Source organism: Streptomyces sp. NPDC054961, assembly GCF_053609145.1.
On the sequence record NZ_JBSGWY010000044.1, the window covers coordinates 1 to 57671 of the forward strand.

A 57671-nucleotide genomic window follows, 5' to 3' on the forward strand; every position below is an offset into this window, starting at 1 on the left:
GGCGGCGAAGGCGGCGAAGGCGGAAAGGGCGGCGAAGGCGGCAAGGGCGGACGGCCCGGTGAGCCCGGCAAGCCCGGCAAGCCCGGCCGCGCAGGTTGCTTCCGCTTCGAGGACCTGCCCGACAAGACCAAGTCCGAACTGACCGGCGTGGACCGGGTCCGCATCGTGATGACCCTGCTCGCCGACGACTCCGACGAGACCCGGGACAAGATCACCAAGAAGTACAAGATCTCCGACGAGCAGCTGGACACCTGGAAGAAGAACTACGTCGACGGCGACTGGTTCGCCCTGATGGGAATCGGCTCCCCCTCCTCCTCCTGATCGGGCAGTCAATTCACTCGGAAGCGGAAAGCGATTCCTCAGCAAGGGAGAATGCCATGCGCGCACGTTCTTGGAAGTTCCGCCTCGGTCTCGTCGTCTCGACGACCCTGATCGGTGCCGGTGCGATGGTGCCCGCCGCCACGGCGGCTCAGACGACGAGCCTGACGACCGCGACGGTCTCGGTCACCGGAGAGCACCACGGGGGCGAGAGCCGTCCGGGCACGAGCCGCTTCGGCAGCAAGGTGGCCAGCGGGGTCAAGGTGGGCAACGGCAGTGTCCGCGTCGGTGACAAGGTCTGCGCCGGCAGCTGCGACGGAACCGTCAACGGGACCAACGGCGGCAAGGGCGGCGTCTGCGTCGGCCTCTGCAACGGCAGCGCCAACGGCGGCGCCGGCACCACCGGCGGGACGGGCGGCAACGGCACCAACGGCGGCAAGGGCGGCGTCTGCGCCGGAGTGTGCGGCGCGAGCGCCAACGGTGGCAACGGTGGCAACGGCGGTGCCGCACCGGCCGGCGGTGACGGCGGCAACGGCGGCAAGGGCGGCACCGGCGGAATCTGCGTAGGCATCGGCTGCGCGACCAGCGGCCAGGGCGGCAGGGGCGGAAACGGAGGCGAAGGCTGACCCCGCCCCTTGACGGGCACGCGTGTGGATCACTCGATAGAATTTCAGGTACGGAAGAGAGCGGCCAATCGCGCCGACCGAGATCCCGGTCGGCGCTGTCGCGTGCCGGCGCCGCAGCGGCTCCGATCGGTCGGCCGGGTGCGGGGAGGCGCGTGATGGGCACGGCATCCAACCGGGGCGCCGATTCGGGCCGGCCCTCCGCCCTGATCGGCACGGAGATCGCGGGCTACCGGATCGAGCGCTTGATCGGCCGCGGCGGCATGGCCGTCGTCTACAGCGCGAAGGACCTCCGTCTGGACCGCACGGTCGCGCTCAAGCTGATCGCCCCGGAACGGGTGCGCGACGACGTCTTCCGCCGCCGGTTCACCCACGAGTCGCGGGTGGCCGCGAGGATCGACCACCCGCACATCGTGCCGATCTTCGAAGCCGGTGAGACCGACGGAGTCCTGTACATCGCCATGCGGTACGTCGCCGGGCAGGATCTGCGGGTCCTGTTGGACGAGGAAGGTCCGCTCCCCGTGGAGAAGGCCGTGCGCATCGCCGCCCAGGTGGCCTCGGCGCTCGACGCGGCCCACGAACACGATCTGGTGCACCGGGACGTCAAGCCCGGCAACATCCTGGTCGCCCCGGGCGTCGACAGCGACCACCCCGAGCACGTCTACCTCACGGATTTCGGGCTGACGAAGAGATCGCTCTCGCTCACGGGGTTCACCACCGCGGGCGAGTTCGTCGGGACGCTCGACTACATGGCGCCGGAACAGATCTCCGGCCGCCCCGTGGACGGCCGGTGCGATGTCTACAGCCTGGCCTGTGTCGTCTACGAGACCCTCGCCGGCGGTCCGCCCTTCGAGCGCGACGACGCCATGGCGCTGCTGTGGGCGCACCAATACGAGAAACCGCCCCTCCTGACGGAGAGGCGGCCTGGGTTGGCGCCGGCTGCTGACGAGGTGCTGGCGAAGGCTCTGGCCAAGGTGCCGGAGGACCGTTACGACTCGTGCCGGGACTTCGTGGCCGCCCTGCGCGTGGCCACCACGAGCGCCGCCGCCCGGTCCTCGCGTGCGGCTCCCCGGTCGGCCGGGGCTTCGGTGAAGCGCGTTCCGCCTCCGGATCCTCCGGACTGGGCACGGCCGGTGTTCGCCCGGCCGCCCGGGCGTCCGTAACGCCCGAAGCCCCGTACGAGGCGGAAGCCGCAGCCCGTACGAGGCGGAGGAGGGGGTCGGGAGAGTGGGGTCGTGTGAGTGGGGCGGGTGAGGGGAACGGGTGGGGGGTCAGAGCCCCATGGAGATGGCGGCGCGCATCATCTCGGCCGAGGTACTGATGCCCAGCTTGGCGCGGATGCGGCGGAGGTAGGCGTCGACCGTGTGCCGGGAGAGTCCCATGGAGCGGGCGGCCTGCACGTACGTGCATCCTGCGGCGATGTGGCGCAGTGCTTCCTGCTCGCGGGGGGCGAGTGCGGGAGTGGCGAGTGTGAGGCTCATGGGATTTCCTCCGACGCGTCGGCTCGGTCATCTCTGCTCGCACCTTCGGAAGCAGGAGACATATCCACGAATGTGGGTGTATGTCCGTGTTAAAGAGCTTGTCGGTGGGACTTCATGAGCGTGTCCGTCGACTGTCACAGGCGTGTCACAGGGAACATCCGCACCGGCGTGTCAGCGACGATCGCGGCGGGGCCGTGTCCTCCTCAGAACCCGACGAGGGACTGTTCGGCCCAGATGGTCTTGCCGGAGGGGGTGTGCCGGGTGCCCCAGCGCTGGGCGAGCTGGGCGACCAGCAGCAGGCCCCGCCCTCCCTCGTCGAATATCCGGGCACGCCGCATGTGCGGGGCGGTGTTGCTCGAGTCCGAGACCTCGCAGATGAGGGTGGTGTTCTCGTGGATCAGCCGCAGCTGGATGGGCGGCTCGCCGTAGCGGATCGCATTGGTGACCAGCTCGCTCACCACGAGCTCCGTGACGAAGGCGGCGTCCTCGAGCCCCCAGGCCGTCAGCTGCTCGGTGGCGTCCCGACGGGCGTGGGCGACGACGGAGGGGTCGGGCGGCACGTCCCAGACGACGACCTTGTCCGCGTGCAGGGCCCGTGTCCGCGCGACGAGCAGGGCCACGTCGTCGTCCGGCGGGTGCGTCAGCAGTGCTGTCAGAACGCGGTCGCAGACCGTGTCCAGCGTGGAGGCGGGGCGGGCGAGAGCCGTGAACATGCTGTCCAGGGCCTCGTCGATGTCGTGCTCGCGGGCTTGCAGCAGACCGTCGGTGTAGAGGCAGAGGATGCTCCACTCGGGCAGCTCCACCTCGATGGTCTCGAAGGGCAGGCCCCCCAGGCCCAGCGGCGGGCCGGCCGGGACGTCGAGGAGGTAGACGGAGCCCTCCGGGGAGACGACGACGGGTGGCGGGTGGCCCGCGCGGGCGACGGTGCAGTGACGGGTGACCGGGTCGTAGACCACGTACAGGCAGGTCGTGCCGATGCCCCCGGCGGCCTCACCGGCCCCTCCCGGGTCGGCCTCGTCGGCGGAGAGGCGGATGACGAGGTCGTCGAGATGGGTGAGCAGCTCGTCGGGCGGCAGGTCGACGTCGGCCAGCGTGCGTACCGCGGTGCGCAGCCGTCCCATGGTCGCGGAGGCCCGGATGCCGTGTCCGACGACATCGCCCACGACGAGGGCGACGCGTGCGCCGGACAGCGGGATCACGTCGAACCAGTCCCCGCCCACGCCGGCCTCGCCACCGGCGGGCAGGTAACGGGTGGCGATCTCCAGCGCCGTCTGATCGGGCAGCTTGTGCGGGAGCAGACTGCGCTGCAGGGTCATGGTCGAGGTGTGCTCCCGCAGGTGCCGGGGCGCGCTCTGGATGCTGACGGCCGCCTTGGCCGTGAGCTCCTCGGCGAGCCACAGGTCCTTCGGCTGGAAGGGCTCCCGGCGCCGGTGACGGCAGAAGACGGCCACCCCGAGAACGCGACCCCCGGCACTGAGCGGCACCACCATCATCGAGTGGGTCCCGGACTCGCGGATCCACGCCGCCTTGGAGTCCTCGGCCACCCATCGGGCGATGGACGGGTCGCTCGCCCCGTAGAACGCGCCGCGGCCCGCGGCCAGACACTCGACGGGGGGCGACAGCGCCGGATACACGGTCGTCTGTCCGACCGCGACCCGGGACTCCGGGTTCCCGTCCAGGACCGAGCGCACCGCGGTACGGCGCACGGTGACCGGGCCCGTCACCGCACCGCGGGCCGGCTCGCCGCGGCGCGGGAAAGGGTCCAGCAGATCGACGACCGCGAAGTCGGCGAGGTGGGGAACGGCGACGTCGGCCAGCTCCTGCGCGGTACGGGCGCTGTCCGGGGTGGTACCGATGCGAGCGGCGGCGGCGACGTCTTCGGCGCCGGCGTGCGGCGAGAGCGGCCGGTCCCGGTCGCCACCCTCGGCGCCGGTCCTGTCCTGCGCGGTGAGGCACACGGCGCGCACCCGGCCGTCGGGGTCCCGCAGAGGGGCCAGCGAGGTCGCCCAGCCGCGCCCCGTACCCGTACGCGTGGGGCGGACGAAGGCGTCGACGTACTGGGGTTCACCGGTCTCGAGCACCAGCCGCATCATCCGCTCGGTCTCGTCGCCGACCGGGCCCGGCGCGATTTCCGGCAGACGCAGCCCGCGCATCTCGGCCTCCTCCAAGGAGAGCGCGCGCTTGAGGCCGGCGTTCGCCGTCACCAGCCGCAGATCCTCGTCGAAGATCGCCAGGAAGGAGGGGGACTGGGTGAACGCCCACTCCTCCAGCGGCTCGTCCCGGGGCGTCCGCGGCTCGCCCGCCACGGCGGACACCACGAACCACCTGATGGTTCCGCTGGTGGACGTCCAGCGGTGCGCGAGGACCCTGCGCTCCAGCGGCCGGCCGTCCCGGTGCCGCAGTGACACGGTGCCGCTCCACCGGTCCTGCTCGGCGGGGACCCCCTGCAACGGATTGCCGTCGCCATCGGCGAGCAGGCCGGCGGCGGGCCGGCCCACGATCTCGGCGGGCAGGTAACCGAGCAGGCGACGGGCGCCCTCGCTCCACTCGGTGACGAGGCCCTGCTGGTTGACGGTGGCCGTGGCCGTGTACGCCGACCCGACGGAGGTGTCCGTCTGCTCCTCCGGCCGCTCACCAGGAGAGGTGGGAAGTCGCTCCATCGCAGCTCATCTCGCCCTCGCTAGTTCCTGCCCGCTGTCGCGCACGGGACCTCCACGGCCAGGGGCTCCACTGACAAGCATGATCCGGCGGGACAGTGAGCACCAACGCAGCGCGGCCACGGGGGACGGCGTCAGGCCGCGCGGGCCACCGTGTCCAGCTCCCGCAGCCCGCGCCCCAACGCGGTCACGGCCCGACGGATCTGGTCGGGCGTGTGATCGCAGGTGAGGAAGAAGCGCAGCCGGGCCATTTCCTCGGGTACCGCCGGGTGGAGGATCGGGTTGACGCTGATGCCCCGCTGGAACAGGGACTCCGTGAGCCGCAGGGTCTCCAGCGAGTCCCCGACGATGCACGGGACGATCGGCGTGCCGTGACGGTCCCCGACATCGGCGCCCGCGGCCCGCGCCAGCCGGACGAACAGCGCGGCGTTCGCCGACAGACGTGCCACGCGCTGCGGCTCCGCACGCGGCAGGCGCACGGACGCCAGGGCCGCGGCGGTGCCGGCCGGGGTCACGCCGGCGCTGTAGACGAAGCCCGGAACGGTGTAGCGGAGGTACCCGACGACCGCGCGGCTCCCCGCGACGTAGCCGCCGCAGCTCGCGAGGGCCTTGGACAGCGTGCCCGACCAGAGATCAACGGCCGAGCGCTCGACGTCGTGGTACTCGCCCGTGCCGCGACCGGTCGCGCCGGAGAGCGTGCACCCCTGCAGGACGCTGTCGTGGGCGAGGGGGTCGTGGATGACGAGGTCCCCGGGTCCGACGAGGGCCGAAACCGAGCTCGTCGATCAGCAGCTGGTCGGAGCGCAGATGGCTCACCGGGAACCGGCCGTCGCCGAGATCTCCTCGGACGGTACGGGCCGGGGCGGGAGGGGCAGGGCGGACGAGGCGTCCTTCTTCGCGGTGCCCGTGCTCGACCCCCGGGAGGACCGCGCGTCGAGCCGTGCCACCGGAAGGTCCAGCAGCCGACGGTCCTCCCGGGGAACCAGGGCGCGCGGGTCGACCGGGGTGCCCAGGACCGCGAGCCGGGCGAGGGCCAGGACGAAGGCACGTCCGTCGTCCGGCACCTCCGCGCCGACGGGCACGACGTGAAGATCGCCGTGACCTGTGAGGTTGCGGCGGACCGAGGTGAGGAGCGAGCTGCCGCCGCTCACCTGGAGGAAGACGCGGGCACCCTCGTCGTAGGCGGTACGGACGGCATCGCTGAAGTGGACCGGCGTGGAGGCGTGACGGGTCCAGAGCTCGCGCAGCCGGCCGGGGTCGGTGCAGACCTCGGCGTTCACGGACGAGACGAACGGCAGTACGGGGCTGCTGATGCGGCGGGAGGCGAGGCCCGAGCGCATCCTCTCCTCGGCCGGGGCCATCCGCGGCGAATGGAAGGCGTGGGACGCGTCGAGGGCCGCCGTGACGATCCCGGCTTCGGCGCAGGCCTGTCGCAGGGCGGCGATCCCCTGCCGCGTACCGCTGACCACGACCTGCCGCGGCTGGTTGAAGCAGGCGAGCCACACGTCGTCGATGTCCTCGACGAGCCGGCGGCAGGTCTCCTTGTCGCTCTGTACGGCGAGCATCCCGCCCGGGCCGCTGTCGGCCCGCCGCAGGGCGGCGCCCCGGTGGACCAGCAGCCGGACGGCGTCCACCTGGTTGAGCGCTCCGGCCGCCGCGGCCGCGGCGAACTCTCCGACGCCGTGGCCGAGCGCGAGGTCGGGCGCGACGCCACAGTCGGCGAGGACCCGGGTCGCGGCGATCTGGACGGTACCGAGCAGGGGCTGGCACACCTCGGTGGAGGCGAGCCGCTGCCGGAGGTCCTCCGCGTCGTCGCCGGACGTCCCGGCCCCGCCGTACAGCAGCTCGCCCAGGTCGAAGCCGAGGTCCCGCCGGGCGACGGCGCCGAGGACGCCCACGGCCGAGCGGAAGCCGGCGAACCTGTCGTACAGGTCCTTCATCATGCCCGGCCGCTGACCGCCCTGACCGGGGAAGACGAAGGCGATGCGGCGCTGTGCGGGCGGCAGGGGAGCGTCGGCGGCGAACGCGCCGTCGCCGAGGTCGCCCCGCGTGCCGGCCAGGAGCTGCTCACGGGCGTGGCGCAGCCGCCGGACGAATCCGTCCGTGTCGGTGGCGACGATCGCGATCCGGGCCCTCAGGGGTTCACGGGAGCCCAGGGTGTGGGCCACGGCGGCCAGCGGCGGCTCGTCCGCCGTGTCGAGTGCGTCGAGTACGCCGCCGATGTGCTGGACCAGCAGTTCGGGGCTGCCGGCCGAGAGGAGGACGAGCTGGGGTCCACCCCCGTCGGCCCGGTCGGTGCTTTCGGCCCGGTCGGTGCGTTCGGTGCGTTCGGTGCGTTCGGTGCCCTCGACGTCTTCGGTCGGTTCGGCCCGTCGGGTTCGTCGGGTTCCTTCCGGGAGGTGGCCGTGGGCGGGGGCGTGGGCGGGGGCGGGCTGCTGTTCCTCCAGCACCACGTGGACGTTCGTCCCGCCGAAACCGAACGAGCTGACGGCGGCGCGACGTGGGGCGCCGCCGCTCGGAAAGGGCCGCGGGGTCTCGGCGAAGCGCAGGCCCGCCGCGGAGATGCCCAGGTCGGGATGGGGGATGGTCTTCGGCTGCGGCACGATCGTGCGGTGGTGGACGACCAGGGCCGTCTTGATCAGTCCGGCGATGCCCGCCGCGGCGAGCGCGTGCCCGATGAGGGCCTTGCCCGAGCCGAGGTAGCACAGACCGGGGTCGTCGTCGGGATATTCGGTGCGCAGCCGGAGCAGGGCCTGGGCCTCGGCACGGTCGCCGGCCGCGGTACCGGTTCCGTGGGCCTCGAGGAAGCCCACGGAGGACGGGGGAACCCCCGCGTCCTCGTAGGCCCGGAGCATGGCGCGGAGCTGGCCCTCGGCCGTGGGAACCAGCGGTACCGGGGACACGCCGTCGTTGGCCGAGCCGATGCCCTTGATCACCGCGTAGACGCGGTCGCCGTCGGCGAGCGCGTCGGCAAGGGGCCGCAGGACGACGACACCGGCGCCTTCGCCGAGGACGAAGCCGTCGGCCGCCTCGTCGAACGGGCGGCACATCCCGGTGGCGGACAGCGCGCGGAGCCGGGAGAAGCCGACCAGGCTGTCCGGGGTGAGGTTGAGGTACCCGCCGCCGACGAGAGCGGTCCGGCAGGACCCCTGGCGCAAGTGGGCCAGTGCCTGGTCGAGGGCCACCAGCGAGCCGGAACAGGCGGCGTCGACGGCGAAGCTCGGGCCGCCGAGGTCGAAGTGCCGGCTCACGGTGCCGGAAGCCATGTTGAGGAGGCTCCCGGGCAGGGTGAAGGCCTCGATGGTGCCGAGCCGTCCCGCCCGCTCCCTGGCGGAGTCGAGGAGGCCGGGCCGGTCCGCCGCGGACGGGGCCTCGGCCAGGGAGACGGCCCGGAAGGGTGCCGTCATGAGGTCCTTGTCGTCGGACACCGGCATCCCGAAGAAGACCCCGGTGTTCTCCCGGTCGAAGTCGCCGCGCCCCAGCCCCGCGTCGTCGAGGGCCTCGCGGCTGACGTCGAGCATCAGCCGGTGCCGCGGGTCCATGGCGCGGGCGCGTGCGGGCGGGACCCCGTAGTGCAGGGCGTCGAAGCGGTCCACGTCGTTCAGGAAGGCGACCTGGTCGGTGTACGCGGCATGGGGGGCCGGCCGGTCGCCGGGCGCGTGGAAGGCGTCATGGTTCCAGCGCTTCCCCGGGACGGCGGAGAACTGCCGTTCACCGCTCATCAGGAGCTTCCAGTAGCCGCGGACGTCGGGGGCTCCGGGGAAGCGGCAGCCGAGTCCGGTGATGGCGATGTCAGTCATGAGAGGTCTTCCTTGGCGTAGAGCCCTGGGCGGTCGGCAACCGAGGCGACGGGGACGGGGTGTGCGTCCTGGCGGTCAGCGGCCAGCGGTGCGCGGGGAGCTGAGCGCGGGACGGTCGACTTCCACCGTGCCCGGAGAAGGCGCGCGGCCGTAGCCCCGGGTGTTCGTCACTTGACAGGAGCCGAAGGCAGGGTCTCGTCGGCCGCCCCGGTCCCGGTGACCTCGGCGGTCCCGGCGGTTTCCGCGCGAGGGGTGCACCGGGGCGGGCGGCTGCACCGGGGCGGGCGGGCGCGGCGCCCACGGGGCGGCCGCACCGCGCGGGAGGGCCCGGATCCGGACCGGCCGCAGCGGGCCGGCGCCGGGGAGGGCCGCACGGCCGTCAGGTGGCCAGCAGGTACTTCTCCACCACGCGGACGTCGTTGTTCCAGAAGATGACCCCGGGGAGGGGGCCGACGTTCAGGGAACCGGGCGTGGACAGCGGGACGTCGAGGGGCTTGGTCGCGTCGTGGTCGGCGTCGCGGGTCCGGAAGCCGACGGCCAGCGACTTCACGCTGTCGGTCCGCTCGCCGGCCCGGGAGAGGCGGATGCCCGAGTACGCCTTCTCGTTCGGTCCGATCGTGGCGATCGCGTGCCAGTCGGACTCCAGGGGACCGATCGGATCCCGGGCGCCGGCCCCGAGCCACACCTTCGGGTAGAGGTAGAGGGTGCAGGCCTTGTCGCCGATGTTGGTGGCGGTGAGCAGGACGTGCCGGTCGCCGTCCTGCGGGTAGAACGTCGCGGTGAGCGAGACGTTCGCGTCGGTGCAGGACGGGGTGGCGTTCCTCTCGTCGTCGCCGGAGCCCTCGCCGTTCGCGTCCGCGCCGTCCTCGCCGCCGGCGCTGCTGGGCCGGGGAGTCGAGGCCGCGCCGGGGGAAGGGGTCGGGCTCGGGGCGCCGGGCCCGGCGGAAGCGGACCCGGACCCGGATGCGGATCCGCTCGGTGTACCGGGCGGGGCGGTCGGGCCCGCCGTGTCGTCCTTGCCGTCCGAGCCGCAGGCCGCGGACGAGAGGAGGGCGGCGATGGCCAGGGCCCTCAGGGCGTACGTCGTGCACCGCGTGCGGGTCGTGCGCATGCTGGTCCCCCCATGGGCCTTCACGTGCTTCAGGTCGTCCGGCTGTTCCCCGGTTCATGCTCCGAGGAGAGCGCCGTACGCCTTCTCACAGGGAATGGTCGCCGATCGCGCACACGGCGGTCATGCTTCCTTTCCCGCTCAGGGCCTGGCCGCAACCGACCGGGTGTACCCGCGGATGCGGTAGCGCAGCCCGGAGGCCGAGGAGCGCCAGCCCCCGTCCTCGGTGAGGGTCCACGTCGCGTCCGGCGACGGGGCATGGGTGTCGCCCTTCACCGGTGAGTCGACTTCGGTCACCGAGAGCGCCGTGGCGTAGGGCAGGGCAGCTCGGTAGATTTCGCCGCCGCCGATCACCCACGCCGCGGTCGGGACCGTTCCCCCGGCCGATGCGTCGGGCTCGGCCGCGAGGTCCAGCGCCCGGGCGATCGACTCGGCGCGCTCCGCGCCTTCGGCCGCCCACCGGGGATCGCGCGTCAGCACGATGTTGCGCCTGCCGGACAGCGGACGGAATCGCGGAGGCAGCGAATCCCACGTCTTGCGGCCCATCACCACGGGGTGGCCGAGGGTGGTCGCCTTGAAGTGCGCCATGTCCTCGGGGAGACGCCACGGAATCGTGTTGTCCGCGCCGATCACGCCTTCGAGGGTCTGTGCCCAGATCAGCCCGACGTTCACACCGCCACCTGAGCCTTGATGGCCGGGTGGTGCTTGTAGTCGACGATCTCCACGTCGGAGTAGGCGTAGTCGAACAGCGAGTCGGCCTGGCGCAGGCGCAGCTCGGGGAACGCGAACGGCATGCGCGAGAGCTGCTCGGTCACCTGCGCGGTGTGGTTGTCGTAGATGTGGCAGTCGCCGCCGGTCCAGATGAAATCGCCGGGTTCGAGGCCGATCTGCTGCGCCACCATGTGCGTGAGCAGGGCGTAACTGGCGATGTTGAACGGGACGCCGAGGAACAGGTCCGCACTGCGCTGGTACAGCTGGCAGGAGAGCTTGCCGTCGGCGACGTAGAACTGGAAGAAGGCGTGGCACGGCGCGAGCGCCATCGCGGGCAGTTCGGCGACGTTCCAGGCGGAGACGATCATCCGCCGGGAGTCCGGGTCGCGACGCAGCGTGTCGAGGACCTCGCTGATCTGGTCGATGTGCCGGCCGTCCGGCGTGGGCCACGAGCGCCACTGCACGCCGTAGACCGGGCCGAGCTCGCCGTCCGCGTCCGCCCACTCGTCCCAGATGGTGACACCGTGCTCGCGCAGCCAGCCGACGTTCGAGTCGCCGCGCAGGAACCACAGCAGCTCGTACACGATGGACTTGAGGTGCACCTTCTTGGTGGTGACCAGCGGGAACCCCTGCGACAGGTCGTAGCGCAGTTGGTGCCCGAAGACACTCCGGGTGCCCGTGCCCGTCCGGTCGGCTTTGGCCGTCCCGGAGGTGAGCACCGTGCGCAACAAGTCTTCGTACTGAGTATCCGCCACAGCCACAGAGTCTACTGGGCCGCGGGTACCGCCCTGGTGGCGGCCGCCGCCGGTCCCGCCCGGTCACCGGGTTCAGCATCCGGGCGGCGCGGTCACGGGGCCGGTGCGGCGCAGGGCCGCCGGTGTGGTGCCGTACCAGCGCTGCACCGCCCGGCGCAGGGCGCGCGCGTCGGCGTAACCGCTGCGAGCGGCTACGGAGCCGACGCTCAGGTCGGTGTGGTGGAGCAGCCGCGTGACCTGGGACCGGCGTACGGATTCGGCCTCGCTGCTCCACGTGGTGCCGTGTTCGTCGAGGCGGCGCTGGAGGGTCCGTGGGCTGACGGCCAGGCGCCGCGCCACCGCGGTCAGGGTGGGGGCGCCTTCGTCGTGGGCGCAGGACAGGGCCGTGCGGAAGAGGTCCAGCCAGCTGTGCAGGGCGGTCGAGCTGGTGAGGTTCTGTTCGGCGTGCCGACGGAGCACGGCCGACAGGCCGGGCTGGGCGTGGGGCGTCGGGGTGTCGAGGTCGGCGGCGAGGAAGGTGATCGAGCTGGAGGGGGCTTCGAACTCGATGGTGCGGGTGCCGTAGAGCTCGGTCAGGGCGTGATGGTGGCGGGGTGCCCTGGCGGCCAGGGAGACGTGGAGGGGGACGAGGCACCGCCCCGCGGCCTCACTGAGGCGTCGCTGGTACAGGCCGAGCGCGTAGCCGCGGATGGCGCAGGCCGCTTCATAGGTCAGATCGGCCTCGTTGACGTGGCTGATGGTGACCTGTTCGCCGTCCTCGGTGACCCGGAGGTTGTCCGTGCCGGTGTCGGCGACGGAGGCGAAGTGGGCCGAGGCGTCGCGGATGCCTTCGAGCGGTGTGGGCGCGGAGGTGATCAGGTAGTCCCAGACCCCGAGGCTGCCGATGTCCGACTGCTGGGCCAGCAGCACGGACATGTCCGTCCAGGGAGCGTAGACGGTCGTGAGTTCGGCGACGCGGATGCTCGTGGCCGCCGGGGTCCGGCAGAGGTCGTCGTTGAGGTGCTCGGGGGCCAGGCCCAGCAGGTGCGCGTATCCGTGCCGGGGAATCCCGAGCAACCGGGCGACGTTGACGGACAGACGGGCGAGGGCGGAGGAGGTTGTCCCCTGATGTGCGTACGAGACCACGGGGGTTGAGCATAGGCCAGCACGAAATACCAGATGAGGGGCGGGGTTCGGGTCCCGGTGTCCCCACCATGGCGTGGACGGTCCCCCCGTGGCGCGTTCGGTCCCCTTGCTGACGTGTGCTGTCAGGGGCCGAGGGATCTTCTCGGCCATAGGGTGGGGTCCGTTCCCGCCCGCGCCCCTCCGGTGCGGACCAGGGGGCCGGCCGGATCGGAGCTCCCCCACGGGGGTGGGGGGCTCGGGATCCGGTCAACCGGCCGTCGTCAGACCGGTGGCGGTCCCTGCGTGAGGATCCGGGCCGCGTCGTACTCCTCGCGGTACGACCGCTCGGCCAGGTCCAGGTAGCCGTAGGCGTCATCACCGACGGGGATCCGCAGGGGCGTCGGGGCCTCGGCGGCGACGATGTCGAGGACCCGGGCGGCGAAGTCCTCGGGGCGGCCCGTCCCGGGGTTGTCCGCGAGGCCGCGGGCGCCTTCGAGCATCTCGCGGTTGGTCACGTCGTAAGCGGGGACCCGGTGGCCCGACTGGGCCATGGACGTGCCGTAGCGCGTGGCGAACATGCCCGGTTCGAGCACGGTGACGCGGATGTGGTGCGGAGCGGTCTCGAGGGCCAGGGCCTGGCTCATGCCCTCGAGGGCGTGCTTCCCGGCGCCGTAGGCGCCCAGCCCCGGGAAGGCCATGCGGCCGACCACGGAGGAGACGTTGACGATGTGTCCGTGTCCCTGGGCCCGCATCAGGGGCAGGACGAGGCGGGTGAGCCGCCAGGGACCCACGATCAGGGTCTCCAGCTGGTCGCGGAGCTCGGAGTCCGAGACCTCCTCGACCGCGCCGAACAGTCCGGTCCCGGCGTTGTTGACGAGGACGTCGATGCCGCCGAGTCGGTCGGTCGCGGTGCGGACGGCTTCCGCGCACGAGGCGGCGTCACGCAGCTCGAGCGGGATCGGGGTGATGCGGCCGGGCCAGGCGGCAGCCAGGTCTTCCAGATCGGCGGTCTTGCGGGCGGTGACCGCCAGTTCGTCGCCGGCCCGCGCCGCGGCGGTGGCCAGCGCGTGCCCGAGGCCGGAAGAACATCCCGTGACCAGCCAGCGTCGTCCCATCGTTCCCCCGTGAGAGCAGAGTGGTTCCGGATGATGGTGGTGCCCGTGCCCGTGCCCGTGCCCGTGCCCGTGCCCGTGCCCGTGCCTGTGCCTGTGCCTGTGCCCGTGGGTGTGACGGGGGCAGGGATGCGGCTCTGGTTCCGGCGGTGGCGTCGTACGGCCGCCCCGTGCGCGCGACGGCGGTGGCCGGCCCGGGCAGGCCGCCCGGGCCGCCGCGGTCGCGGTTGCCCGGGCGGTGGCGGCAGTTCATGGTCGTGGCGCTCCGGGCCCGTGGTCATCCCTCCTGCGGGGGCGCGTGGAGGCGCGCGGGCGCACGAAAGGGCGCGCACGCGCCCTCACCCGCGGGGCGGAGGACCTGCCGCGGGAACGGGGTCGGCCCCACCCCTCCTCAGAGGGGTGGGGCCGACGCTTCGGTCAGGTTCAGAACTGGGTCGTGATGGTGGCGTTGGTGAATTCCTGGGCGGCGTGGAGGCTGATGTAGACGTAGCCGGCCGCCGGGTTGTCGATGGTGAGGGTTTCGGTGTTGCCGGCCTGCGTGGAGCGGGCGGTGTAGTTGCCGGTGGTGGCCCAGGTGGTGGGGCTGTAGTAGAGGTCCGCGTTCCCGGTGCCGCCGCTGGTGGAGATCTTGAGCCGGGTCGTGCCGGCGGGGACGTTCACGTAGAAGTAGCGGTAGTTCCCGGTGGTGGCGGAGACGTTGGAGCGGCTGCAGTTGTCGCCCAGCACCCGGATGTCCGCGGGGGTGCACTCGGAGGCGGCCGCCCCGAACTGGGTCGTGAGAGTGGCGTTGGTGAATTCCTGGGCGGCGTGGAGGCTGATGTAGACGTAGCCGGCCGCCGGGTTGTCGATGGTCAGGGTTTCGGTGTTGCCGGCCTGCGTGGAGCGGGCGGTGTAGTTGCCGGTGGTGGCCCAGGTGGTCGGGCTGTAGTAGAGGTCCGCGTTGCCCGTGCCGCCGGTGGCGGAGATCTTGAGCCGGGTCGTGCCGGCGGGGACCTTCAGGTAGAAGTAGCGGTAGTTCCCGGTGGTGGCGGAGACGTTGGAGCGGGTGCAGTTGTCGCCCAGCACCCGGATGTCGGCGTCGGCGCACTCGGCGGGCCCGGCGGTCCCCACGGTGACCGCCTTGCTCGTGCTGGCGGTGGCTCCCTTGTTGTCCGTGACGGTGAGCCGCACGGTGTAGGTGCCGGCCGCGGCGAAGGTCTTGGCCGGGTTGGCGGCGGTGGAGCTGCTGCCGTCGCCGAAGTTCCAGGCGCGGGAGGCGATGGTGCCGTCCGCGTCGGTGGAGGTGTCGGCGAAGTTGACGGTCAGGGCGTTCACCGAGGCGGTGAATCCGGCCACCGGGGCCTTGTTGCCGGGCGGGGTGGTGGTGCCAGCGCATTCACCGGCGGCGCACCTGGCCAGCCAGGCGGAGAAGTCGGCGTCGTACCGGGTGCCGATGGTGGAGGTGAGCAGGGTGCGGGCGGCCGCCCAGTTGCCGGTGCGGTAGTGGCCGAGCAGCGTGGTCACGTCCTGCGGGTGCGACTGGATCAGGTAGCGGACCGCCAGGTAACCCCACTGGTAGACGCGGGTGGAATCCGCGTTGTCGTACGTGGTGTCGAACAGCGTGCTGAGCTTGTACGTGTTCGCGGCCGCCTCGGTGACCGCGCGGTCGTCGGTGACGTTGCGGTACGAGTACGAGATGTACTCCGCGAAGCCCTCGACCCACATGACGGTCGGGGTCGTCATGCCCGCGTTGAAGTCGCCGAACATGTCGAAGCGGCCGTCGAGGTAGTGGGTGTACTCGTGGTTGAGGTTCCAGATCTGGAACTCGGGGCGCACCCACTCCGCCTCGTAGGCGATGAAGCGCGGCTGGTTCCCGGCGGCTGCCGGGTTGCCCTCGAGGTACATGCCGCCGTTGTTGGTGCTGATGCCGAAGATGACGCCGGCGTAGGTCTGGTAGTCGGCGCTGGAGTCGAACGCCACCACCTCGAGGCTGGTGTTGTTGTCGTTCGCGACCGCGCCGCCGTCCTTCACCACGCCGTGGAAGAAGGCGTCCTGGTTGGCCAGGCTGGTGCAGCTGGCGGCCAGTTCGGTGGCGGTCATCTGCTGGGCGATGATGCGCAGGCTCGGGCTGCAGGTGTGCTTGACCGTCAGGACGGCGGTGCGCGCCCGGTTCGGCAGGTCACAGGTGTTGTAGTAGGCGCAGTTGGACGCGTCGTACGAGGAGGTCATCTCGGCGAGCGGCACCCAGAGCGAGGCGGTCCGGCCGGTGATCGCGCCGCGGTCGAGCAGCTGCTTGACGAGCGGCCGGACGGTGGTCTGGAGCGCGGAGTACTGCAGGAAGCGGCCGAGCTCACGGCCGGCGTTGGCCGCCAGGTAGCTCTTCCCGGTGCCCAGCAGGTCGTCGTGGGCCACGGCGAAGTCGCGCAGCACGGTGAGGATGCTGGGGTCGGCCTGCACGGCGGGCGGGAACTCAGGGGTCTGGTGGCCGCGGAACAGGATGGTGTAGGCGTTGTTGACCGCCGCGACCATGGAGTAGGAGCTGTCGTAGGTGGAGTTGTAGCCGGTCAGCAGACGCTTGACCACACCGAGGTAGCGGGCGTTCTCCTGGGCGCTGTCGACCAGGATGACCGCTTCGGAGAGGGTCGCTCCGTTGGCGTCGGTCACGTCGTTGGAGCGCGGCGCGGCGTAGAAGGTGTCCAGGGCGCCTCGGATCGAGCTCTTCAGGGCCGGGCCGTAGGTGCCGACGGTGGAGGCGTTGTACCACTGCACGAAGTATCCCGCGCGCAGGTAGAGCACCAGCTGTCCGATGGAAGTGCTGTTGTCGCCCGGGTAGTTGGCGGATCCGGCACGCAGCGCGTCGGCTACCGAGACCATCTGCGCCTCGCGGAAGGCGGCCTTGGCGTCCGCGCCCTTGAGCAGGAACAGCGAGTTCACGCAGCCCATCTCGGAGGACTTGATCTGCTGCACGAGTTCATTGCCGGTCTTCGAGGTGAAGTCGGCGATGTTGCAGGCCGCGGCGGAGAGGGCGCTGGGAGCCGACTTCGCGTCGGTCACGCGCTGTCGACTCTGTTCCGGGTCCTCGACCGCCCGGAGCGGGGCGCGCTCGGACAGGTCCGCGCTCGGCCGGGCGGCGTGCTCGGCCCGCAGCGCGGCGATGGCCGCCGACTCCGTCGAGGGCTGCGGGGCGAGACCCGGCGCCGAGCTCTGGGCGGGGGCGGACGGGTTCACGTCGCGCGCGAGGGCCTGGCCGGCGGGGGCGAGCAGGGTCAGGCCCAGACAACAGGCCAGGGCGGCTATGAGGGGCCGGACACGGCCCTTGGTCGTGGGGGTTCTGCGCATGGGGGGTTGGCCTCCGAGCAGGTCTGCGGCCGTGCTGGCGGCACGGCGAAATGGGAGTGCGGACCGTGCTGCCAAAGGGAGTTGACGGGGATTTCAACTCTGGCGTGTGCACGATAACGAACTGTGCGATGTAACATGGCACACATCACATGGCTCTGGAAGAGGGTCGGCGGCACTCTCGGAATCCGAGCCACTGTCAGCTCCGCGTCACCGGCGCGACATGCCGGGTTCGCCCGGGCCTATCCGCAGGGCGGCCCGGGCCGGGCGGCCGGCAACGGGTCCGGGTCCGGGTCCGCCCCCCAGCGTCCGGGGCCGGAGCCCGGGGCGTGGAGCCCCGGGGCCTGGCCGAACCGCCTACCGCCTACCGCCGGTCCAGCTCGTCGAGGACCTGGGCGAAGGGCCGGCGCAGGACGACGGCGACGGGCCGGGAGTCCGCGTGGGCGTACGCGGCCAGGCGGTCACGGGCGGCGTTCACGGCAGGACCCGGATCGTCCCCGGTCAGGGCGTGCTCGATGGCCCGCGCGGTGAGCGAGCCCAGTTCGGGGAGACGGAGCCGAGCCCGGTCGAGCTCCGGGACGAGGTCCTCCCGGCCGGCCAGCCGGGCGACCTCCCCGGCCAGGTTCGCCAGGGGCACGGTGAGCCCGTCGGCGAGGGCGATGCTCCGGGCCTGGAGCCGTACCGCGTCGCGCTGATGGCGGCGCAGGGGGTTGAAGCGCATGGCGCGTTCGGCCTCGCGGGCCCGTGCGGCGCTCACGTGGACCGCCTCGGCGTGGGCGTTCGTCCGGGCGAGGTTGTCGACGGCCGCGGCCGGTCCGGCGCCCAGGGCCGCCGCGGTGCTGGTGAAGGCGCCCGTCAGGCGCGCACGGCAGTCGTCGGCGACGGCGGCCAGGATGCGGTGGGGGTCCGGTGGCCACAGCAGCGGGGCGAGCAGGATGGTCACCGCCGCTCCCTGCGCGGTCTCCCAGACGCGGTCCAGCGCGTAGGCGTCGGGCGAGGCGTTGGCGAAGACCAGCAGGGACGACGCCGCGACCTGGATGTTCAGCCCGCCGCCGGCCCGGAGGACCATGCCGACACCCAGGCCCAGGGCCACCACCAGGGCCAGGGTGGCGGTCGACGGGCGCAGGACGTTGAGGGCGGCGATCGCGATGAGGACACCGGCCACCACGCCCAGGGTGCGCCGGAGCGAGGTGCCCAGGGCCGTCAGCGGATCGCCGCGCAGGGCCACCAGCGGGACGATCGCCGCGAACACCGGTGGCTGGGTGGCTCCCAGCCACAGCGCGACCTGCCAGGAGACGGTGACGCTGACCAGAATGCGGGCCGCCGCCGGACCTTCGTCGCGCACGAGTGCGCGGGCCCGGCCGGCCCGCCGTGCCAGTGCGTCAGCGAGATCGGTCATCCGAACCCTTCGGTGTGGCGTCCGTGCCCGCCGTGGGCCACCCGCACAGTGTGCGGCGGACCGACCGTCCGGCGCTCTCATGCGGCCGACGGCGGCATGTCGGCGGCCCGCCCGGGCAGCATCCGTGGCACCGCCCGTGGCACCGCCCGCCACGCGGCGCCCGGCCCGCCCCGGCCCGGCCAGGGCCATGAGCCCCCGAACCCCCACGTAACCTCTTCCCGTGCCAGCCTCCCGTCCCCATCACGTCGCCGTCCTCGTCCTCGAGGGCGCGAAGCCCCTCGACGTCGGCATCCCCGCACAGGTGTTCACGACCCGCGCGAGCATGCCCTACGAGGTACGGGTGTGCGGCGCGGAGCCCGGCCTCGTGACCGGCGGCGACGGCCTGTCGTACTCCGTCGCCCACGGCCTCGAAGCCCTCGCGTGGGCCGACACCGTCTTCGTCCCGGGCTACCGGTTCCCGGACCGGGACGATCCGCCGCGGGCCGTGGTCGAGGCCCTGGTCGCGGCTCACGCCAGGGGCGCGCGGCTCGCCGCCATCTCCACGGGGGCCTTCGCCCTCGCCGCCACGGGCCTGCTCGACGGCAAGCGCGCCACGACGCACTGGCACTACGCGCGGGCGCTCGCGGCGAAGTGGCCCGCGGTCCGGGTCGACGAGAACGTCCTGTTCGTCGACGAGGGCAGCGTGCTGACGTCGGCCGGCGCCGCCTCGGGCATCGACCTGTGCCTGCACGTCCTGCGCACCGATCTCGGCGTGGCCGCGTCGAACCACACGGCCCGGAGGCTCGTCGCGGCCCCCTACCGCAGCGGCGGTCAGGCGCAGTACGTCCCGCGCAGCGTGCCCCAGCCGCTCGGCGAGCGGTTCGCCGCCACCCGCGAGTGGGCACTGCGCCGGCTCGGCGACCCCCTCACCCTGGAGCTGCTCGCCCGGCACGCGGCCGTATCGCCGCGCACGTTCTCGCGGCGCTTCGCCGAGGACACCGGGTACACGCCCATGCAGTGGGTGATGCGGGCCCGCATCGACGTGGCGCGCGAACTGCTGGAACGTTCGGAACGGAGCGTCGAGCAGATCGCCGCGGACGTCGGCCTCGGTACCGGCGCGAATCTGCGGCTGCACTTCCAGCACATCCTGCGCACCACGCCCAGCGAGTACCGGCGCACCTTCGCCCGGGGCGAGTGACCCGGCTGCCCGTGACCCGGCTGCCCGCACCCGGCGGAACGCGGCAGCCCGCCGCCGCGTTGGCGCGATCCTTGCGGACCATGGCGATCGCGCCGCTGTCCCCGGCGGCCGCCACGCGCGAACCTGGTGGCGAACCCAAGGGACAGGGACAGGGAGACACACCATGACTCGCATCGCCATCAACGGATTCGGCCGCATCGGACGCAACGTGCTGCGCGCGCTGCTCGAACGCGACAGTGACCTCGAGATCGTCGCCGTCAACGACCTCACCGAGCCGGCCACCCTCGCGCGCCTGCTCGCGTACGACACGACCTCCGGCCGGCTCGGCCGTCCCGTGACGGTGGAGGGGGACGTGCTCGTCGTCGACGGCCGCCGCATCAAGGTGCTCGCCGAGCGCGAACCGGCGCAGCTGCCCTGGGGCGAGCTCGGAGTCGACGTCGTGCTCGAGGCGACCGGCCGCTTCGCCACGGCCAAGGCCGCCCGCGCGCACATCGACGCGGGCGCGAAGAAGGTCCTGGTCAGCGCGCCGGCGGACGGGGCCGACATCACGCTCGCCTTCGGCGTGAACAGCGACGCGTACGACCCGGCCCTGCACACGATCGTCTCGAACGCCTCGTGCACGACCAACGCGCTCGCGCCGCTGGCCTCGGTACTCGACGATCTCGCGGGCATCGAGCACGGCTTCATGACCACGGTGCACGCCTACACGCAGGAGCAGAACCTGCAGGACGGTCCGCACCGCGACCCGCGCCGCGCCCGCGCCGCCGCCGTCAACATCGTGCCGACCACGACGGGCGCCGCCAAGGCGATCGGGCTCGTGCTGCCGAACCTCGAGGGCAAGCTCTCGGGCGACTCGATCCGCGTCCCCGTCCCCGTGGGATCGATCGTCGAGCTCAACACCACCGTCGCCCGTGACGTGACGCGCGAGGACGTGCTCGCGGCGTACCGCACGGCGGCCGAGGGTCCGCTCGCCGGTGTGCTCGAGTACTCGGACGACCCGCTCGTGTCGTCCGACATCACGGGCAACCCCGCCTCGTCGATCTTCGACTCCGCCCTCACGCGCGTCGAAGGCCGGCACATCAAGGTGGTCGCCTGGTACGACAACGAGTGGGGCTTCTCGAACCGTGTGATCGACACGCTCGAGCTCATCGCCAGTCGCTGACCTGCGGCGAACGACCCACGTCCCACGTCCCAGGGGCTCAGGACGAACCACCCAGGACCCACGGGCCACGACGGCCGACGCCGCGTGGCCCGTGGTCAGGGAAGATCGGCGGGCGGCGGCTCGTCCTCGGCCTCGTAGACGTGCGGGCCGTCCGCCTGCCAGTCGATCGCCGACGAGTCCCGCAGGACGAGCTCGTCGGGATCCGGCACCTCGACCCGGCGGAGGAACTCGATCAGGTCGGCGTCCGAGTGCGCGACGCCGAGGACCGCCTCCGTACCGCCCACGCGCAGCGTGACCCGTCGGCCGCCCGACGGGGCGATCCGGTGTACGACGATCGGCGCGCGCTCCATCCCCTCAGCCTGCCGCCGGACGAGCGCGGCCGCATCCGCACGCCGTGACGTACGGCAGATGGCGCAGGCGGAACTTGTGGACCGGCCCTCCGGTCAGCACGCTTGGCCCATGCTCTCGCCCGCCCCCGATCCGGTCCGGTCACCCGTGACGTCCGAGCCGGCCGGCTCGCGCCGGGCGCTGGTGGCGGGGTCCGTCGGCAATTTCGTCGAGTGGTACGAGTTCGGCGTCTACGGCTTCCTCGCCACCGTCATCGCGGGGCACTTCTTCACCCCGGAGGGCGGCAGCGAGGTCGAGGCGCTCGTCAAGGCCTACGCGTCGTTCGCCCTCGCCTTCTTCTTCCGGCCGGTCGGAGCGGCCCTGTTCGGGCGGCTCGGGGACCGCGTCGGCCGGCGTCCGACGCTCGTCCTCGTCATCTGTCTGATGACCGGCGCCACGACGCTCATCGGCCTGCTGCCGACGTACGACTCCATCGGCGCGGCCGCACCGTGGCTCCTGACCCTGCTGCGGATCGTGCAAGGGCTCTCCGCGGGAGGGGAGTTCGGCGGCGCGGTGGCGCTCATGACGGAGTGCGCGCCGCCGGGCCGCAGAGGGCGGTACGGGGCGTGGCAGTCGTTCACGGTGGCGCTCGGCCTGCTCGCGGGCGCCGGCACCACGGCGCTCCTGGCGACCGTACTGAGCACGGCGCAGCTGAACGGGTGGGGCTGGCGGATCGCGTTCCTGCTGACGCTGCCGCTCGGATCCGTCGCGCTGTGGCTGCGGTTGCGTCTGGACGAGACCCCCGCCTTCACGTCGGCCGCCACCGGGGGGACCGGGCCCGGCCGGCGTCCGCGGACCGGGGAGACGATCCGGGCCGTGGCGCTGGGAGCCGGGCGGGTGATGGGGTGGTCGGCGGCCGGCTACACCTTCCTGGTGGTCCTGCCCTCGTACCTGCAGAGCACGCTGCACGCGACGTTCCAGCAGGCGCTCGGCGCGACCGTCCTGGCCAACCTCGGTTTCGCCGCGTCGATCCTGCCCGCCGGCACGCTGAGCGACCGGATCGGGCGGCGGGCGGTGATGCTGGCCGGGGCGGTGCTCGTCGCCGTGCTCGCGCTGCCGCTGCTCGACCTGGTGCAGGACGCCGACGTGCCGACGTACGCGAAGGGGGCCGCGCTCTTCGGCGCGGGCGCCGCCGTGGGGCTGATCGCGGGACCCGGGCCCGCGATGCTGGCAGAGATGTTCCCGACCACCGTGCGCTACACGGGGCTCGGGCTGGCCTACGCGCTGTCCAACGCCGTGTTCTCGGGCTGCGCGGGGCTGATCATCACCAAGGCCGTCGAGCGGACCGGGGACGCGGACGTTCCCGCGTACTACGCGGCGGCCGCCTGCGCGGTCAGCGCCGCCGCACTGCTGACCCTGCGCGGCGACGCCCACGAGCGGGCGCTGCGGTGAGCGTCCTGCGGGTGATCGGGCTGATGTCGGGCACGTCCCACGACGCCATCGACGCGGCCGCCGCCGACCTCACCCTCGACGGGGACACGCTGGTGCTCACGCCCCTGGGCATGATCAGCGCGGCGTACGACGACGAGCTGCGGGCGGAACTGGCGGGGGCGCTGCCGCCCGCCGGGACGGACCCGGCGACGGTGTGCCGGCTCGACACCCGCATCGGTCAGGCCTTCGCCGCGGCGGCCGTCCGGGCGGACCGCGAGCTGTGCGGCGGACGGGCCGACCTGACGGCCTCGCACGGGCAGACCGTCTACCACTGGGCCGGTGCCGGCCGGGTGCACGGCACGCTCCAGATCGGCGAGCCGGCCTGGATCGCCGAGGCGACGGGCCGCCCCGTCGTCTCCGGCTTCCGTACGAGGGACGTGTCCGCCGGGGGCCAGGGCGCACCCCTGGTGAGCATCGTCGACGTCATGTGGCTGCGGGGGCGCCCCGGGGTGCCCGTGGCGCTCAACCTGGGCGGCATCGGGAACGTCACGGTGGTGCCGGACGCGCCGGGTGGTGAACCGCTGGCCTTCGACACCGGGCCCGCGAACGCGCTGATCGACGCGGCGGTGCGGGAGCTGGCGGGGCGCGACGGTGCGGGCGCGGCCCGCACCATGGACACCGGCGGCGCGCTCGCCGCACGGGGCAGGGTCCACGGGCCCCTGCTGCGACGGCTGCTGGACGAGCCGTACTACGCCCTGCCCGCGCCGAAGACGACGGGCAAGGAGCTCTTCCACCCGCCCTACCTGCGCGCCGCCCTCGACGCCTTCGGTCCGCTGCCCCCGCGGGACGTCGTCGCCACGCTGACCCGCCTCACGGCGCGGACCGTGGCCGACGCCGTCCGGCCCCTCGGGGCGACGGAGGTGATCGCGTCGGGCGGCGGGACCCGCAACCCGGTGCTGATGCGGTGGCTGCGGGAGGAACTGGGCGGGGACGGGGGAGTACCGCTGCGGACCTCGGACGAGCTCGGCCTGCCCTCACGCGCGAAGGAGGCCTACGCCTTCGCCGTCCTGGGCTGGCTCACCGCACACGGCCTGCCCGGCACCGTCCCCTCCTGCACGGGCGCCCGGCACGCGACCGTCCTCGGCTCGATCACGCCCGGCGGCCCCGGCCTGCGGCTGCCGGAGCCGCTGACGACGGCCCCGACCCGGCTCTCCGTCCGCCCCGCGCGCACCCCCGCCCTCCGGGGGCGCGGACGTCCCGAAGCGAACCCGGAGGATCGAACATACGATGGGCGGGAACCGGGCGCGGGCGGCTCGCCGTGCCGCCAGACCAGCCGTCCGGGGGCAGGAGAGGCATGACCGAGGTCGCCGATACAGCGCGGACCGTCATCCTGACCGTGGACGACGACCCGGGAGTGTCCCGTGCCATCGCCCGTGACCTGCGCCGTCGCTACGGCGGCGCGTACCGGATCGTACGGGCCGAGACCGGGGACTCCGCGCTGGAGGCGCTGCGCGAGCTGAAGCTGCGGGGCGACCTGGTGGCCGTGATCCTCGCCGACTACCGGATGCCGCAGATGAACGGCATCGAGTTCCTCGAACAGGCCCTGAGCGTGTACCCGGGCGCGCGGCGCGTGCTGCTGACGGCGTACGCCGACACCGACGCGGCCATCGACGCGATCAACGTCGTCGACCTCGACCACTACCTCCTCAAGCCGTGGGACCCGCCGGAGGAGAAGCTCTACCCGGTCCTGGACGACCTGCTGTCGGCCTGGCGCTCCAGCGACCACCGGCCGGTGCCCGCCACCAAGATGGTCGGTCACCGCTGGTCGGCGCGGTCCTCGAGCGTGCGGGAGTTCCTGGCCCGCAACCAGGTCCCGTACCGCTGGTACTCCTCCGACGAGCCCGAGGGGCAGCGCCTGCTGGAGGCGGCCGGGGCGGACGGACACCGGCTGCCCGTGGTGATCACCGCGGGCGGCACCGTGCTGATCGAGCCGGACGAACCCGACCTGGCCGCCCACGTGGGGCTCGCGACGACACCGACCGCCGACTTCTACGACCTCGTCGTGATCGGCGGAGGCCCGGCCGGGCTCGGCTCGGCACTGTACGGGGCCTCCGAAGGCCTGCGCACGGTACTGGTCGAGCGGTCCGCCACCGGCGGGCAGGCCGGGCAGAGCTCCCGCATCGAGAACTACCTCGGGTTCCCGGACGGCGTGTCGGGAGCGCAGCTCACGGACCGCGCCCGGCGCCAGGCCGGCCGCTTCGGCGCCGAGATCCTCACCGCGCGCGAGGTCACGGGGCTGGAGGTCAGTGGCGCGGCGCGCGTCGTGCGCTTCTCCGACGGCTCGACGATCGCCGCGCACAGCGTCATCCTGGCGACCGGCGTCTCGTACCGGCAGCTCCGGGCACCGGGCTGCGACGACCTCACCGGCCGCGGGGTGTACTACGGCTCCTCGCTCACCGAGGCGGCCTCCTGCCTGGAGCAGGACGTGTACATCGTCGGCGGGGCCAACTCCGCCGGGCAGGCGGCGATGTACCTGGCGCGGGGCGCGAAGTCGGTGACGCTGCTGGTGCGCGGGCCGTCCCTCGCGGCGTCGATGTCGTACTACCTCATCCAGCAGATCGAGGAGTCGCCGAACATCACGGTGCGCACCCGGACCGTCGTCGAGGCGGCGCACGGCGAAGGCCACCTGGAACAGCTGACGCTGCGGGACGTGGACAGCGGCGCGACCGAACTCGCCGACGCCCAGTGGATGTTCGTGTTCATCGGCGCGGCCCCGCTCACCGACTGGCTGGACGGTACGGTGCTGCGCGACGAGCACGGCTTCATCCTGGCCGGACCGGACCTCACCCCGGACGGCCGGCCGCCGGCCGAATGGGCGCTGGACCGCGCGCCGTACCACCTGGAGACCAGCGTTCCCGGCGTGTTCGTCGCGGGTGACGCGCGCGCCCAGTCGGCGAAGCGCGTCGCGTCCGCCGTCGGCGAGGGGGCCATGGCCGTGATGCTCGTCCACCGGTACCTGGAGCAGTCATGAGCGGGCAGGTCATGCCGTGCGGGCCGCAGGAGATCGCCTCGCTGTTCCTGTTCGAGAAGCTCTCCCCGGAGCAGCTCGGGCGGCTGTGCGCGGAGGGCAGGGTCGAGCGGTTCGAAGCCGGTCCGGTGTACGCGGAGGGCGACCCGGCGACCTGCTTCTACGTGATGATCGAGGGCACCGTCGTGCTGTCGCGCCGGGTCGGCGGTGACGAGGTCGAGGTGGGCCGGACCTCGCAGCGCGGGGTGTACGCGGGAGCCATGCAGGCCTACCTGGGCGACCGGGTGCCGCAGACCTACAACAACTCGATGCGGGTGACCGAGCGGACGCGGTTCTTCGTGCTGCCGGCGCAGTCGTTCGCGGACGTCATGCGCGAATGGTTCCCGATGGCCGCGCACCTGCTGGAAGGGCTCTTCTTCGGCGCGCGCTCCACCCAGCAGGCCATCGGCCAGCGTGAACGGCTGCTGGCCCTCGGCTCGTTGTCCGCCGGGCTCACCCACGAACTCAACAACCCGGCCGCCGCGGCCGTCCGGGCCACCGCGGCGCTGCGCGAACGGGTCGGGAAGATGCGTCACAAGCTGGCCCACATCACCCAGGGCAACTACTCCCGCGAGGCGCTGGCCGACCTCATCGAGATCCAGGAACGTACCGCGGAACGCGTCGCCAAGGCACCGTCGTTGAGCCCCTTGGAGGCCTCGGACCGGGAGGACGAACTCACCGACTGGCTCGAGGACCACGGCATCGCGGAGGGCTGGCGGGTCGCCCCCACGTTCGTCCAGGCGGGCCTGGACGCGGACTGGCTGGAGCACGTCGCGGCGACCGTGGCCGAGGACCTGCTCCCGGCGGCCATCGGCTGGCTCAACTACACGGTGGAGACCGAGCTGTTGATGGACGAGATCGCCGACTCCACCACCCGCGTCTCCCACCTCGTCGACGCCGCCAAGCAGTACGCGCAGCTCGACCGGGCGCCGTACCGGGTCGTCGACGTCCACGAACTCCTCGACAGCACCCTGCTGATGCTCTCCGGCAAGATCGGTCCCCGGGTCCGGGTGGTCAAGGAGTACGACCGCTCGGTGCCGGACGTGCCCGCCTACCCGGCGGAGCTCAACCAGGTGTGGACCAACCTCATCGACAACGCGGTCTTCGCCATCGCCGGCACCGGGCGGGAGGGCGCGCTGACGGTGCGCACCGCACGACAGGGCGACCGGCTGCTGGTGGAGTTCCGCGACACCGGCCCCGGCATCCCGGAGGACATCCGCAGCCGCATCTTCGACCCCTTCTTCACCACCAAACCGGTCGGCGAGGGCACCGGCCTCGGCCTGGACATCTCCTGGCGGATCGTCGTCAACAAGCACCACGGCAGCCTCCAGGTCGAGTCCGCGCCGGGCGACACCCGTTTCCAGGTCCTCCTGCCGCTGACGGCCCAGGAAGCCGATGCCGATGCCGATACCGATGCCGATGCCGGCACGAACACCGGCACCGGCGCCCGCACCGCTGCCGCGTCCGGACCCGAGACCACCGAGGAGCCCGTATGACCGCCGACATCGACGGAGTCGACCCGAGCGTCCCGCCCACCGGTACGGGCTGCCTCGACTGCGACGCGGTGGGCGGGTGGTGGTTCCACCTGCGGCGCTGCGCCCAGTGCGGACACATCGGCTGCTGCGACTCCTCGCCCGCCCAGCACGCCACCGCCCACTGGAAGTCCACGGGCCACCCGCTGGTGCAGAGCTTCGAACCGGGCGAGGACTGGTTCTGGGACTACGGCGGCGACGAGCTGTACGAGTCCGGTCCGGAGCTGGCGCCCCCCGGTCAGCACCCCGCCGACCAGCCGGCGCCGGGACCGTCGGGCCGGGTCCCCGAGGACTGGACGCGCCGGCTGCACCGCTGAGCGGGGTACCGGGCGGGGTACCTCACGACCAGCGGAACGCGGGGCCTGACCCCGGCCCCGGGCCTCAGCAGGGGCGGACCGGCTGGAGGTTGTGGACGTAGCGCGCGGACACCCAGCCCTTGGAACCGTGCAGCCTGTACCACACCGGGTTGCCGTCCACCCATCCTCCGCGCTTCTGGCAGGAGAGGAGCACCCGCTCGTGCGGGTGCAGCTTGTTCACCACGTCCGCGTACACGGTCGGCCTCTCACGGACGTTGAGCGGCGCCTGGGACTCCACCACACCCACGGGGCGGGAATCGGCCCGCGCGCGGCCCTCGGCCGCCCACCCGGCCGTACTCAGCGGGCCGATCAGTACGCCCGCCGCCAGCGCGTACGTCAGCAGTGCTTTCCTGCCCATCGGATCCACTCTCCCTGTGTCGCCCCGGCCCGCATCGGCGACGCATGGCGCCGACCACCGGACGACTATCCACCGTCCGGGCGGCGGGCCGCCGGGGAACACGCCACCGTTACGCCGGATGGCCCCGCGCGCGGCGACCGGTGGCGGCCGGGAGTGGGGGAGCTCGCGATTTCGCACACACCGGCTTCCGCGATAAAGCGCGCGGGAGCAAAGTCGCACGCTATGCGGGCGGTGACGGGAAACGCAACGACGAGAACTCCATCCCGAGCCAAAATGACGAGGGCATGCCATATATACCTACGTCAAGTTCAGGCAAAGTCGGACAGAAAGGCCGTGTAATCGGAATTCCTACTTCCGGTTATTCCTCTTTCGGTCAATTCTCATGAGAAGCTCATCCGGACCGATCAGGACATCCGTCCGCACGCACCACACCGGGGGCGCGCGGATCGAGGACGAGGAACATTCGTGAGACGACCCCTGGCGCGCTTTCGCGCCACCGGCCGGCAGCGCCCGCGGGCATCTGCGCTGGTCACCACGCTGGCACTGACCGTGGGCCTTGTCGGGGCCGGCTCCGCCGCCGACGCGGCCGGGCAGAGCGGCATCCTCGCCGGAAAGCAGACGGCGCCCGCCCCGAGCGAAGCGGAGAAAGCGGCCTCGGAGGCCAAGCGGACCGGTAAGCCGGTCGAGATCGTCGGGCAGCGCACCGAAACGAACGACACGTGGGCCAATCCCAACGGAACCGTTACCGTTAACCGGTCCCTCGTTCCGGTGCGGGTGCGCCAGGCCGGAAAGCTCATACCGGTCGACACCACGCTCCAGCGGGCGCGGGACGGCCGGCTGACCCCCAAGGCGGCGCGGATAGGCCTGACCTTCTCCGGGGGCGGGGACGCACCTCTCGTCGTCATGTCGGAGAACGGCCGGGACGTTTCGCTTTCCTGGCCGAAGCCGCTTCCCAAGCCCACGCTGGAAGGCAACAGCGCCGTCTACGCCGAGGTCTTCCCCGGCGTGGACCTGCGCGTCAGTGCGAGCAACGACAGCTTCGCGCACGCGCTGATCGTCAAAACGCGCGAGGCCGCGGCCAACCCGGACCTGGCCACCCTGAACTTCGGGCTGAAGGGCAAGGGACTCACCGTCCGGGCCGAGGCCGACGGCCAGCTGCGCGCCGTGGACCCGTCCGGCCAGACCGTGTTCGGCTCCGCCAAGCCGCAGATGTGGGACGCCGGCGGCGAGAAGGCCCAGCAGCCCGCCTCCGCTCCGGCGGCCAAGACCACGCGGTCCGCGGACGCCCCCGCCGCCACCCTCGCGGCGGACGCCGCCACCCCGCCCCCCGCGGCGCCGGTCGACGGCATCACCGACGGCGCCAGGCAAGCCGACCTGGGCGTCAAGCTCTCCGGCTCCACCCTCACCCTGACGCCGGACCAGAACCTCCTCAAGGCGCCGGAGACCACGTACCCCGTGGTCATCGACCCCACCTGGGACGCCTGGAAGCAGGCGTGGACCATCGCGTACAAGCACAACGCGTTCCCGTCCTCGCCGAACACCAACTACTGGAACGGCGGCACGCTCAGCAAGGACGCCCGCGTCGGCTGCGCGAAGGACGCCGCCAACGGCAACCAGGTGATCTGCGCCAAGACCTTCTTCCAGGTCGGCATGACCGACTACTGGGACAAGCAGATCATCGAGTCCACGCTGCGCATCAAGCAGAAGTCGGCGGGTTCCTGGAGCTGCAAGTCCGGTGACATCCAGGTCTGGGACACCGGCACCATCTCCAAGTCGACCACCTGGAACAACCAGCCGGACTGGACGCGGCTCGTCGACGCCACCGGCCAGTCCTTCGGCGGGCGCAACTGCCCCGGCGACGGGGACCTGATCGAGCTGAACGTGAAGTCGGCCGTCGCCGCGGCCGCGCAGAAGCACTGGGGCAACTGGACCTTCGGCCTCAAGGCCGCCAAGGACACCGTGGACGTGTCCTGGCGCAAGCTCGACCCCGACAGCGCGCGGATCTCGACCACCTTCAACACCACCCCCGACAAGCCCACCGAGCGGTCCACCGACCCGTCCGTGCCCTGCACCGGCGGAGTGATCGGGACGACCGACCAGGTGGTGCTGCGCGCCCGGGTCAAGGACAAGGACACGACGGACGTGTCCCTCAGCGCCGAATTCCACTACTGGAAGGACGGCACCACGACGCCCACCAAGACCGTCGTCAAGGCCGCCAACGGGAACGTCGCCCAGCTGCCGATTCCCGCCGGCGGCCTGGACGGCACGTACCGGTGGGACGTCCGCACCCTCGACAACGTCGGCCCCCCGGGGCCGTGGGCCGGCCAGTGCGTGTTCACGCTGGACCGCACCAGGCCCGACAGGACGCCCGTCGTCACGTCGCTCCAGTTCCCCGAGAACCAGCCCGACCCGGCCAAGACGGGCTTCGCGCGCACCGACGGCACCTTCAATCTGAGCGCCAACGAGGTCAAGGACGTCACCGCCTTCGAGTGGTGGACCGATTCCAACCCCAAGGTCAACAAGATCGCGCCCACCACCGCGGGCGGATCCGTCGACATCGTCTACAGGCCGACCACGGCCGGCCCGCAGCGCCTGTTCGTGCACAGTCTCGACGCCTCCGGCAACCGGTCGAACCTCAAGGAATACCTGTTCTACGCCAAGCGCCTCGCGACCCGTGACAAGCACGGCGACCTCAACGGCGACGGCACCGTGGACATCTGGAGCGTCGACCCGGGCGCCGGAACCCTGTGGATGCATCCGGGGAAAGGCGACGGCACGTTCGACCTGTCCAGGCAGCTGGACCAGGCCTCCTTCGCCGACGCCACCGCGCTGACGCACCGGGGCAGCTGGAACGAGGACTACTACGAGGACCTCATGGTCCTGCGGCCCAGCTCCGACAACTCCCGGCAGAACCTGTACGTCTACCCGAACAGGGGCGACGGCGACCTCGAGACCGCGGACGCCAACCGGATCGAACTCAGTGTGGTCAACACCGAGGAGAACGACCACTGGGCCCACGCCGACCAGGTGGTGTCCATCGGCAGCGTCAACGACGACAACGGCGACGCGAAGACCGACGACTCCGACCAGCCGGACCTCCTGGTCAAGACCGGCGACCAGCTGTGGCTGTACCTCGGCACGCCCGTCGGCTTCCTCGACGTCGTCGGCGCGCCGATCCTGCTCGGCAACGCCGACTGGAAGAACATGACGGTCATGGCGCCGGGCGACCTCAACGGCGACCAGCTGCCCGAGATCTGGGCCCGTGACACCGTCACCGGCAAGATCCACCAGTACACGAGCCGCAAGACGACGGACCCCGGCTCGGTGACCGTCGCCGACCTGGCCGTCTTCGCCGACCCCGCCGCGCGCGCCACGTCCATCGGGACCGGCTTCACCGGCGCGGCGTACCCGCACCTGACCACCAACGGTGACTTCGAGGCCGCCGGCCACGCGGACCTGTGGTCGCGCGACGGCGACGGCCGCATCACCGAGTTCCCCGGCCAGGCCCTGACCGGCGGCTCGGCCTTCGGCGCGGGCCGCCCGCTCGTGCTCGGAGGGACCTCCTGGTCCGAATGCCAGGCCTTCACCTCGGCCGGGACGGGCACGCACACGCTGTGCGGACCGATCCTGGCGAAGTTCCTGGCCAAGGGCGGCACCTCGCTCGGCTATCCGACCACGGACGTCCTCGTCCCGGCCGACGGCGTGGGCCGCTACGTCCACCTGCGCGGCGCCGGCCAGACCACCGACAACGGCTCCATCTACTGGCACCCCAGCACCGGAGCCTGGGTCGTGTGGGGGGCCGTCCGCGCCAAGTGGAACGCCCTCGGCGCGGAGAAGGGCATCCTCGGATACCCCACCTCGGACGAGTCGGGGACCTTCGACGGCGGCCGCTTCAACACCTTCTACTCGACCGCGGGCGGCAAGGGCGGCATCTTCTACTCGAAGGAGACCGGGGCCTGGTCGGTCCACGGCAGCATCTTCACCAAGTACGTCTCCCTCGGCGGTCCGGCGAGCCCCCTCGGCTATCCGGTCACCGACGAGACGAACGTCGGTGACGGGAGCGTCGCCCGCTTCAACACCTTCCGCAAGCGCACCGACACAGCCGACACCGCCTCGGTCTACTGGAGCAGCGGCAACGGCGCCTGGTCCCTGTTCGGTTCGATCCGTAAGAAGTGGCTCGAACTGGGCGGCGAGAAGAGCGCCCTGGGATACCCGACGTCGGACGAGTACGACGTCGCCGGCGGCCCGCGCGAGGACTTCCAGAAGGGCTACATCCGCCACAACAGCACCACCGGATCCACCGTCGAGCACCAGCCGGCCGACCGCACCGCGCACCTGCGCACCGATCTGTCCGGCGACTTCAACGGCGACGGCCGCACGGACCTGGCCACCGTCTACGACTACGGCGACGACACCACCGCGCTGTGGGTGCTCAACGCCCTGCCCACGGGCGGGTACGAGCAACCCACGCTGCGCTGGACCAGCGCCAAGGGCGCCTTCTCCTACGCCCGCGCCAAGTGGGTCGCAGGTGACTTCAACGGCGACGGCCGCACCGACGTCGGCGCCTGGTACGGCTACGCCGACGGCAGCAACGCCCTGTGGAACTTCGTCTCGAACTCCACCGGCACGTTCACCCCGGTCAAGAGCTTCACCATCGCCACGGGCACCTACAACTGGGCCAAGTCGATCCCGCTCGCCGGTGACTTCAACGGCGACAAGCGAGGGGACTTCGCCCTGATCCACGACTACGGGAACGGCGACATGGGCGCCCACACCTGGACGGCCAAGACGGACGGCAGCTTCAACGCGTCCGTCCCGAGCTGGCGCACGGGCACCGGCAAGTGGTGGAGCGACTACGCCACCTTCCGGGTGGGCGACATGAACGGCGACGGACGGGACGACTTCCTGGCCATGTACGGCTACGCCTCGTACGGCACCGCGCTGTTCACCGGTCTGGCGCAGCCGAACGGCGGCTTCGCCGCCCCGGTCAAGCACTGGGCCAAGGCCGCCGGAGTCTGGGAGTACGCCCGGACGAAGCTCACGGTCGGCGACTACAACGGCGACGGCCGCGCCGACGCCGCGCTCATGTACGACCACGGCGACGGCCACGCCTCGCTCGACACCCTGCTCGGCAAGCCGGACGGCACGGTCGCCGAGGGCGTGCGCAGCTGGGACACCCCGGACGGTTCCTGGTACGCCTCCAGCGCCGGCCCGCCGGTCTCGGGCGACTCCGACGGAGACGGCCGGGACGACATCGCGAGCATGTACAACTACGCCACCGGCGCGACGGGCGCGTTCACCTTCAAGGGCCGCCCCGACGGCGGCTTCGAGAACGGCTTCCTGAGCTGGCAGACCCTGCCCGGCACCTGGTGACCGCGACGGCGACCCGCCACCGCTGACACGGGCCCCGCACCTTCCCGAAGGTGCGGGGCCCCGCGTCGGTCCCGGGTCAGCTCAACTCGAACGACAGGTCCGGGGCGAGCGCCCGGAGGAAGTCCGCCGCATCGAACATCGCACCTGCCGAGGCCACCCCCGTGGCCCGCGTCCGGCCGGCCAGGACCCGCTGGACGGCCTCCACCACCAGCGGCGCGGTGATCGCGTAGATGTCCCGGCCCCGGGCCGTGGCGCGCCGTTCGACGCCACCCGCGCGCACCAGGACGTCCACGACGAAGGTCTGGTCCGACCGGCCCAGAGCGTCCACCGCCTCCGGCGCCGGAGTGTCCTCACCGGCCAGGTCCCGCGCGGCCTCGACGGCCATGTAGGTGCGGACCTCGGGTACGTCCAGGTGGCTGGGAACGGTGACCACGTCGGCCATGGTGAACTCCGCGATCACCGGCCGCCGGCCCAGCGGCTCCGGGAAGACCCAGTCCTGCACCCGCGCCGCGTCGTCGTGGTACTGCAGCGCACCGTCCGTGAACCGCACCCGCCGGCCCGCGCGGCGCTCGTGGGACACCGCGCCGGCCGTCCTGGTGCCCGCCGTGGGATGCCAGCTGCTCAACCCGTACGCGACGTGCACCTCGTCCGCGGAGGTCCACTCGCCCATCGCCGCGGTCGCCAGCAGGTCGCCCAGTCCGCCGTAGAAGGCCATCGCCGGGACCACGGGCGTACCCGCCTTCCGGGCGGCTTCCGCGTGATCGGTGAACGTCGCGCCGTTCGCCTCGAGTTCCGCCGCCACGTCGAGGTACGGGATCCCCGCGCGCAGGGCCGCCTCGACCACGGGGCCTCCCGTCACCGCGAAGGGGCCGGCGGCGTTGATGACGGCCGCCGCGCCCGCGAGGGCCCGGTCCAGCGCGCCCGGGTCGTCCACGGAGGCCGGCCGCGCGTCCACGCCCGGCCATTGGGCCGCCAGTACGTCCAACTGGGCGGCGTCGCGGCCGGATACGACGGTGGCGACACCGCGCCTGCGGAGTTCGGCGACGATGAAGCGCCCCGTGTGTCCCGTCGCCCCGTAAACCACCACTGCGGCCGTCGTGTTCATCGTCTTCCCCGTTCTCGGTGTCCTGTGGGGTCCAGTCTCGCCGTGCGAGGAGCCCGTCGTGAGGGTCTGGAACGACAGCATCCGCGCAGTTTCGGACACGCCGTCCTCCGTGCGCCGGCTCCCGGACGCCGGCCGTGTCGGCACTCCGGAAGTATCTTGACGTCAAGATTATTCTCGGGCAGGCTACCGCCAGATATCTCGACATCGAGATATCTTCGCGGGGGACTCGGAGGCCTGAGATGCGGCGGCGCGGTGCGGGAACAGGGAAGGGGCGACCGGTCCGGCCCGGCCTGGTGGCGCAGTTGCGCCGTCCGCCCGGGGGGCGGGACGCCCGGATCATGCTGTTCGCCCAACTCCTCGACCGCACCGGAACGGGCGTGTGGGCCGCCTCCTCGGTCCTGTTCTTCGTCTTCGTCATCGGCCTGGACGCCGGTCGGCTCGGCCTCCTGCTCGGCGCCGCCGCGGTGGCGGGCATCGCCGGATCACCCCTGGCGGGCCACCTGGCCGGCCGGTTCCAGGTGCGCTCCCTGCTGATCGGCTGTCACCTCCTGCGCCTCGGCACCCTCAGCTCGCTGCTCGTGGTCACCCGCTTCGACGTGCTGCTGCCCGTGGTCGCCCTCACCTACCTGGGGGACCGCGCGGCCAAGACCCTGGAGATGCTCTTCGCCACGCGCGCGGCAGGTGACCGCCGGGCCACCTACCAGGCGCTGTCGCGCAGTACCGCGAACGCCGGGTACGGCCTCGGCGCGGGCGTCGCCGCGATCGGTCTCGCCCTGGGGACCCGCGAGGCCTACCAGGTCCTGATCCTGGCCAACGCGCTGTCCTTCCTCGCGGCCGCGGCCCTCGTCTGGCGCACCCGCGAGCCGCGCGGCCAGGGGATCGTGGCCGCGCGCACCGCAGGCGCCGCGGCTCCGGCGGTCCGGCCGGATGCGCCGAGCCCCTGGCGGGACCGCGGCTACCTGCGCTTCGTCCTGCTGGACATACCGATGAACCTGGACGACTCGATCCTGGGCATCGGCCTGCCGCTGTGGCTGGTGGACCACACCGACGCGCCGCACGCCCTGGTCCCGGCCTTCCTCGTGATCAACACCGCGCTCGTCGTCGTACTCCAGCTGCGCGTGTCGGCGAAGGTCGAGGAGCCCCGCCAGGCCGTGGCGGCGGTCGTCCTGTACGGGCTGACGATGCTGGCGTGCTGCGTCCTCCTCGCCGTCACCGCGGGAGCCGGGGCCTGGACCGCGTCCGTCGTGCTCCTCGCCGCGGCGGTACTGGCCACCGCGGCGGAGCTGATGCGCTCGGTGAGCTCCTGGGAACTGGCGGTCTCCCTCGCCCCCGCGGAGGCGAGGGCGTCCTACCTGGGCGTGGCGGGGATGGCCCAATCCGTCCAGAAGTCCGCCGGACCGCTCCTGCTGACCGGCCTGGTGATGACGGCCGGCCCGGCGGGCTGGCTCGCCCTCGGCGCGGCGATCGCGGCCCTGTCGACCGTCCAGCGCCGTACCGCCCTGCGCCGCCTGGACGCGATGCTCCCGTCGCCGGCCCCCGTCGCGCCGTCGGAGACGGCCCCTCCGCGCACGCCCCGGCAGTACGGGGCGTGAGGGGCGGGGCGGCGGCCGAGGCGCGCCCCAGGGCGGCCGGCCACCCCCCCCCGTGCGATCGGTGTCCGTTCGTGACCTTCCGCGTCGTGACCCGCGATCACACCCCGTTAACCTGAGCAGGTTCAAAACGATATGGGGGGCGGCTGGGCGCGTGATCACACGCGGCCCGGCCGCACGAAGGGGAATTCAGTGAAGCTCAAGCGCATTGCCGTCGTGGCGGTCGCCGCCGTGGTCGGTCCGACGGTTCTGATGGTCACGCCGGCGATGGCCGACGAGGTCAAGAACCCGGCGGTGACCGCCCCGGACGCGGCGCCGAAGGACGACACGGCGCCGACGCAGGCCGGCCCCGGCCAGGAGAGCCCCTGGGCGCCCACGCTCTCGTTCACGGACGCGCCCCGGGCCGGCTTCGCCGCCGGCTCGGACTGGAGCGAGTTCACGGTCAAGGTGGACAACACCGGCGGCCCGTCGGTCACCGGCTACTCCCTCGAGCTCAGCGTGAGGGGAAGCAACCTGCGCTCCTCGTACTTCGACGTCGAGGTGTTCTACGCCGGTGCCTGGCACAAGGCGGACAGGGCGGCGCTGCCCGGACCCGATGCCCCGGTGTACGACGCCACGCCCGGCCTCACCTACGGCGCGGACTCGGTCACCGACGTCAAGGTGCGGATGCGGGCCAAGGCCGAGGCGCCCGCGGCGGACATCACCGTCGCGGTCACCGGCACGGACAACCGGGACGCCGACTCGAAGGCGGCCTCCTTCGCGTCGAAGATCACGCACGCGCAGACCGGTGACGGCGACGGCACCACGGCCGGGGCGCCCGGGCTGTCCCTCACCGGCCTGCCGGCGAAGGGCTTCACGGCCGGGTCGGACTGGAGCGAGTTCTCCCTGCACGTGGACAACGCGGGCCGCCGGGGCGTCGACGACTACAGCCTCGAAATGGCCATGTGGACGCTCGACACCACGGGCTTCGAGGACGGCGACGCCCAGCTGGAGGTGTACGCACCGGACGCCGGCGGGACCTGGGGCTGGCACGAGATCGACGCCTACGGCTCGGAGGAGGCCTGGAGCTTCTCGCTCGCCGAGGTCGACATCGAGAAGAACGAGGTCTTCGACCTGAAGCTGCGGATGAAGTTCGCCAAGGACGCTCCGGCCACGCGCCTGTCCCTGGACACGACGGCCGAAGGCGGCAGCGCGCCGCGCGTGAAGCACAGCACGACGCTCACGGCCGCCGACCAGCAGGCGGAGCGCCAGGGCCCGAAGCTCGGGCTCGACGGTCTGCCCCAGGGCGGCTTCACGGCCGGCGGCGACTGGCAGCAGCTCGCGCTGCACGTCGACAACTCCGGCAAGGAGGCGATCGACGAGTACACCTTCGTGTTCTTCCTGTTCCCCGACGGCAAGGACGTGCTGTGGGCCAAGCACTTCGACATCGAGGCCTGGAACGGCACGGCGTGGGTTCCCCTCGCGAAGGACCCCCTCGGCCGGGAACCCGGGGCGATCTTCCAGTGGGCCGTCGGCAAGAACGCGAAGTTCGACATACAGCTCCGGGTGCGGGCCACGGCCGACGCCCCGGACAGCCCGATCGTCGTCATCCTGTACGGGGACAGCAACGGCTCCGCGCACCCGGTCGAATCCGACATGGTCGTGAAGCAGACGTCGGTTCACGGGGCGGCCACGGGCGGCGGCTCGGGCAACGGCAACGGCAACGGCAACGGCAACGGTACGGGTTCCGGGACCGGCAACAACGGCGGCAACCAGCCGGCCCCGGACGGCGGCGCCAAGCCGGTCGACACGAAGACCCCCGCCGCCGGCACGAACGGCACGGGTGGCGGTCAGCTGGCGCAGACCGGCGCCGACCCGGCGGCGAGCTGGGCCCTGGGCGCCTCCGGCGTGGCGCTCGCCATGGGCGCCGCGCTCGTGGCGGGCACCGGCCGCCGTCGTCGCCCGACCGCGTAGGTGGCGTACGGCCGGCCCGGGAAACTCCGGGCCGGCCGTCACGCGACCGCACGGGTCGCGGTCCCGGACGCTGACGTACCGGTCACCTCATCCGTGCCCTGTCCCGGACGTCGCGCCGGTCGCGGGGGGAGCGGCGCGGGGTTCTCGAGGGCGGGCAGGGACCAGCTCGCGTCGATGTCGCCGGACTGCGGCCGCAGTCCGAGCTCACGGAGCTGATTGACCGCCATCATGGCGGTGAACATCGCATTCGGGTGGGCGCCGCCGACCCCCAGTCCGGTGACGGCTTCCAGGAAGCGCGTGGTGAACTCGCCGGGCCGCACCCGACCGCTCTGCGCCGTCAACCCGAGAGCCGCTTCCTGGAGTGCGGTGGCCTGCTCCAGCAGCCCGTCCAGGTAGGGCCCCGCCTCAGCGGCTCCGCGCACGGCGAAGGTGTGCCCGTCGGTGAGGAGCGAGGCTTCGCCCTCCTCGAAGAGGAGGGCGACGGCCCCGAGCACGGTCTGGATCTTGAGCTGGTCGGCGTCGGCCATGGGACCGCAGGGTCCGTTGCCCTCGTCGGACAGGTGGACCACGCCGCACTCCCGCAGGTGCACGATCACGTGTCCCGCGCAGTGGCCCTGGCTGCGCAGCACCCGGACCGCGCCGTCGGCGAAGGTCCAGCCGGTGAAGCGGATCGAGCCGATCCGGATCCGCTCCAGCGGGAGCTCCTCGTACATCCGGGTCGTCGGGCCGAAGGGCCGCATCGGGCGGAAGAGCGACACCACCTCGTCGGCCAACAGTGCGGGCTCCGCCGGCAACGGCCCCTGCCCGGCGACGCGTTCGAAGCACCGCGACCAGTACCGGACCGGGTCCCGCATCTGGTCGACGTCGGGGGCGGGGACGTAGTGCTCGACCGGCACGTCCCACGCGTCGGCCGGCAGGTCGTTGTTGCCGATGTGGTCGAGATGGCCGTGCGTGGTCAGCACCAGCGCCCGGGACCAGGGCCCGACCCGGTCGGCCGCCTTCCGCAGCGCCGTGCGGAAGGCCGTGGTGACCCCGGTGTCGATCAGGACCAGGGTCTCGCCGACCCGGTGCACGAGGGCGTTGGCGACGTCCGGTTGGCCGTGCTCGACGTCCAGTTCCTGCCCGAGGACCAGTACGGTCCTGTCGTCGATCTCGATCAGGTCGCCCAGCGCGGTCATGGATCCTCCCGCGGTCTCGTCCGGCCCCGGCTCGCCGGGGCCGGGCGGCGTCGCTACGAGTCCCTCGCGACGAGCGTACGCCGCACCGTACGGGGTGTCCTCAGGAGCCAGAATCCCCGCGCGGCCGACGCCCTCGAGGGCCCCGTCCCAGGTCCTGGGCTCATTCCGGTCGCAACGGAAGGCCCGCGCCCCTCCCGCACCCGAGCGGCGCTCCGGCCCGCGGTCTTGACGCGGCCCCCCGCGGCGTCCAGCCTGGCCGTGACGCGCCTGCCGGTGCTGCCGGTGGCCCCGATGACCGGAGTGGCGGGGGAGGGGCAGGCGGCGTGCGAGAAGCCGGAGGCCCGTCACCGGTTCCTTCCCGCGGCGTCGGTCCGCGGGGTGGTGGGCGGTCGGGTACCGGGCGGGCCGCGCCCGCGGGCGGCCACGTGCACAGTTCGGCCACCGTTCACCGGCACACCACCCTGCCGGGGAGCACCCATTCGGCCTGGGGGGAGACCCTCGTGCCGCCCTGCTCCAACGACCCCGGGAAGACACCGTGACCGAATCGCCCGCCCGCCACCACCGCCGCCATCGACTCGCGCTGGGCCTGGCTCTCGTCGTCGTACCGGCCCTGGCCGTCGGTACCCTGGCAGCCGTCCCCGCCCAGGCCGCTCCGGCCAACGACATCCGCATCAACGAAGTGGTGACCACGGGGGACGTGGACGACTCGATCGAGCTGTACAACAAGGGCACCGCCCCCGTCGACCTGTCGGGCTGGATCCTCAAGGACTCGAGCAGCAGCTCGAAGTACAAGATCGCCTCCGGCACCACGCTGGCCCCGGGCGCGTTCCGTGCCTTCGACGTACACGGCTCCTTCGGCCTGGGCTCCGGGGACAAGGCGCGCCTCTACCTGCCGGACGGCACCACCCTGACCGACACCTTCACCTGGAGCGAGCACTCCGCCCCGTCGTGGTCGCGCTGTGCCGACGGAACGGGCACGTTCAAGGCGGCCCGGGTGACGCTCGGCGCCCCGAACGACTGCGGCTCCCCGGGCGGGGGCACCACACCGGTCGCCTGGCCGGGCAGCGGCTCGGTGGCCACGGCCGACGCGTCGAACGTCTTCGGCGAGGACCTCAGCGGGCTCTACCAGGAGGGCGGCGTGATGTGGGCCGCGCAGAACTCCGGGAAGCTGTGGCGCCTGCTCCCGAACGGCTCCGGCGGGTGGACCCCCGACACGGCCAACGGCTGGTCCTCCGGCAAGACGCTGCGCTTCCCGGGCGGCGGTTCCGGCAGCCCCGACTCCGAGGGCGTCACGCTCACCGGCGCCGGCGCCGCGGGCGGCGTCTTCGTCGCGAGCGAGCGCAACAGCGCTTCCTCGGGCACCAGTCGGCTGTCCGTCCTGCGGTACGACGCGAGCGGGACCGCGTCCACGCTGACCGCCACGAAGGAATGGAACCTGACCGCGAACCTGCCGTCCGTGGGCTCCAACCTCGGTCTCGAGGCAGTCACCTGGGTCCCCGACTCCTACCTGACCGGGGCCGGCTTCAAGGACGCCTCGACCGGCGCGGTGTACGACCCGAGCCGCTACGGGGCCCATTCCGGCGGGGTGTTCTTCGTCGGCGTCGAGGGCACCGGCATGCTCTACGGCTACGTCCTGCAGGACTCGGGCGCCTTCACCCGGGTCGCGGACGTCAACAGCGGCATGGCCGGCGTCATGGAGGTGCAGTGGGAGCCGCAGGCCTCGCGTCTGTGGGCCGTCTGCGACGACACGTGCGACGGGCAGCACCGGACCATGCGGGTGGCCGCGTCCGGGGCCTTCGCCGTCAGCGCGGTCTACAACCGTCCGAGCGGCATGGCCAACCTCAACAACGAGGGCTTCTCGGTGGCCGGTGCCGGTGAGTGCGTCGCCGGCTCCAAGCCCGTCTTCTGGTCCGACGACAGCAACACCGGCGGCCACGCCCTGCGCAGGGGCGCCATCACCTGCTGACGTCAGTCCGCTCAGAACGCCCCCGCGCCGCTCTCTCCATGAGGCGGGCGGGGGCGTCCGCGTTGTCCGGGAGGGCGATCGCGCCGCCGCGGGCCTGCTCGGCCCGCTGCCGCGGACCTGCTCGGCCCGCCGCCGTCGGTGCCCGGCAGCAGCGGGGGATCCGCACGGGGGCCCCGCGCCACGTGAGCCGCGTCTCAACCGGACGAGGGCGCTTGTCTATGCAACGAGTTGCATAGAAGGATCGGGGCATGGCACTCGAGCACGCGATCCTCGTCTCTCTCCTGGAGAAGCCCGGCTCCGGCTATGAGCTGGCCCGGCGGTTCGACCGGTCCATCGGCTACTTCTGGACGGCCACCCACCAGCAGATCTACCGCGTGCTCAAGCGGATGGAGGGCGACGGCTGGGTCGACGTCCTCGAAGTGGCGCAGCGAGCGAGGCCGGACAAGAAGGAGTACTCCGTCGCCCCGCCCGGCCGGACCGCGCTCGCCGCATGGCTCCACGAGCCGATCCAGCCCGACAGCGTCCGGCACGAGCTCGCCGTGAAGATCCGCGGCGCGGCCTTCGACGACCCGGCCGCGCTCATCCGCGAAGTGGAGCGGCACCACCGGGCGCACGCGGACCGGCTCACGCACTATCTGGCGGGCGAGCTGCGCGACTTCACCGGCCCGGACGCTCCCGCGGTGGACGACGCCGGGCGGGAACTCCAGCACGTCGTGCTCCGCGGCGGCATCGCCTACGAGCGGATGCAGCTCGCCTGGCTGGAGGACGTGCGCGCCACGCTCCACCGGCTCGTGGCGCCCTGACCTCCTGGCCCGCCGAGGCCCACCGGCCTCCCGGCGCGACGCCGTGGACCCTCACCCCGTGAGCCCTCGACCCGTCGAGCCCTCGCCCTGTGAGCCCTCACCCCGGGGCGCCGCCGCCCCCCCCGCACCTCACCTCTCCTCTCCTCTCCTCCCTCATCCTCCGACCGGAAGGCGAACGCCCATGAGCGACTCCCTGCTGTTCAACCCGCGCACCTACGACCCCGCGCACTTCGACCCCGAGACCCGCAGGCTGCTGCGCGCCACCGTCGACTGGTTCGAGGACCGGGGCAAGCGCAAGCTGCTGGAGGACTACCGCTCCCGGGCCTGGCTCGCGGACTTCCTGGCGTTCTCCGCGAAGGAAGGGCTGTTCGCCACCTTCCTGACCCCCGCCTCCGCCGCCGGTGAGGACGAGCCGGACAAGCGCTGGGACACCGCGCGGATCGCCGCACTCAACGAGATCTTCGGCTTCTACGGCCTGGACTACTGGTACGCGTGGCAGGTCACGGTCCTCGGCCTCGGCCCGGTCTGGCAGAGCGACAACGCCGGTGCCCGCGGGCGCGCCGCCGAACTCCTCTCCGAGGGCGAGGTGTTCGCGTTCGGCCTGTCTGAGAAGACCCACGGCGCGGACATCTACTCGACCGACATGCTCCTGGAGCCCGACGGTGACGGCGGCTTCCGGGCCACCGGGTCCAAGTACTACATCGGCAACGGCAACGCCGCGGCGCTCGTCTCCGTCTTCGGCCGCCGCACCGACGTCGAGGGCCCCGAGGGCTACGTGTTCTTCGCGGCCGACAGCCGCCACCCCGCGTACGGGCTGGTGAAGAACGTCGTCGACTCGTCCAAGTACGTCAGCGAGTTCCGTCTCACCGACTATCCGGTCACCGCCGCGGACGTCCTGCACACGGGCCGCGCCGCCTTCGACGCCGCCCTCAACACGGTGAACGTCGGCAAGTTCAACCTCTGCACCGCGTCGATCGGCATCTGCGAGCACGCGATGTACGAGGCGGTCACCCACGCCACCGGCCGCATCCTCTACGGCCGCCCCGTCACCGCCTTCCCGCACGTGCGCCGCGAACTGACCGACGCCTACGTCCGGCTCGTCGGAATGAAGCTGTTCAGCGACCGCGCCGTCGACTACTTCCGCTCCGCCGGCCCCGACGACCGCCGCTACCTGCTGTTCAACCCGATGACCAAGATGAAGGTGACCACGGAGGGCGAGAAGGTCATCGACCTGATGTGGGACGTCATCGCGGCCAAGGGCTTCGAGAAGGACACCTACTTCGCGCAGGCGGCCGTCGAGATCCGCGGGCTGCCGAAGCTGGAGGGCACGGTCCACGTCAACCTCGCCCTGATCCTCAAGTTCATGCGCAACCACCTGCTGGAACCGGCCGAGTACGCGCCCGTCCCGACCCGCCTCGACGCGGCCGACGACGCCTTCCTCTTCCACCAGGGCCCCGCCCGCGGTCTGGGCTCCGTACGGTTCCACGACTGGCGCACCGCCTACGACGCGTACGCCTCCGTGCCGAACGTGAGCCGCTTCCGCGAGCAGGCGGACGCCCTCTGCGCGTTTGTCGCCACGGCCGCCCCGGACGAGGCGCAGAGCCGCGACCTCGACCTCCTCCTGGCCGTGGGCCAGCTGTTCGCGCTCGTCGTGCACGGTCAGCTCATCCTGGAGCAGGCGCGCCTGTCGGGCCTGGACGAGGACGTGCTCGACGAACTCTTCGGCGCTCTCGTGCGCGACTTCTCCGCGCACGCGGTCGAGCTCCACGGCAAGGACTCCGCCACCGCCGTGCAGCAGGAATGGGCGCTCGGCGCCGTCCGCCGCGGCGGCCGCGGCCGTGACCTTCTCCGACGAGTTCGACGGGCCTGCCGGAGCCGCCGTCGACGCCGGTAAATGGCAGATCGAGACCGGTGACAACGTCAGCAACCACGAGCGGCAGTACTACACGGCGGGCAACCGCAATGCCGCACTCGACGGGCAGGGCCACCTGGTCATCACCGCCCGCCGCGAGAACCCGGGCGACTACACCTGCTGGTACGGCCGCTGCGAGTACACCTCGGCCCGCCTGAACACCGCCGGCCGTTTCACCCAGACGTACGGACACGTCGAGGCGAGGCTCAAGGTGCCGCGCGGCCAGGGCATGTGGCCCGCCTTCTGGATGCTCGGCGACGACATCGGCCAGGTCGGCTGGCCCAACTCCGGTGAGATCGACGTGATGGAGAACGTCGGCTTCGAACCGTCCACCGTCCACGGCACCCTCCACGGGCCGGGCTACTCCGGCTCCGGGGGCATCGGGGCGGCCTACTCGCTCCCCGGCGGCCAGGCCTTCGCCGACGCCTTCCACACCTTCGCCGTCGACTGGGCCCCTGATTCCGTCAGCTGGTCCGTCGACGGCGTCGTCTACCAGCGGCGGACCCCCGCCGATCTGGGCGGGCGCAGCTGGGCCTTCAACAAGCCGTTCTTCCTGATCCTCAACCTCGCGGTCGGCGGCTACTGGCCCGGCGACCCCGACGGCGGCACGGCCTTCCCGCAGCAGCTGGTGGTCGACCACGTCCGCGTCTCCTCGTCCGACAGCGCCCCCGGCGGCCGGACCGGCCAGATCAGCGGGCTCGCCGGCAAGTGCGTCGACGTGGCCGGGGCGAACCCGGCCAACGGCACCCCGGTCCAGCTCTACGACTGCAACGGCACCGGCGCCCAGCGGTGGACCCTCGGCTCCGACGGAACCGTACGGGCACTCGGCAAGTGCCTCGACGTCGCGAGCGGCGGCACCGCCGACGGCACGCCGGTCCAGCTCTACGACTGCAACGGGACCGGAGCCCAGCGCTGGGCGGTGTCCGGAGCCCGCGACATCGTGAACCCGCAGGCGAACAAGTGCCTCGACGTCGCGGGAGGCAACGCCGCCAACGGAACGCGCCTGCAGCTGTGGACCTGCACCGGGGCGGCCCAGCAGAAGTGGACGGTCCCGGCCGGCTGACCGTGACCGGGGCCCGTTCGGACGCTGCCGGCTGTCAACTGCCGGCTGTCAACTGCCGGCCGTCAGGCGTTGGCTGCCGGGCCACGGCTGACCGTCGACCGCGCGGGCCCCGTGTCACTCCCCGCGCCAGATCCTCCGGTACGCCTCCCGGTAGCCCGGGGGGTCCCAGGACGTGGCGCCGCCGCTGTTCCGCGCCGTCACCACGTGAACGGGCGCCACGTAGCCGTTGGCGGGCCGGTGGGCGAAGGCGCGGTTGAACTCGTCGATGATCTGCCAGCCCTGCTGGGACAGCGGCTCGGGGACGGTGGCGGCCTGGAACCGGCGGCTGTTGATGCGCTGGAAGGCCGAAGGGTCGCCATCGCCCGCGCCGATGTTGAAGGGCGGCCCCGCTCCGGGGCGCCCGGCGGCGCGCAGCGCCGGGGCGGCGTCGGCGAAGTAGAGGTCGTTGATCGCGACGGAGTGGGTCCACCGGTCCCCGAAGCGCGAGACCAGGGAGGAGACCTGCTGCGGCGTGCGCTGACTGGCGTCCGGGATGGGGATGTTCTCGGTCGCGAGCAGCCTCACCCCGGGGCAGTCGGCCAGCCTCTGTTCGATCAGTTCGGACTTGTTGCGGGCGAACGGGATGGAGTCGTCGGTGAAGACGACGGCCCCGGCGTTTCCGTCGGACCCGGCGATGACCCAGTCCGCGCTGATCCTCGCCACCTGCTCCACGTTCGTGGTGACGTTGGTGAAGAGCCGGGGGTTCGTGCTCGGTCCGGGGGAACTGACCGCGTGCCAGCCGATCAGGGGAATCCCCGCGGCCTCCGCCCGGGCCGTCTGCTGCGCCGTGAGCCGTGGATCGAAGCCGCCGATGACGATGCCGGAGGGGCGGAGGGTGACCGCTTGGCTGAGGGCGGCCTGGATGCCCGCCGGGGTCCCGTCCCCGTCGATCACCCGGACCCGCCAGCCGATGGCGGCCGCGGCTTCACGGACCCCCTGGGCCACTCCGGCGACTCCGGGGTTGGTCATGGTCTGGGCGACGTAGACGACGGTCCGGTCCGGCACCGCCGCCGGGCCGGTGGTGGGGCCGGTCCAGGAGAGGTCGGTACGCTCGGCCTGCCCGACGGCCTCCTTCGCCTTCGCGGCCACGGCCGGGCAGCCGGCGCCCGCGGGCGCGGCCGGACTCTGCGACGGGCCGCCTGCGCAGCCCGCGACGAGGGCGGAGACGGCCGCCCACCAGGCCGCGGCCGAGACGACGCCGCTGCGGTTCGGGTACACGGTGCTCCTGGCTGGGGTGGGCTGCGGGCGGGTGGGCTCGGTCAGAGACGGTCGGCGTCCGCCCGTGAGGGCGGCCGGTCGGACGGGTACCGGTCCGCCGTGGCGCGCGTACGCAGCCGCCGCCTGGCGGCGTAGCCGGCCAGGCCGACCGCCAGCAGCAGCGTGGCGCCGTTGAACAGCGGGGTGGCCCAGAACTGGGCGCCGAGCTGGCCGATTCCGGCGAGCCCGACGGCGAGCACACCGACGGCCACGAGCGTTCCGAGCGCGTTGGCGCGGCCGGGCTTGACCGTGGTGGAGCCGAGCAGCGCGCCGACGAAGGCCGGAAGCAGGTAGTCGAGGCCGACGCTCGGGTTGCCGGTCTGCTGCTGCGCGGCGAGCAGGACCCCCGCGATCCCCACGAACAGGCCCGATCCGGCGAAGGCGTAGACGCAGTACCTGCGGGTGGGGATGCCGATGATGCCGGCGGCGCGGGGGTTGGAGCCGATGACGTACAGGTACCGGCCGAACGGCAGCCGTTCCAGCACCACCCACAGGACGGTGACGGCGCCGAGGACGTAGAAGGCGGGCAGCGGCAGACCGAGGAACCGGGCGTCGTAGAGGCCGGTGAAGGAGGGCGGCAGCCCCTCCGGGCCCGGCACGATCCTGCTGCCCTCGGTGAGCCATCCGGTGAAGGCGTACATGATGCTGCCGGTGCCGAGCGTGGCGATGAAGGAGTCGATCCGGGCGAATTCGACGAGGGCGCCGTTCAGGACGCCGACGAGCGCCCCGCCGAGGACGACGATCAGGCAGGCGAGCGGCCAGGGCATCCCCTGCTCCACGATGAAGCGCATCACGAGGACGTGCGCCAGCCCCAGCCCGTAGCCGATGGACAGGTCGAACTTGCCGGTGGTGATGGGGATCGTCGCCCCGAGGGCCAGGAGGGCGGGGATCGACTGGTTGGACAGGATGGAGGAGACGTTGTCCCGGGTGGGGAAGGTGTCCGGCAGGGCGAGGGAGAAGACCAGGAAGAGCAGGACGGTCAGGCCCAGCAGGCCGTAGCTCCCGAGGACGTGCCCGCGCGGGGACCAGCGGGTCACCGGGCCGTCGTGCTTCCGGTGATCGCCGGCATGGCGGACGCGGCGCGGGTGAGCGCGGCGGCCGTCAGGCCGGCACCCGCCGGCTCGGCCGCGACCGAGCCGCGTACGAAGACCAGCGCGCGGTGGCAGAGGTCCGCGACCTCCTCGAAGTCACTGGACACCAGCAGGACCGCCAGGCCCTCGGCGGCCGCTTCGTCGAGCAGCCGGTGGATCGCGGCCTTGGCGCCGACGTCCACGCTGGCGGTCGGCTCCTCGAGGATCAGCAGCCGCAGGCGCCCGCGGAGCGCCCGGCCGAGGACGACCTTCTGCTGATGGCCGCCGGACAGGATGGCGAGGGGCACCTCGCTGTCGCGGGGGCGTACCGAGAACCGTTCGATCAGGGCCTCGGCCTCGAGCCGCTCACCGCGTGGACGGAGCAGGCGCCAGGCCGGTACCCCGGCCGCCCGGGGGTTGGCGAGGAGGTTCTCCCGTACCGTCAGATCCATGGCGCAGCCCTCCTCCTGGCGGTTGGCGGCCACGAGTCCGACTCCCCGGCCGAGAGCGGCGGCCACGCCGCGCGGGCGGTACGGCCGCCCGTCGAGCAGGACCCGCCCGCCGAGCAGCGGCAGCGCGCCGGCGAGGGCGCGGCCCAGATGCATGTGTCCGGCGCCGGTCAGCCCCACCAGGCCGAGGATCTCCCCGTGGGCCAGCTCCAGGCTCACGGCCCCGGTGCGCGGCGTCGTCACGGCGTCGAGCCTCAGCACGGGGGTGCGGCCGGCCGGCACGGCGGCGGCAGCCGCGCGCCGGGCCGGTACGCCGCCCGCGATGTCGCGGACCAGACGGGCGGGGGCGTAGTCCGCGAGCGGCCCTCCGCTGATCAGGCGGCCGTCGCGCAGGACGGCGAACGTGTCGGCGACCCGGTACACCTCGTCGATCCGGTGGCTGACGTAGAGGACGGCGTGCCCCCGGTCGCGCAGTGTGTGCAGGACGTCGAAGAGGCGGGCGCAGTCCGCGGCGGGGAGGGTGGCCGTCGGCTCGTCGAGGACGAAGAGTTCGGCCCGTCGCGCGAGGGCCCGGGCGATGGCCACCAGGGAACGTTCGGCCGGCGCGAGATCCGCGATCCGGGTGTCGGCGTCCAGGTGTCCGGCGACGATCCCCAGGGCCTCGGCGCACTGCTCCCGGGTGCGCCGCCAGGAGATCAGGCCGTGGCGCCTCGGGTAGCCCGTGCCCAGGGCGATGTTCTCGGCGACCGTCATCCACGGGACGAGACCGAGGTCCTGGTGGATGAAGGACATCTTCCCGGAGGCGGCCTCGGACCCGAGCGGGTGCCCGGCCACGGTCACGTCGCCCTCGTCGGCCCGGTGGACCCCGGCGAGCACCTTGATGAGGGTGGACTTCCCGGCGCCGTTGGGGCCGAGGAGGGCCAGCACGCTGCCGCGGTGGAGGTCGAGGCTGACGGCGGTCAGCGCGGCGGTACCGCCGAACCGCTTGCCGAGACCGCGCATCCGCACGAGCGGCTGCGCGCCGGGGCGCGGGGGCGGGCGGCCCGTCGAGGGGTCGGAAGGGTCATGGGCGTCGTGCACGGGACGTCTCCGGGGCCGACCTCGGATCCCCCTCTCGGGAGGCTGGGACAGGCAGGATGCTACGGGGAGTCAAGGGGCAAACCCGTGCATGACGGTGCTCAGGCGGCGTCCAGCGCGCATTCGGCCCAGATGACCTTGCCGTGGGGGGTGTAGCGGGTGCCCCATGCCTGGGCCAGCTGGGCGACGAGGAACAGGCCGCGCCCGCCCTCGTCCGTGGTGGCCGCACGGCGCAGGTGCGGGGCGGTGCTGCTGCCGTCGGAGACCTCGCAGATCAGGGTGCGGTCGTGGATCAGGCGCACCTGGATGGGCTCGGTGCCGTAGCGGATGGCGTTGGTGACCAGCTCGCTCAGCATCAGCTCGACGGCGAACGCGACCTCCTCCAGCCCCCAGTCGGTCAGCCGGCGCGTGGCCGAGGCGCGGATGTCGCCGACCCGTGCGGGATCGGCCGGCAGCTGCCAGGCCGCGATCCGGTCGGCGGCCACGGTACGGGTGCGGGCGACGAGCAGGGCGATGTCGTCGGTGGGGTGCTCGGGCGCCATGGCCTCCATGACCGCCTCGCAGGTCTCCTCGGGACTGCGGTCCGCTCGGGCCAGGGCCTGCCCCAGCCGGCCGAGGACGACGTCGATGTCGCGGTGGCGGTCCTCGACGAGCCCGTCGGTGTAGAGGACGAGGGTGCTGCCCGGGGGCAGTTCCACCTCGGCCGTCTCGAAGGGCAGACCGCCCAGCCCCAGCGGGGGCCCGGCCGGCACGTCGGGGAAGCTCACGCTGCCGTCGGGACGGACCAGGGCCGGCGGCAGGTGGCCGGCCCGGGCCATGGTGCACTGCCGCGTGGTGGGGTCGTAGACGGCGTACAGGCAGGTGGCGCCGACGATGCCGGTGCGGCCCGCGTCCGTCTCGTCGTCCTCCTCCCGGTCCAGGCGCACCAGGAGGTTGTCCAGGTGCGTGAGGAGCTCGTCGGGGGCGAGTTCCAGTTCCGCGAAGTTGCTCGCGGCGGTCCGCAGGCGCCCCATGGTGGCGGCGGCGTGCAGGCCGTGGCCGACGACGTCGCCCACGAGCAGGGCGACCCGGGTCCCGGACAGGGGGATGACGTCGAACCAGTCGCCCCCCACGCCGGATTCGGCGGGCACGTAGCGGTGGGCGACCTCGACGGCGCCCTGTTCGGGCACGCCGCGCGGGAGCAGGCTGCGCTGCAAGGCCAGGGCCAGGGTGTGCTCCCGGGTGTAGCGGCGGGCGTTGTCGACGCACAGGGCGGCGCGGGCCGCGAGTTCCTGGGCCAGCCGGCTGTCGTCGTCCCCGAAGGGAGCGGGCTCCCGCGAGCGGTAGAAGGTCGCGATGCCGAGCAGGACTCCCCGGGCGAGCAGCGGCACGGCGATGAGGGAGTGCACCCCGTGCGCGAAGATCCGTCGGGCGCGCGCGGGGCTCTGGGCGATCCAGTCGGCCGCGGACCTCAGATCGGGTTCCAGGACGGCGTGCCCGCCGGTCAGGCAGCGCATCTGGGGGGTTCCCGCGTGCAGCTCCACCGGGTGCCCGGCCGGGTAGAAGGGGCAGTCGTCGCGGATCCCGTGGAGCACCGTGCGGTGCAGGTCGGTCCCGGGATCGGAGGGCTCCTCGCCGCGCAGCACGGCTCCGGGCAGGTCGACGGTGACGTAGTCGGCCAGGGCGGGGACCGCCGTCTCGGCGAGTTCCCAGGCGGTGCGGCTCACGTCCAGGGTGGTGCCGATGCGGCTGCTGGCCTCGGCCAGCAGCTCCAGGCGGCGCCTTGCCTCGACGGCGTACTTCCCGACCTCCGGTTCGCCCACCAGCACCAGGCCGCGGACCGTGCCGGGGCCGGGCCCGGCGGCTGCGGCGGGCGGTCCGCCGGGCACCGGTCCGCCGGGCGGGGAGCCTGCGGGCAGGGGTCCGGACCGGTCCGGGACGGGCAGGTGGTGGACCGGTGACGGGCCGCCGCTGAGCAGGGCCTCGACGACTATCCCCGCCACTCCGGCGCGGCTGGTGACGGGGCGGCTCAGCAAGGTGGCCTCCCGGCCGTGGGGGAGGAGGACGTCCACGGCCGCGCGCCGGGACGCGGCGATGAGCTCGCTCGCCCTCTCCTTGAGGATCGTCTGGTCGTGCGGATCCAGCGCGAGATCGACCAGCTGGTCCAGCTCGGCCGCGACGGCCGGCCCGGTGTGGCGACCCTCCCCGTCGGACCCGGCCGTCCGTGCGCGCGTCTCGGCATCGAGGTACGTCCGCAGCAGTCCGCGCTCGCGCGCCGAGCTCTGCCCCATGAGCCGCCGCTCGATCGTCTCGGCCGCCCGGCGGACCTGGACGGCCAGGGAGCCGCGCTCGTAGGCGTGCGGGTAGCCGAAGCAGAGCACGCCCACGATGCAGCCGCTGAGCTGGTCGCGGATGGGGACGGCGCAGCAGGCGCTCCGCTGGGAGCGTTCGGCGAAGTGCTCGGCGCCGTAGACCTGGATCAGGTTCCGCTCGGCCAGTGCGAGGCCGATGCCGTTGGTCCCGGCGAAGCGCTCGGCGAAGACGAAGCCGGGCACGCTCTGGATGGGGGGCAGGCTCCGGGCCAGGGAGGGTTCGCCGAAACGGCGTTGCAGTACCGTGCCGTTCGCGTCGGCGACCGAGATGTTCATCTGGCTGCCGGCGAACCGGGACTGGAGCCGGTCGAGCACGGGTCCGGCCGCGCGCACGAGCCGGCTGTCCGGGTCGAAGTCGTCGCGGTAGGGCAGTTCGGTCTGGTCCGGCGAGAGTCCCAGCTGCCGGCAGCGCAGCCACGAGGTCAGGATCGGACCCCGTACCCCGGTCTCGACCGGATCGCCCACCAGGAAGCGCTCACGGGAGCGTGCGGGGCCGATCTGCTCTCCCGTGACCCCCATCTGCATCACTTCCCCTTGGCTGTGTGCCCTGGGCCGTGACGGGATCATCACTGTGGCCCTCGGTCCGCGCGGTGAAGTCGAACCGGTGCGGTTTGAGTATATTCCTGGCTATTTCCCGCTTCACAGGAGCGCAACCGGATTGACCGGCGATCCCGTCCCGCCGGGGACGTCGAGGGGCGTCACGACGATCATGAACGCGTAGCGTCCCGTCGCGGCGCACGCGGTGGACAGCGGCTCCAGGTCCAGGTTGTCCAGCAGGGGCACCCCCATGGCGGCGACGGCGAGGGCGTGGACGGGGGAGTGGATGCCCTCGACCGGGGAGGGCCGTACGTCGCTGTCCCCGTCCGAGCCGAGCAGGCTGATGCCCCGCTCGGCCAGCAGCGGCATCGCGTCCACGTGGAAGCCCGCACTCGCCGCGTCGACGTCCCACGGGCCCAGTTCGCGGCGGCGCCGGAAGCGGCCGGTGCGCAGCAGTACCGCGCACCCCTCGTCGATCCCGGTGCCGAGCGCCCGTTCCGCGGCGATGACGTCACGGGCGCGGACGGCCTGCCCGGGCTCCAGCCAGTCGGTTCCGAGGACGGCGGGCAGGTCGAGGAGCACGCCCTTGGTGACGAGCGGGCCGAGCGCCGCCACCGAGCCGAAGCGGGCGCCGGCGGCGCCGATGACCTCGCGGGCCGGGTGTCCGTCGTAGAGCTGCCCCCGGTAGGCGACGTGGGACAGCGCGTCGAGGTGGGTGACGGCCTTGCCGTGGTAGTCGACGCCGAGGAAGTCCTTGTGGGTCGCCGGTTCAGGGGCCTCCACATCGCCGAGATCCGACATGTAGTGCAGGGCGGGCCGGGCGTTGTCGGGTCCGGGCCGGGTGTTCCAGGGCAACCCCAGGGGAACCGTCGTACCGTCCTGGACCAGGGCGGCCGCCCGCCGTACGTGGTCCGGGGTGACCCGGTTCCAGGCACCCCGGTCGGCCGGCGCCCACCGCCCCCACGTCCGGACGGCGGCGAAGAGGGCGTCGAACTCCTGACGGGAGACCCGGGGAACCTCCGCGGGGCGGGTACTCAGCGGCATGCGGCGCTCCAGACGCGCAGGGGCGGCAGGGCGGCCCGTGGTCTTTCCGCATCCCTACCCGGTTTCGGGCAGTGGCCTGACCCGAGCCCGGAAAGGGTGACCCGATGAGGGGCGGGCGACGGGTGGCGGGTGACGGGCGACGGGTGGCGGTCCGGCGTCCCGGCGAGGCAGTCTGTACTCATGAGAGCGCCTTTGCGCTCGCCCCCGGGACCGGGGCCGGGAGCCGGCGGGCACCACCACGTCCTCTTCGCCCTCGCGGAGTGCATGCCCTTCGCGATCGCCCTGCTGGTGCTCTGCATCGAGCTCACGCCCGCGCACGTCGTGTACACCGGCCCCATGCTGGTCGCGACCCCGGCTCTGGCGGCGGTGACCATGGGGCCCATGGGCACCCTCGCGGCGGCGGGCGTGGCCGTCGGCGTGAGCGTGATCACCGCCACCCACAACCACGCCTGGGGCGGCCAGCAGGTCTACACGAACTTCCTCGCCCTGCTCCTGGTGTCGGTGGCGAGCTTCATCACGAGCCGCGCCGTGGCGGTGCGCCGGGACAGCGAGCTCAACCAGCTCCGCCGGATCGCCGTGGCCGCGCAGGAGGTGCTGCTGCGGCCCGTACCGGCCCGGCTGGGCCCCGTCCGGGCGGCCAGCATGTACCTGGCGGCCGAGAGCGGCGCGCAGATCGGCGGAGATCTCTACGACGCGGTCCAGACGCGGTACGGGGTCCGGATGATCATCGGGGACGTCCGGGGCAAGGGGCTGCCCGCCGTACGCGCCGCCGCGGTCGTGCTCGGCGCCTTCCGGGAGGCCGTCCACTACGAGGACGACCTGGTGGAGGTCATCAGCCACTGCGGAGAGGCCCTGCGCCGGGACGCCGCGATCGTGGGCGCGGGGGCGGACGGAGGCGGCGACGCCCTGCGGGAGGCCTTCGTCACCGCGCTCGTGGTCCAGATCCCGGGGGGCCCGGACGTGGAGGTGATCAACCGGGGCCATCCGCCGCCGCTGCTGCTGTGCGACGGCACGGTACGGACCCTGATGCCCGAGAGCCCGCTGCCGCCGCTCGGCCTCGAGGAGTTCATCATCGGTCCTCCCGGGCGGACGGACCGATACCCGTTCGCACCGGGGGACCGGCTGCTGCTGCACACGGACGGGGTCATCGAGGCCCGCGACGGCGACAACACCTTCTTCGACCTGCCCACGGCCCTGAAGACGATGGGCGGCCACAGCGGGCCGGCGTTCCTGGAGGGCCTGCGCCAGGCCCTGCTCCGCCACACGCAGGGCCGTCTGGCGGACGACGTGGCGATCATCCTCGTGGACCGGCTCGAGGACGAGGCGGGCGCCGGGCAGAGCTGAGCCCTCGCCGGGCCGGGCCGGGGCGTGCCGTGCCCTTCTCTGTCCCGCGCTGTTCTGCCAGTCCTGCCCCGCCCTGTCCCGTCCCGCCGTGCCGCCCTCGTTGTCAGAGGGGCCGGGCAGGATGGCGTCATGACGAACGGAACGACCTGGCTCGCCGCCCCCCAGTCCGTCGCCTTCGGGGGGTACCACGTGGTGCTCGCCCGCGGTCTCTCGCCGGAGGCACTCGCCGACCGCCTCGCCGCGAGCGTGTACGGCGGGGACCATGTCGCGGAGGAGGTCGGGGAGCACACCGCGGACTCCCTGCTGGAGCTCATGGACGACACCTACGGCGACCCCCTCGACGGCATCGGCCTGCGCCTCGGCCGCACCGGGGAGTGGACGTACGCGGTCGCCTACGGAGGCTGGCAGGGCGAGTTCGACACGCTGGCCCCGATATCGCGCGACGGCGCGGACGTCTGCCTGCTGGAGTACGAGGAGGAGAACGGCAAGCCGGTCCCGCCGCAGTTCGCGTACTTCCGCGACGGCCGCGTCCTGAGCGCCTGCAATCTGCACCTGGACGCCTCGTGGGGCTACCAGGGGGTCGAGGGCGACCCCGCGACGGCTGCCCGCCTGCAGGATCTGCTGACCGCCGCGGGGCTGCCGGACCCGGAGCGGGGGCGCGGGGAAGCGCATCGCATCGCGCTGGGCGTCGTGGAAGGGTTCTTCGGGCTCTCGTTGCCGAGGGAGCTGATCGTGAACGGCACTCTGCCGGCCGTCATGCTGACACCCGCCTGAGTCCGTGGACCGGTTCACCCGGCCGGGCCAGGCGAGGGCGGTCGCCCGGCGCGAATGGCCCAGCATCGGCGGACCGGACAGGCAGTACGTCGGAAGAGATGCCTATCGTCGCTGCCAGACACATCGGTTCGCCAAGCGTGTGGAGACGGCATGTCCCATCGAAACCGCTGGATCGCGGGCGCCTGTGTGAGCGCGGTCGCCGCCGGCCTGCTCGTCACAGGGGGCGCCCCCGCCACGCCGTCGCGAGAGGGCCCGGACAGGAGCGCCGGGACCGAGGTCGCGGTGGGCGCCTATCTCCACTACGGCTCGCCCGGCGTCGAGAGGATGCAGGGGCTCTCGCGCTGGCTCGGGGGCACCGACCTGCGCGCCGGGCACACCTACCTGCCCGGCGACACCTGGACGAACATCGAGGGGGCGCCCGACTCCCTGCGCAGCTGGGCACGGTGGCGCAGGGCGAAGGCCGATCGCCTCTTCGTCCTGAACGTACCCATGCTGGAGCGCAACGAGGCCGGCTTCCCCGACGGCCGGGTCGCCGAGCTGATCCGCACCGGCGCGCGCGGCGCGTACGACCACCACTTCCGGCGGCTGGGCAAGCGGCTGGTCGGACTCGGGGTGCCGGACACGGTGATCGTGCTCGGCTGGGAGATGAACGGCTTCAACTACAGCCACCGGTGCCGGCCCGACCCCGAGAACTGGAAGAGGTACTGGCGGCGCATCGTGGCTGCCATGCGCTCCGTGCCGGGACAGCGGTTCCGTTTCGACTTCGCCCCCAACCGCGGTGGTGACGCGATCGCCTGGACCAGGTGCTACCCCGGTGACGACGTGGTCGACATCGTGGGCATGGACTCCTACGACCAGCCTCCCGGCCACACCTTCGACGAGCAGGTCACCCAGCCGTACGGACTCCAGCAGCAGGTCGACTTCGCGAGGGCGCACGGCAAGGCGATCTCGTACCCCGAGTGGGGACTGTTCCGCAACGGCGACAACCCCGAGTACATGCGGCAGATGCTGGCATGGATCGGCGAGCACAGGCCGCTCTACCACAGCATCACCGACTACTGCCCGCACGGCGTGTGGCAGTGCGGCCAGAACCCGCGCTCCACACGGGTGTTCCGGGAGTCCCTGTCGATCCATCCGGACGGCGGCCGGAACTGAGCCGTCCTGCCGCCGACGGTACGGGCGACCCGGAACCGCGACGAGAGCCCCGGCGCCGCGTCCGGTGGCGGTCCGCACGCGCGAACGCCGCGGGGGCGACGGACGCAGCTGTCCGTCCGCTCCCGCGGCGCCGGCCTCAACCGGACGTGCTCAGCTGGCGCCGAGGTGCGCGCCCTTGACCCACTCCGACTCGCCGTCCTTCGCACACGCCGAGGTGTAGACCGGGCCGAACTGCGCCGGGATGGCGGCCGCGGAGGAGCAGTTGGACGAGAAGGCCTTGTGGCCGCCCGAGAAGTAGTCGATGTCGACACCGTCGTTGGCCAGGGCGGCGCCGGCCCCGCCCAGCAGGATGCCGGCGGCGAGGACGGAGGCGGTCACTGCAGAACGAATACGCATGATTCCCCTAAGGATCTACGGAACGACGCGCCGGTGGATGGGTGCGTCGCCCCGTTCAACGGCCGGACGGAACCCCCGGGAACGGGCGTTCACTCCAACGCCACTGCAGTATCGTTTCGACACCCTTTGGGGCCCTTCGCGGCGCCCTTCGCAGCGCCCGTCGAGACGTCCGTCGAGACGTCCGTCCGGACCGCTCCCGGGGCAAGGCCGAGGGAGGCTCGCGAGGCCGATGGCGGCTCGGCGCCGCGCGGGACGGCGTGCGGCTGGGCCGGACGGGTGGACTGTCCGAAGACCCCGTCCGACGGGCCGGGTGGGGCGGGCCTGTCCGCGTCCGGGGATCGGGGGCGTCCGGTCCCGGGACGCGCGGCGCGCCACGGGCATGCCGGGACTTGCCCGGGGCAGACGTGTTTTGCAGGCTGTCCGTTGCTGATCTCCACCGACGGCAGTCGGCCCCGGGACAGCAGTCAGCCGAGGGAAGGAACCCGCTCCGTGTCCGCCGAACTTTCCGAAGACCTGAAGAAGCTCATCGACGACAGCCCGGTCTTCGCGACCGTGGCCACGATCCAGCCGGACGGCAGCCCACAGCTGACCGTCACCTGGCTCACGCGGGACGGTGACGACCTGCTGGTCTCCACGACCATCGGCCGCCGCAAGGAGAAGAACCTGCGCGCCGACCCGCGGGTCACGGTCATGATCAATCCCCACAACGCCCCCTACACCTACGCCGAGGTCCGCGGTTCGGCCGCGCTGACCCAGGAGGGCGGACAGGAGCTGATCGACGCACTGTCGCGGAAGTACACGGGCAAGGACTACGCGGACTTCAACCCGGCGTCGAAGGACGACGCGGAACGCGTCGTCGTCCGCATCACCCCGCGCAAGGTCGTCGGATCGATCTGATCCCGCCTCCCGGTCCCCGCCCCCTCGTCGTCGTGGCGGGGGCCGCCGCCGGGCGGCCGGGGACCCGCGGTGCGGCGGGACGCCCGCCGGACCCGCCGCCCGGGCCTCGGGGCCTCGGGGCCTCGGGCTCCGCTCCTCCTGAGCTTCGCTCGAACGGTCCAGTGTGGGAGGGACGAAGCAGGGCAGACGCGTGGAGCCGTGCAGCGCCCATCCAGGAGGCCTATCGATGTCCTGCGTGTCTGCTCTGATCGTCGTCCGCCTCGAAGCGGCGACGGATCATGTGCTCCTTCTCGCCCGCCTCTCCTATGACGGCGAGGACCCGTACGCGGTCCAGGCGGAGTTCTTCGACGGTCCCGACGTCCTGGCCCGCTGGCACTTCGACCGGCAGATGCTCGCCGAGGGAATCCGGCGTCCGGTGGGGGAGGGCGACGTCCGTTTCAGCCCTTACGAGGACGCGGGCGCCGACGAGCTCCGGATCGACCTGCGCGGCCCGGGCGCGGAGCCGGAGGGAGAGGCCGCGCTGTTCGTGGATACCAGCGTACTCAG

Annotated in this window: 40 protein-coding genes and 3 pseudogenes (1 of these 43 running past the window's edge); 22 read left to right on the plus strand and 21 right to left on the minus strand. The window is 72.6% G+C overall.

What is annotated here, in order from left to right; translation table 11 throughout:
- From ACWF9Z_RS30035 to ACWF9Z_RS30045, 3 genes and pseudogenes are all read left to right on the plus strand, one after another.
- Positions 1–321 (plus strand): annotated as a pseudogene (locus ACWF9Z_RS30035) (hypothetical protein); the annotation flags it as partial.
- Between the two features lie 56 nt (positions 322–377).
- Positions 378–944 carry a hypothetical protein gene (locus ACWF9Z_RS30040; protein WP_453607186.1) on the plus strand — a complete coding sequence of 189 codons (567 nt, stop codon included), beginning with the start codon at positions 378–380 and terminating at the stop codon, positions 942–944.
- A 155-nt stretch (positions 945–1099) separates the two neighbouring features.
- Complete coding sequence (locus ACWF9Z_RS30045; protein WP_453607188.1) at positions 1100–2104, plus strand: serine/threonine-protein kinase; 1005 nt, start codon at positions 1100–1102, stop codon at positions 2102–2104.
- Positions 2105–2212: 108 nt separating this feature from the next.
- Here ACWF9Z_RS30045 and ACWF9Z_RS30050 read toward each other — a convergent pair whose 3' ends face one another.
- From ACWF9Z_RS30050 to ACWF9Z_RS30100, 11 genes are all read right to left on the minus strand, one after another.
- Entirely contained in the window at positions 2213–2422 is a 210-nt protein-coding gene (locus ACWF9Z_RS30050) for a response regulator transcription factor (RefSeq protein WP_356658546.1), read from the minus strand.
- Between the two features lie 203 nt (positions 2423–2625).
- The gene (locus ACWF9Z_RS30055) at positions 2626–5082 is read right to left on the minus strand and encodes a SpoIIE family protein phosphatase (RefSeq protein WP_453607191.1); all 2457 of its coding nucleotides are present in this window, start codon (positions 5080–5082) and stop codon (positions 2626–2628) included.
- A gap of 131 nt (positions 5083–5213) precedes the next feature.
- Entirely contained in the window at positions 5214–5819 is a 606-nt protein-coding gene (locus tag ACWF9Z_RS30060; RefSeq protein ID WP_453607286.1) for an aminotransferase class I/II-fold pyridoxal phosphate-dependent enzyme, read from the minus strand.
- A 72-nt stretch (positions 5820–5891) separates the two neighbouring features.
- A complete protein-coding gene (locus ACWF9Z_RS30065) occupies positions 5892–8879 on the minus strand; it encodes a type I polyketide synthase (RefSeq protein ID WP_453607192.1) in 2988 nt (995 codons plus the stop codon).
- A gap of 379 nt (positions 8880–9258) precedes the next feature.
- Entirely contained in the window at positions 9259–9990 is a 732-nt protein-coding gene (locus tag ACWF9Z_RS30070) for a DUF4232 domain-containing protein (protein WP_453607194.1), read from the minus strand.
- Between the two features lie 138 nt (positions 9991–10128).
- Positions 10129–10659 carry a dihydrofolate reductase gene (locus ACWF9Z_RS30075; RefSeq protein ID WP_453607196.1) on the minus strand — a complete coding sequence of 177 codons (531 nt, stop codon included), beginning with the start codon at positions 10657–10659 and terminating at the stop codon, positions 10129–10131.
- Positions 10656–11453 carry a thymidylate synthase gene (locus ACWF9Z_RS30080; RefSeq protein WP_453607199.1) on the minus strand — a complete coding sequence of 266 codons (798 nt, stop codon included), beginning with the start codon at positions 11451–11453 and terminating at the stop codon, positions 10656–10658. The genes ACWF9Z_RS30075 and ACWF9Z_RS30080 overlap by 4 nt, the downstream gene beginning before the upstream one ends.
- A 72-nt stretch (positions 11454–11525) precedes the next feature.
- Entirely contained in the window at positions 11526–12578 is a 1053-nt protein-coding gene (locus ACWF9Z_RS30085) for a helix-turn-helix domain-containing protein (protein WP_453607201.1), read from the minus strand.
- Between the two features lie 260 nt (positions 12579–12838).
- Entirely contained in the window at positions 12839–13672 is an 834-nt protein-coding gene (locus ACWF9Z_RS30090; RefSeq protein WP_453607202.1) for an SDR family oxidoreductase, read from the minus strand.
- Between the two features lie 420 nt (positions 13673–14092).
- Entirely contained in the window at positions 14093–16987 is a 2895-nt protein-coding gene (locus ACWF9Z_RS30095) for a collagenase (protein ID WP_453607204.1), read from the minus strand.
- 361 nt (positions 16988–17348) lie between these two features.
- Positions 17349–18383: an FUSC family protein gene (locus ACWF9Z_RS30100; protein WP_453607206.1), complete on the minus strand. Its 1035-nt coding sequence runs from the start codon at positions 18381–18383 to the stop codon at positions 17349–17351.
- Positions 18384–18603: 220 nt separating this feature from the next.
- Between ACWF9Z_RS30100 and ACWF9Z_RS30105 the strand changes: the two genes are divergently transcribed.
- Together ACWF9Z_RS30105 and gap are read left to right on the plus strand one after the other, a co-directional pair.
- Positions 18604–19560 (plus strand): GlxA family transcriptional regulator, encoded by a 957-nt coding sequence (locus ACWF9Z_RS30105; RefSeq protein ID WP_453607208.1) that lies wholly within the window; start codon positions 18604–18606, stop codon positions 19558–19560.
- A gap of 163 nt (positions 19561–19723) precedes the next feature.
- On the plus strand, positions 19724–20722 hold the full coding sequence (gene gap / locus ACWF9Z_RS30110) for a type I glyceraldehyde-3-phosphate dehydrogenase (RefSeq protein WP_453607211.1): 999 nt from the start codon (positions 19724–19726) through the stop codon (positions 20720–20722).
- A 95-nt stretch (positions 20723–20817) separates the two neighbouring features.
- On the opposite strand, the gene ACWF9Z_RS30115 is transcribed toward gap, so the two are convergent.
- The gene (locus ACWF9Z_RS30115; RefSeq protein WP_453607213.1) at positions 20818–21072 is read right to left on the minus strand and encodes a hypothetical protein; all 255 of its coding nucleotides are present in this window, start codon (positions 21070–21072) and stop codon (positions 20818–20820) included.
- A 109-nt stretch (positions 21073–21181) separates the two neighbouring features.
- Here ACWF9Z_RS30115 and ACWF9Z_RS30120 point away from each other — a divergent pair, with 109 nt between their 5' ends.
- From ACWF9Z_RS30120 to ACWF9Z_RS30140, 5 genes are read left to right on the plus strand one after another with little or no spacing between them, the layout of a single operon-like run.
- Entirely contained in the window at positions 21182–22501 is a 1320-nt protein-coding gene (locus tag ACWF9Z_RS30120) for an MFS transporter (protein WP_453607216.1), read from the plus strand.
- 5 nt (positions 22502–22506) lie between these two features.
- Positions 22507–23838, plus strand: coding sequence for an anhydro-N-acetylmuramic acid kinase (locus tag ACWF9Z_RS30125; RefSeq protein ID WP_453607288.1), 1332 nt, complete (start codon positions 22507–22509; stop codon positions 23836–23838).
- Entirely contained in the window at positions 23835–25511 is a 1677-nt protein-coding gene (locus ACWF9Z_RS30130) for an FAD-dependent oxidoreductase (protein WP_453607218.1), read from the plus strand. The genes ACWF9Z_RS30125 and ACWF9Z_RS30130 overlap by 4 nt, the downstream gene beginning before the upstream one ends.
- Positions 25508–27043, plus strand: coding sequence for an ATP-binding protein (locus tag ACWF9Z_RS30135; protein WP_453607221.1), 1536 nt, complete (start codon positions 25508–25510; stop codon positions 27041–27043). Before ACWF9Z_RS30130 ends, ACWF9Z_RS30135 begins: the two co-directional genes overlap by 4 nt.
- On the plus strand, positions 27040–27396 hold the full coding sequence (locus ACWF9Z_RS30140; protein ID WP_453607223.1) for a UBP-type zinc finger domain-containing protein: 357 nt from the start codon (positions 27040–27042) through the stop codon (positions 27394–27396). Before ACWF9Z_RS30135 ends, ACWF9Z_RS30140 begins: the two co-directional genes overlap by 4 nt.
- Before the next feature lie 64 nt (positions 27397–27460).
- Here the strand turns inward: ACWF9Z_RS30140 and ACWF9Z_RS30145 are convergent, their stop codons facing one another.
- On the minus strand, positions 27461–27793 hold the full coding sequence (locus tag ACWF9Z_RS30145; protein ID WP_453607225.1) for an SH3 domain-containing protein: 333 nt from the start codon (positions 27791–27793) through the stop codon (positions 27461–27463).
- Between the two features lie 465 nt (positions 27794–28258).
- Here ACWF9Z_RS30145 and ACWF9Z_RS30150 point away from each other — a divergent pair, with 465 nt between their 5' ends.
- Complete coding sequence (locus ACWF9Z_RS30150; protein WP_453607227.1) at positions 28259–33166, plus strand: FG-GAP-like repeat-containing protein; 4908 nt, start codon at positions 28259–28261, stop codon at positions 33164–33166.
- Between the two features lie 76 nt (positions 33167–33242).
- Here the strand turns inward: ACWF9Z_RS30150 and ACWF9Z_RS30155 are convergent, their stop codons facing one another.
- The gene (locus ACWF9Z_RS30155; RefSeq protein ID WP_453607291.1) at positions 33243–34271 is read right to left on the minus strand and encodes a saccharopine dehydrogenase NADP-binding domain-containing protein; all 1029 of its coding nucleotides are present in this window, start codon (positions 34269–34271) and stop codon (positions 33243–33245) included.
- A gap of 338 nt (positions 34272–34609) precedes the next feature.
- Between ACWF9Z_RS30155 and ACWF9Z_RS30160 the strand changes: the two genes are divergently transcribed.
- Together ACWF9Z_RS30160 and ACWF9Z_RS30165 are read left to right on the plus strand one after the other, a co-directional pair.
- Positions 34610–35863, plus strand: coding sequence for an MFS transporter (locus ACWF9Z_RS30160; RefSeq protein WP_453607228.1), 1254 nt, complete (start codon positions 34610–34612; stop codon positions 35861–35863).
- Between the two features lie 189 nt (positions 35864–36052).
- Complete coding sequence (locus tag ACWF9Z_RS30165; protein WP_453607231.1) at positions 36053–37813, plus strand: hypothetical protein; 1761 nt, start codon at positions 36053–36055, stop codon at positions 37811–37813.
- 38 nt (positions 37814–37851) lie between these two features.
- Here the strand turns inward: ACWF9Z_RS30165 and ACWF9Z_RS30170 are convergent, their stop codons facing one another.
- Positions 37852–38991 (minus strand): MBL fold metallo-hydrolase, encoded by a 1140-nt coding sequence (locus tag ACWF9Z_RS30170; protein WP_453607234.1) that lies wholly within the window; start codon positions 38989–38991, stop codon positions 37852–37854.
- 535 nt (positions 38992–39526) lie between these two features.
- Here ACWF9Z_RS30170 and ACWF9Z_RS30175 point away from each other — a divergent pair.
- The 4 genes and pseudogenes from ACWF9Z_RS30175 to ACWF9Z_RS30190 all read left to right on the plus strand — a co-directional run.
- Complete coding sequence (locus tag ACWF9Z_RS30175; RefSeq protein WP_453607236.1) at positions 39527–40957, plus strand: lamin tail domain-containing protein; 1431 nt, start codon at positions 39527–39529, stop codon at positions 40955–40957.
- 248 nt (positions 40958–41205) lie between these two features.
- Positions 41206–41760 carry a PadR family transcriptional regulator gene (locus tag ACWF9Z_RS30180; protein ID WP_453607238.1) on the plus strand — a complete coding sequence of 185 codons (555 nt, stop codon included), beginning with the start codon at positions 41206–41208 and terminating at the stop codon, positions 41758–41760.
- A gap of 181 nt (positions 41761–41941) precedes the next feature.
- Positions 41942–43654, plus strand: coding sequence for an acyl-CoA dehydrogenase family protein (locus ACWF9Z_RS30185; RefSeq protein ID WP_453607241.1), 1713 nt, complete (start codon positions 41942–41944; stop codon positions 43652–43654).
- Positions 43581–44735, plus strand: a pseudogene (locus ACWF9Z_RS30190) (lectin); the annotation flags it as partial. The gene ACWF9Z_RS30185 and the pseudogene ACWF9Z_RS30190, both read left to right, overlap by 74 nt.
- 114 nt (positions 44736–44849) lie before the next feature.
- Here ACWF9Z_RS30190 and ACWF9Z_RS30195 read toward each other — a convergent pair.
- The 5 genes and pseudogenes from ACWF9Z_RS30195 to ACWF9Z_RS30215 all read right to left on the minus strand — a co-directional run bounded on the left by ACWF9Z_RS30195 (position 44850) and on the right by ACWF9Z_RS30215 (position 52559).
- On the minus strand, positions 44850–45992 hold the full coding sequence (locus ACWF9Z_RS30195; RefSeq protein ID WP_453607244.1) for a substrate-binding domain-containing protein: 1143 nt from the start codon (positions 45990–45992) through the stop codon (positions 44850–44852).
- Positions 45993–46033: 41 nt separating this feature from the next.
- Positions 46034–47120: pseudogene (locus ACWF9Z_RS30200) on the minus strand (ABC transporter permease); the annotation flags it as partial.
- Positions 47065–48630 (minus strand): sugar ABC transporter ATP-binding protein, encoded by a 1566-nt coding sequence (locus tag ACWF9Z_RS30205; RefSeq protein WP_453607247.1) that lies wholly within the window; start codon positions 48628–48630, stop codon positions 47065–47067. The gene ACWF9Z_RS30205 and the pseudogene ACWF9Z_RS30200, both read right to left, overlap by 56 nt.
- 98 nt (positions 48631–48728) lie before the next feature.
- Positions 48729–51497, minus strand: coding sequence for a SpoIIE family protein phosphatase (locus ACWF9Z_RS30210; protein ID WP_453607294.1), 2769 nt, complete (start codon positions 51495–51497; stop codon positions 48729–48731).
- Positions 51498–51617: 120 nt separating this feature from the next.
- Entirely contained in the window at positions 51618–52559 is a 942-nt protein-coding gene (locus ACWF9Z_RS30215) for a cyclase family protein (RefSeq protein ID WP_453607250.1), read from the minus strand.
- A gap of 180 nt (positions 52560–52739) precedes the next feature.
- Here ACWF9Z_RS30215 and ACWF9Z_RS30220 point away from each other — a divergent pair, with 180 nt between their 5' ends.
- The 3 genes from ACWF9Z_RS30220 (at position 52740) to ACWF9Z_RS30230 (ending at position 55832) form a co-directional block, all read left to right on the plus strand.
- Entirely contained in the window at positions 52740–53903 is a 1164-nt protein-coding gene (locus tag ACWF9Z_RS30220; RefSeq protein WP_453607253.1) for a PP2C family protein-serine/threonine phosphatase, read from the plus strand.
- Between the two features lie 129 nt (positions 53904–54032).
- Positions 54033–54677, plus strand: coding sequence for a DUF6461 domain-containing protein (locus tag ACWF9Z_RS30225; protein ID WP_453607256.1), 645 nt, complete (start codon positions 54033–54035; stop codon positions 54675–54677).
- Positions 54678–54827: 150 nt separating this feature from the next.
- Positions 54828–55832, plus strand: coding sequence for a glycoside hydrolase family 26 protein (locus ACWF9Z_RS30230; RefSeq protein ID WP_453607259.1), 1005 nt, complete (start codon positions 54828–54830; stop codon positions 55830–55832).
- Between the two features lie 150 nt (positions 55833–55982).
- Here ACWF9Z_RS30230 and ACWF9Z_RS30235 read toward each other — a convergent pair whose 3' ends face one another.
- A complete protein-coding gene (locus ACWF9Z_RS30235; protein WP_453607260.1) occupies positions 55983–56228 on the minus strand; it encodes a hypothetical protein in 246 nt (81 codons plus the stop codon).
- A gap of 489 nt (positions 56229–56717) precedes the next feature.
- On the opposite strand from ACWF9Z_RS30235, the gene ACWF9Z_RS30240 reads away from it, so the two are divergent.
- Both ACWF9Z_RS30240 and ACWF9Z_RS30245 read left to right on the plus strand, forming a co-directional pair.
- On the plus strand, positions 56718–57125 hold the full coding sequence (locus tag ACWF9Z_RS30240) for a PPOX class F420-dependent oxidoreductase (protein ID WP_453607262.1): 408 nt from the start codon (positions 56718–56720) through the stop codon (positions 57123–57125).
- 226 nt (positions 57126–57351) lie between these two features.
- Positions 57352–57671, plus strand: partial view of an SsgA family sporulation/cell division regulator gene (locus tag ACWF9Z_RS30245; RefSeq protein ID WP_453607265.1) — the 5' portion only. 94 nt of this gene lie beyond the right edge of the window; only the first 320 of its 414 coding nucleotides appear in the window; the start codon lies at positions 57352–57354; the stop codon falls past the right edge of the window.

Excerpts from the sequence above, each read along its gene's own strand:
- ACWF9Z_RS30220 (WP_453607253.1), top strand. The coding sequence starts at position 52,740 with ATGAGAGCGCCTTTGCGCTCGCCCCCGGGACCGGGGCCGGGAGCCGGC.
- ACWF9Z_RS30235 (WP_453607260.1), bottom strand. The coding sequence starts at position 56,228 with ATGCGTATTCGTTCTGCAGTGACCGCCTCCGTCCTCGCCGCCGGCATC.
- ACWF9Z_RS30170 (WP_453607234.1), bottom strand. The coding sequence starts at position 38,991 with ATGACCGCGCTGGGCGACCTGATCGAGATCGACGACAGGACCGTACTG.
- ACWF9Z_RS30050 (WP_356658546.1), bottom strand. The coding sequence starts at position 2,422 with ATGAGCCTCACACTCGCCACTCCCGCACTCGCCCCCCGCGAGCAGGAA.
- ACWF9Z_RS30070 (WP_453607194.1), bottom strand. The coding sequence starts at position 9,990 with ATGCGCACGACCCGCACGCGGTGCACGACGTACGCCCTGAGGGCCCTG.
- ACWF9Z_RS30155 (WP_453607291.1), bottom strand. The coding sequence starts at position 34,271 with ATGAACACGACGGCCGCAGTGGTGGTTTACGGGGCGACGGGACACACG.
- ACWF9Z_RS30045 (WP_453607188.1), top strand. The coding sequence starts at position 1,100 with ATGGGCACGGCATCCAACCGGGGCGCCGATTCGGGCCGGCCCTCCGCC.
- gap (WP_453607211.1), top strand. The coding sequence starts at position 19,724 with ATGACTCGCATCGCCATCAACGGATTCGGCCGCATCGGACGCAACGTG.
- ACWF9Z_RS30065 (WP_453607192.1), bottom strand. The coding sequence starts at position 8,879 with ATGACTGACATCGCCATCACCGGACTCGGCTGCCGCTTCCCCGGAGCC.
- ACWF9Z_RS30130 (WP_453607218.1), top strand. The coding sequence starts at position 23,835 with ATGACCGAGGTCGCCGATACAGCGCGGACCGTCATCCTGACCGTGGAC.
- ACWF9Z_RS30095 (WP_453607204.1), bottom strand. The coding sequence starts at position 16,987 with ATGCGCAGAACCCCCACGACCAAGGGCCGTGTCCGGCCCCTCATAGCC.
- ACWF9Z_RS30120 (WP_453607216.1), top strand. The coding sequence starts at position 21,182 with ATGCTCTCGCCCGCCCCCGATCCGGTCCGGTCACCCGTGACGTCCGAG.
- ACWF9Z_RS30055 (WP_453607191.1), bottom strand. The coding sequence starts at position 5,082 with ATGGAGCGACTTCCCACCTCTCCTGGTGAGCGGCCGGAGGAGCAGACG.
- ACWF9Z_RS30210 (WP_453607294.1), bottom strand. The coding sequence starts at position 51,497 with ATGGGGGTCACGGGAGAGCAGATCGGCCCCGCACGCTCCCGTGAGCGC.
- ACWF9Z_RS30135 (WP_453607221.1), top strand. The coding sequence starts at position 25,508 with ATGAGCGGGCAGGTCATGCCGTGCGGGCCGCAGGAGATCGCCTCGCTG.
- ACWF9Z_RS30180 (WP_453607238.1), top strand. The coding sequence starts at position 41,206 with ATGGCACTCGAGCACGCGATCCTCGTCTCTCTCCTGGAGAAGCCCGGC.
- ACWF9Z_RS30225 (WP_453607256.1), top strand. The coding sequence starts at position 54,033 with ATGACGAACGGAACGACCTGGCTCGCCGCCCCCCAGTCCGTCGCCTTC.
- ACWF9Z_RS30115 (WP_453607213.1), bottom strand. The coding sequence starts at position 21,072 with ATGGAGCGCGCGCCGATCGTCGTACACCGGATCGCCCCGTCGGGCGGC.
- ACWF9Z_RS30185 (WP_453607241.1), top strand. The coding sequence starts at position 41,942 with ATGAGCGACTCCCTGCTGTTCAACCCGCGCACCTACGACCCCGCGCAC.
- ACWF9Z_RS30215 (WP_453607250.1), bottom strand. The coding sequence starts at position 52,559 with ATGCCGCTGAGTACCCGCCCCGCGGAGGTTCCCCGGGTCTCCCGTCAG.
- ACWF9Z_RS30230 (WP_453607259.1), top strand. The coding sequence starts at position 54,828 with ATGTCCCATCGAAACCGCTGGATCGCGGGCGCCTGTGTGAGCGCGGTC.
- ACWF9Z_RS30145 (WP_453607225.1), bottom strand. The coding sequence starts at position 27,793 with ATGGGCAGGAAAGCACTGCTGACGTACGCGCTGGCGGCGGGCGTACTG.
- ACWF9Z_RS30100 (WP_453607206.1), bottom strand. The coding sequence starts at position 18,383 with ATGACCGATCTCGCTGACGCACTGGCACGGCGGGCCGGCCGGGCCCGC.
- ACWF9Z_RS30040 (WP_453607186.1), top strand. The coding sequence starts at position 378 with ATGCGCGCACGTTCTTGGAAGTTCCGCCTCGGTCTCGTCGTCTCGACG.
- ACWF9Z_RS30140 (WP_453607223.1), top strand. The coding sequence starts at position 27,040 with ATGACCGCCGACATCGACGGAGTCGACCCGAGCGTCCCGCCCACCGGT.
- ACWF9Z_RS30160 (WP_453607228.1), top strand. The coding sequence starts at position 34,610 with ATGCTGTTCGCCCAACTCCTCGACCGCACCGGAACGGGCGTGTGGGCC.
- ACWF9Z_RS30090 (WP_453607202.1), bottom strand. The coding sequence starts at position 13,672 with ATGGGACGACGCTGGCTGGTCACGGGATGTTCTTCCGGCCTCGGGCAC.